This window comes from Myxococcus llanfairpwllgwyngyllgogerychwyrndrobwllllantysiliogogogochensis, assembly GCF_006636215.1.
GTDB lineage: Bacteria > Myxococcota > Myxococcia > Myxococcales > Myxococcaceae > Myxococcus > Myxococcus llanfairpwllgwyngyllgogerychwyrndrobwllllantysiliogogogochensis.
In genome coordinates, this window is record NZ_VIFM01000079.1 from 1 (window position 1) to 41,280 (window position 41,280).

The window sequence follows — 41,280 nt, forward strand, 5'->3', positions numbered from 1 at the left end:
TGTGTATAAGAGACAGCCCATCCTCCGGTGCCCACATCCCATGGGTGTCACCATGGCCCCGCGCGTCACCTCGGAACATCACTCCCCCCTGTCGCGATGCAGTCGAAGCAGCCGTACTCCCCCGTCGCCGCCCTCTTCCTTCTGAAATACGTTCCGAGCCTTTTTCCTTGAGCGTCCTTGTTCAAAAAAAATCGGGGCGCCTCCCCCCGGAAACGCCCCGAAAAACAAGCAACTCTCCGGTAATTCAGGAGAGTCATGAAACGGCTGTTACGTGTTTCAGCGCTCGTCGTTGGCGGCCGGCTCGTCCGCCGGAGGAGGCGGGGGCAACGAGAGTCTGGCGGAGAAAACAGGCGTCGCCTCCTCCCCGGTCGGCGCGCGCAGGCCCCGATCCTTCTCCGGCGGTGGATCCGGAAACTCCTGGGCGACGAGGTCCGAGTTGGTCTTCCTCGAGTCCGAGTTCAGCATGTGAGAATCCCCCCCTTGTTCAGTGTTTCAAGACGCGACGCGCCGCCAGGTCGGCGGGGCGTCACCTCCAGAACGCAGCGGGTCGGAATCCTTGATGACGTGTCGACACGTCACTCGAACAGGAGGACCTGGGCGGGCCACGTCGCGGCCGGCTCGCGGGCCATCCACGCCAGGCGCTCGTCGCGCAGGGCCAGGGAGGCCGGGGCTCCCGCGCGGATGCGCTCGCGAACCGACTCGAAGAAGCGCCCCGCCGTATCGGGAATGTCACCGGTGGAGGCGAGGACCGTGCGCGCCCCCGCGTCGATGAAGGCCACCGGCAGGCTCACCGTCTCGTGAAGGAACGGCGCTGCGCGAGCAGCCCCACACGCCGCGAGCAACACCAAAGGCGCGCCGACGAGCGGCTGCTCCCGCACCTGGTCCGCCGAGAGCACGTACCGCCCATCCTCGTCCGGCGCGAGCACCAGCAGCGAGGAGTCCGACAGCGCCGAGCTGAAGAGGCCGTGCGTGTGGATTTCAATCTCGCGCGCCTCGGCCATCTCGCGAAGCACGCGCGACGGAGTGGCTGCCGCGCCGCGCAACTCCACGCGCAGCGGGTCCGGCACGCGCGGCGCCTCCAGGGGCAAGAGCTTCTCCAGCCCGAGCGCCTGCGGTGCGTCCACGCCCGTGACGACCAGATGGCGCCCGCCCTGGCCCCGTGACTCCGGAACAGGCCCGGTGCGCCCCACGCGGTAGCTCCACGCCAGGTCCGCGGGCAGCAACCCCGGCAGGCCATGCACGGGTGGCAAGGCAAGGACATCCACATGCTCGCAGCCTCGGAGCGCCGCCACCAGACGCGGAGGCACCAGCCCCTCCGCCGTCCCGTGCAGGGGCGACGAGCGCCGGTCGTCATAGACGCCCACCAGCGCGCCCCGTGCATCACGCACGGTGGTCACCGTGCGCTCATGGTCCACGGACACAGCGAGCACGCAGCGCTCCGGGACTGACACCCTCAGCGCCCGACCCATCAGCTCCAGCACCTGCTCCTGGACACCCGAGCGGCCCGCGTCGCTCACCAGCACGCCGTACGCCAGGACGCGGGTCTTGCGAGCATCCACATCCTTCGGGAGCGACTCCGCCGCGTCGATGGCGCCATGCAGCAACTCCCGCCCCGCCGCGCGCTCACGCTCCAGCTTGAACTGGCCTTCGAGGAAGGTCAGCGCCGCCAGCTCCCCCTCCGTGCGCGAGCCGCGCCGCAGCTCGCCGAGCGTGCGCCGCAGCAGGTCCTCGTCGCGGACCTCCGCGCCGTGGCGGGCCAGGTTCGACAGCACCCACGCGCCCGACATGCCCAGGGGACTTCCGCAGCGAGTGGCCTGCTCCAGCTCCTCGCGGGCCTCGTCCGGACGGAAGTCGGACCAGGCCACGCTGGCGAGGTTGCGATGCACGTACGTGCGCTGCTCGCAGTCGTCCGGACTGCGAGATAGGGACTCGCGCAGGAAGGCCCGTGCGCTGGCCGCGCTGTGGCGAAGGCGGGAGATCTGCGCCATCTCCTGGAGGAACTGCTGCTCCAGGTTCCACTCCCCCAGCTCGCGCGTCAGCCTCCAACCGTCACGCGCTTCCTCCAGTGCGTCGGCGGGCCGGTGCAGCCGGACGAAGAGGTCCGCCAGTCGTCGTCGCAGCGTCGCGCAACGGTACGCCAGTCCTCGCCCTGAACACGCCGCCAGCGCCGCGCGAAGCCGCTGCTCCGCCTTCCACGGCTCGCCCGCGTGCTCCTCCCTCACGGACAGTTCGCGCTCGGCCAGCAGCACCAACCAGGGGTCGCCTCCGGCCCGAGCGATGCGCTCGAAGTCCTCCAGGTGGCGCGCCACCACATCCAGCTCCACGAGCGCGCCCAGATACAGGTCATCCTCTCCGGAGCGCCGCAGCGTCTCCAGATACGCGTCCGGCGAGGGGTGCTCGCCACGCAACAGCCGCACATAGTCGCGAGCCAGTGGGCCCCGACGCTGGAAGTCCGCGCGCGCGACGGCGTGCACGGTGTCGCGCAGCGTGGAGCCGCCCTGCACCTCGTCCAGCACCTCCGCGAGCGGCAGCAGCCGCAGAGCCGCCTCGCGCGTCGGCGCGGCTCGCACCGCGTCGTAGAAGGACAGCCGCACCACACCCGGGAAGCGACGGGCCTCGCCCAGCGGAAGACGCGCACCGTCCAGCGTCGCCAGGCTCCGCGCCGCCGCCCTTGCGTCTTGGAAGTCCCGCGAGCGCAGCAACGTCTCGCTGCGCAGCGCCTGGGAGCGCACCCGGGCTTCCTCGCTCCACCCGGCCTCCCCCAGCTTCACCACCGCGTCGAAGGCCTCCGCGGCCTGGAGCGTCAGCCCCAGCTCCCGCAGCACCAACGCCCGGTTCCACAGCGCCTGTGGATGGTCCGGCGACTTTCGCAGCACGGTCTCCAACTGCTCCAGCGCGTCCTCTCGCCGCCCCTGCTCCAGCGCGATGACCGCCAGGTCGCTGTCGCGGTCCAACGACGCGGGCGTCCGTCGCAGGAAGTCCGCCGCCTGCCGCACGTCCCTGCGCACGAGGTAAGCGGCGGCGATGCCATGCAGGTCGCCCCGGTCCTCCAGCTCCGCCAGCTCGCGCAGCGGCAGGGGCGCCGTCACCACGGGAGCCTCGGGCCCGGCGCGCATCGGCACGTAGGGGCGATACCCGTCCGCCCGTGAATAGGAGACCCGCGCCTCCAGCGCGCGCTGCGTCGCATGGGCCACCCACACCTCGGGCGACGTGTCCCTCGCGCGAGGCACGGCCAGCACCAACACCAGGAGCCCCGCGGCCAGCGCCACCGCTCCCGCGGCCCACCAGCCCACCGGGCCCCTCCGCGCGGGCAACACCGAGCGCAGCCGCTGGTGCCACGCGGGCTTCGGCCAGGGCGGCGCGGGCCACGCCGGGGACGTCTCGAAGCGCGGCGCTTCTTCCGCCTCCTCCTCGAGGGGCAGCCCCTCCGGGTGGAGTGCCTGGAAGCCAAGCAGCTCCAGTTGCATCGCCTCGTGCAGCCCGGACGCGCACATTCCGCAGCGAGCCAGGTGGTGGCGGAAGTTCTCCTCGTCCACCGGGGGCAATTCGCCATCCAGGAACAGATACAACCGATGACACGGAGGGCTCATGCCATCCCCCCACCATCCGTCAGCGGCATCAGCAGCTCGCGCAGCTCCTTGCGCGCCTGGAACAGCCAGCTGCCCACGGTGCCCTCGGGCACGCCCATGCGATGGGCGATGGCCCGGTAGCGCAGTCCCGTGGCGTGCAGCTCGAACGCCTCACGCACGCGCGGATTGGGCAGCCGGGAAATGGCCTGGACCAGGTCCGCGTCGGTGATGCGCTCCCACAGCTCGCCCGTTCTCGCGTCGGGAGACTCCACGTCCTCGCGCACCAGGCGGATATCCCGGCGCTCCTGCTCCAGCAGCTCCGTCCGCCTCCTGCGGCACTGGTCCAGGAAGTGATTGGTGAGCGCCCTGCACAGCCACGCCCGGTACACGGGCTCTGGCTGCGAGGACAAGGTGGCATGGTGGACAAGCGCCCGGACAAGCGCTTCCTGCGCCAGATCCTCCGGGTCGATGCCACCCTGGCCGCACAGACGCCTCGCCAGGGCCACGAGCATGGGCCTGACGCGCTGAGCGAACTCCTCGAAACCTTCGTGTGCCACGGCGGCACTGTAGGCCACGGTGAATCGCTTCACCGAGGCATTGCGATGGTCCTTCATCGACCCCTCGCCCTCCTTCCACGCCCACTCGAAACGCAGCCACCCGGAATCCTTGGGTCGCCGTCTGGAAACCGACGCAACCACGCCGGTTTCCGCCAGCTCCCGGACATCGGTGCAGCCCCCAGGGCGGAGTCGACCCGCCACCGGAAGGACACCGCGTCTGCTCCGCCCCACCACTTGCTTGGACGCCCCACGAACGGGAGACATCCGCGAAGCGTTCCGGCCGCCGCGCTCGTCCCACTCAGCCCGGAGGACCGGTGGGCGGAGGGTCCCTCACGTCGGGACGGGCGGTCGCCGGAGGAGTGTCGGACTCGTCTCCGTGGACATCCCCGTCCACCTTCGGCTCCTGCTCCGGAGCGGTCCCACTCACCGCGGGCCCTTGCAGCGCGGGCGCTTCCTCCGTCGGCTTCGCGTCGCTCAAGCAGTTCGTCATGTCGCACGGCTCCTGGGGTCCGCCTTCCGCTCCCCCGCTGGATGCGGGGCGCTGGCGGCCCTCATGCCATAGAACGCACGACGTCCTGCTTGTTGTCGGAAACCCCTCACGTCACATCCCTCGACAAGGAGCGCTCTCGCGAAGCGCTCACTCGAAGAGGAGGACATGGGACAGCCACCGCGCGTCATCGGGGTGTTCGCGCAACCACAGCGCGCGCAAGTCCCGCAGCGCCACGGACGGACGAGCCCCCGCGCGGATGCGCTCGCGCACCTTCTCGAAGAAGCCGCCCGCGGTGTCGGGAATCTCCACGGAGGCCGCCAGCACGGCGCTCGCGCCCGCAGAGATGAAGGCCACGGGCAGGCTGAAGGACTCATGCGGAAACGGCGCCGTCTTCGCCGCGCCACACGTGGCCAGCAGCACCAGCGGAGCATGCTTCAGCTTTGTCTGACGGACCTTGTCGGCGGTCAGCGCATAGCGTCCATCCGGGTCCGGCGCGAGCACCACCATCGACGCGTCGGACAGGGAGGCGCTGAACAACCCATGGGTGTGGATTTCGACCTCGGACGCGTCTTCCATCTCCCGCAGCACCCGTGACGGCGTGGCCTCCGCGCCCCGAAGCTCCACGCGCCACGGGTCCGGTACGCGCGGCGGCGTCAGCGCCCCCAGCTTCGGCAGCCGCAGGGTGGGAGGGCTCGCCACCTCGGTGACGACCAGGTGACTGGACTGTCCTCCTTGCGCGGGCGGGCTCCGCGCGCCTCGCCCCACGCGATAGCTCCACGCCAGCGAGTCCGGCAACAGACCGGTGAGACCATGCACGGGCGGCCGGGTGAGCACCTCCACGTGCTCGCAGCCCGTCAGCTCCTTCACGAGTTCGGCGGGAACCAGTCCGGAGGCATCGTCGCGCAGCGGCTCCCGACGGTCGGAGGAATACGCGCCCTTCAGCTCGCCCTGAGGCCCGCGCGCGAGGACCAGGGTGCGCTCGTGCTGAAGCGACACCACCAGCAGGCAACTCGCGGGGACGGACTCGACGCGCAGCTCGCGGCCCATCAACGCGAGGGCCTCGTTCCAGGCACCGGCGCGCCCCGCCTCGGAGAGCAGGGCCGAGTAGCCGAAGGCGAGCGCCTTGCGCGCATCGACGCTGTCCGGCGTGTGCTCCGCCATCGACACGCCCCTCCAGAGCAACGCCTGGCCCGCGTCTCGCGACTGCTCCAGCGCGAACTGACCCTCGAAGACGAGCAGCAACGCCTCGCGCCCGGGCGAGCCTCCCTCCCGCCGCAGGTCCGCCAGGGCCCGGCGCAACCAATGTTCGTCATGGGGCCTGGGATTCGAGCGGGCCATCTCCGACAACACCCGCGCGCCTGTCATCCCCAGAGGTCGCTCACATTCCAGCGCCCGCTCCAGCGACTCACGCGCCGCGTCCGGACGGAAGCGCTGCCACTCGAGCAAGGCCACGTTGCTGTGCACGTGCGTGCGCTGGGCGCAGTCCTCCGGCATGCGGACCAGCGATTCCTCCAGATAGGCGCGGGCGCTGGTGAAGGAATGTTGATAGCGCGCCACGTCCGCCAGCTCCTGGAGGAACAACTGCTCGTACCTCCACTCGCGAGACTCCTGGGCGCGGCCCCAGCCGTTCCACGCATGCAGGAAGGCGTCCGCGGGGCGGTGCAGGTCCAGGTACAGCTCCGTGAGCGCATGCTCCAGACCCAGGCAGCGATACACCAGGCCCTGCTTCTGGCAGGTGTCCAGCGCCTCCAGCAGCCGTTGCTCGGCGTTCCACCAGCGACCGTCCCGCTGGTCCGCGCGAGCCAGCTCCAGTTCGCCGAGCACCCGCATCCACGGGTCCTCGGACGCCTGCGCCAGTCGCACCAGCGCTTCCGAGTCCACCGGCTGTCGCGCGGAGCCCGCGAGCACGAGCGCGCCCAGATAGAGGTCATCCTCTCCCGAGCGGCGCAGCTCCTCCATCACCGCCCCGGAAGGCGACAGCGCGCCCAGCACGAGTTGGGCGTACCTCCGCGCCAGAGGCCCCCTTCGTGTGAAGTCCCGCTCCGCCACGCGAGACAGCCACGTCTTTAGGACGGCTCCGCCATAGCGCTCGTCCAGTGCCCGGGCCAGTGGAAGCAACCGCAGCACATCCTGTCGCCGGGGTGCCGCTCGCACCGCGTCGTAGAAGGCCAGTCGGAGGATGCCCGGATGGTCCCTCACCGCCACCAGGGGCAGCGGCGCGGACGCATCCGTCAGCAAGTCCCGCGTCGCGGCGAAGGCGTCCTTCCAGGCTCGACCGCGCCAGAGCGTGGACTCGCGCAGGGCCCGTTCCCGGGCCGAGGCCTCCTCGCTCCAGCCCACCTCTCCCAACTTCGCGACCTCTCCGAACGAGTCCGCTGCCTGGAGCGTCAGCCCCAGCTCCGCCAGCGTCAGCGCCCTGTTCCACAGGGCCTGGGGATGTCTCGGTGAGACGCGCAGCACACCCGCCAGCAGCTCCAGCGCCTCTTCCAGATGCGCGTGACGCGTGTCCAGCGGCCCGCCCTGTCGCGCCTGCTCCAGCGCCAGGAGCGCCAGGTCACAGTCCCTGTCCACCGAGGGAGGCAGCCGCTTCAGGAAGGCCAGGGCCTGTCGGGGCGCGCCATGAAGCAGGTACGCGGTGGCGATGCCGTGCAGGTCTCCCCGCGCCTCCATCCTCGACAGCTCCTGCAGCGGCAGCGAGGGCACGGCGGGACGTGACCAGGCCCCGCTCCGGTCCGGGACATAGGGCTGGTAGCGCGCATCCACCGCGCGATACGTCACCCGCGCCTCCAGCGTGCGCGGGCCGTCCTTGACGAGCCAGGACAGGTCTTCGCCGCCCCAGTGGCCGGCGCTCGGGAAGAACAACAACACCGCGAGACACGCGACGAGGACCTTGAAGCCAGACCCGCTCTCACCGAACCAACGCCCGGTGGAAGGAGGCCGCTTCGCGGATGAAGGCGCATGCGAGGGAAAGGCCCGATGCGCCAGCAACTCCAGTTGCAGGCTCTCCCGGAAGCGAGCCTCGCAAAGCGCGCACATGCCCAGGTGCTGACGAAACCCGCCCTGCTCCGCCGCGTTCATCTGGCCGTCGAGGAACCGAGGCAGGTCCTTGCAGTCGACCGTCATCGTCCCCGCTCCCGGCGTCGACGCTCGGCCGTCTCACGCAGCAGTTCTCGAAGCTCCAGTCGAGCGTGATGCAGGCGCGCGCCCACCGTCCCCTGCGGTACGCCTGTCTCTCGAGCGATGCGCGCATAGGACATCCCTTGGAGGTACTGCTCGAAGGTCAATCGCAGCTTGGGGCTGAGGAAGGTCAGCGCCCACTTCACGTCCTCTTCACCGACGTGACACCACAGTTCGTCCTGCGCGGCCTCGTCGATGTGCTCCGCTTCCTCGTGGAGCTCGAGCAGGTTGCGCAGCCGGTCCGCCTCGCTCTTGCGGCGCCGACACCGGTCCAGGAAGCAGTTCTCCGCCACCCGCCCCAGCCAGAAGCGCTGCTTGTACGACTCCCAATGCTGTAGGTGCTCCCACTGGAGCAGCGCACGCAACAACACATCGTGCACCAGGTCTTCGACCTCGTGTTCGATGCCCACGCAATACTTTCTAAGAATGGCAAACAGCGCGGGTTGGAATTGGCGAGCGAAGACCTCGAAGTCCGCCCTGGGTTCTCCAGACGGAGGCTCCACCACCCTCAATCTCGGCCGTGCTCTCATGGCCCCCTCCTTCCCTTTCAACAGAGAACGCGTCAGGTCTGCTTTATTGCCGACACGCTCTTTTCCTCACAGACACGGCATTCGAGCGACATCCGAAAGCCCTGTGGAGAAAGTGTCTACGTGAAGACAGTATGACGTCAGGAGGCGGCAGCGGCCAGGGGCACGGGCTGCGTCAAAGGGAGCGTCACGACGAAGCTCGCGCCGCCCAGGGACTCGGAGCGTCCAGCCCGCACCGCGCCTCCGTGACGCTCCAGGATTCCCCGGGCGATGGCCAGCCCCAGGCCCGTCCCCGGGCGAGGTCCCTCACGGCGACGTCCCGTGACGAAGGGCTGGAACAGCCGGGGGAGCAGCTCCGGAGGGATGCCTTGGCCACTGTCCTCGACGATGACCTGGAGGGTCGCCTCGGAACGCTCGCAGCGCACACGAAGGCGTGGCGCGGGAGTCTCGCGCAGCGCGAGCAAGGCATTCTCCAGGACAATCACAAACACTTGCGAGAGCTGGGATTGGTCGGCTTCCAGCTCAAGTGGGCCGCTGTCCGCGAGTTCGAAGGCCACGTCCGGCGTCAGCGTTCCCAATCCCTGTCTCGCGGTGGAATACGCCAGCTCCACGGTGGCCTGGATGTCCACCCGGCGCAGCTCCAGCGGCCGGGGCCGGCCATATCGCAGCAGCTCGTCCACGAAGTGCCCGGCGCGGGAGATCTGCTCACGCATGGCGGCGACCGAGTCCGCATCCACGCCCTGGCGCTCCAGGAGCTTCAGGTGCGCGGCGAGCACGCCCAGCGGGTTTCGCACCTCGTGGGCCACGGCGGAGGTGAACTGGCCCAGCTCCGCCAGCCGCGCCGCCTGGTCCGCGCGGGTCTCCTGCTCGGCCAGGGCCGCCACCAGTTCGGTGCCGGTGGCCCGACCCTTCAGGAACCGGCGCCCCAGCCATTCCTGGAGCCCCTGCCGCAGGGGCTCGAAGGCGAGCGCCGCCAGCGCCAGCAGGAAGAAGGCGCCCACCCGGTACTCGCGCAGGAAGGGTTGCCCGCTGCCCGCCATCAGCGTCAACACGCCGAAGAGGAAGCCCGCCGACAGCACCGCCGCCATCGCCGAGTAGACGAGGCTGCGCTCCAGGAGCCTTCGCTCCCCGGGAGGCTGATGCGCGTTGACCACGTGCACCAGCACCAGCAGCGAGGCCAGCACCCCGTACAACCCGAAGGGCAACGCGTAGCCACCCGACAGGAGCAGCGCCGTGCCCAGCCCGCCCGAGTACGCCAGCGCGCCGACGATGCCCAGGCTGCGCAACAGCGGCCGTCGCTCCGGCGTCTCGCGCGGATACGAGCGGGCCAGATGCAGCAGCGGCACCACGGCCGCGGAGACCGACAGCCCGATGACGGGCCAGAACAACGGCCCCCGCTTCATCGCGAGCGGCCCGTACAGCGCATCCGGAAAGAGCGCGCCCACGATGGTGACGACCGCCGCCACGAAGTAGGCCAGCACCACCTGCCGGTAGGAGCGCTGCCGGGTGACGTCGTACGCGACGTGGAGGTACGCTGCGGCGGTGAAGGCACCGCTGGCGGCGAAGCGCGACCCCAGCCACGCGCCCTGGGGCACGCACATCAAGAGCAACGAGCCGCTCCAGAAGGCCGTGGCCAGGCAGTACAGCGTCAAGCCCCGGGCGTCACGTCCGCGCAGCGCGGCGGTGAAACACAAGAGGAGCGACACCGAGAGGACGGGCACGAGGCTGTAGGCGAACAAGGGCCCCATGGACGGAGTGTGGCAGATGTTCCTAGGCTGCGCGCCCCGTCGGCGCCTCCGGGCGATTCGGCGTCACCAGGAGTCATGAGCAGTGCGGCACTTCGCCATGGTCGCGGCCGGGGCCACCCTCTGGGGGTGTTGGTCCCTCTTCCTCCGGCCCGCGGGCCTGTCCTGGGCCCAGAACGCGCTCCTGGCCCTCATCGCCATGTCGCTGCCGGTGCCCTTCCTGCTGCGCGGCGCCCCCTGGCGCGACAAGCGAGCCACCGCGGCCCTGCTCGTCGTCGGCCTGGCGGACGCGGCCAACATCAGCCTCTTCTTCGCCGCCATGAAGCGCGGCCCCGTCTCGGTGGCCGTGCTCACGCACTATCTGGCCCCCCTGCTGCTGGCGCTCGCGGCCCCCTGGGTGCTGGGCGAGCGGCGCTCCTTCCGGGCCCTGGTCGCCGCGCCCGTGACGCTGCTGGGGCTGGTGCTGCTCATCGGCCGGCCGGATGGGACGGGCGGCGCGGGCATGACGGCGGCGCTGGGCGCCGGGAGCGCCCTGTTCTACGCGGCCATCGTCCTGGGGACGAAAGCGGCGACACGGGCATATTCTCCCGTGGCGGTCGCGTCGCTCCATGCGCCGGTGTCCGCGGGGGTGTTGTTGCTCATCGCCGGGGTGGACGCCTTGCCCCCGGCGCTGGATGGGGCCACGCTCCAGGTGCTCGCCGGGGGCGCGGTGTGTGGCCTGCTGGGGACGTGCCTCTTCAATGCCGGACTGCGCCATGTACCCACGGCGGCGGCCGGGGCCCTGACCTATCTGGAGCCGCTCACGGCCTCCCTGGTGGGCTGGGCCGTCTTCGCGGAGGCCCTCAGCCCGGTGGGGGTGGCGGGCGGACTGCTGGTGTTGGCGGCGGGGGTCTGGGTCGCCTCCGAGCGAAGGGGCGCCGCGTCAGGCGTGCCCCTCCCGTCCGCCGCGCCTTGAACCCTCCGCCGAACTCCCCACTTGCAAGGTCGGGGAATCCTTTGGTCCTCTTGGGTGAACGAAGCTCTTGCTTGCAGTGCAGCGCCTGGCGACGCCGTATGCCCATGGAAACCGCAGCAGACAGCCGTGAGTATCGCGTCCTCTTCTTCTGTCCCGCGTCCAACGCGCGACTGGAGCGGCTGGAGGCACCCGTGCGGCGATTGCTGTCACGCATCCAGGCGCCCCCCGCGGAGCTGACGCCCATCCAGGAGTCGGGCGCGCTCTCCGAGGCCGGTTGGCAGGTGTACCTGGTGCGCTCGCTCACCGAGCGCTCCGCGGCCCAGGCCATGGCCGCGTACGTGAGCGAGGCGACGTGCGCGCTCGCCGCCGAGGTCGACGCGGAGGTGCTGGGGCTCTACGTGGACGTATCCGGTGACTCGGCGCGAATCTGCCGCTGCGGGCCGGAGGACGGGCCGGAGACCTTCGCGGGCCGGAGGCAGGCGGCGCTCAACCGCACGGCCGAGTGGCTGGAGGTGGCGCCCATCCTCCTGTCCGCCATCTTCCAGCTCGACGTGCCGGACGCCGACTACGAGCCGGACGCGGATGACCGCTACGTCGAGGAGAAGCTTCGTGAGGCGCGCGTGCTGATGGAGCGATACCGTCAGGGGAAATGAGGTCTCGAACTCCGGAGGACCTCGCGGGTCGCTGTCCGCGCTGTTTTCTGCCCACCGTGTTGTGCCTGTGCGCCGAGCTGCCCGTCATCTCCACGCGCACCGAGCTGCTCATCATCCGTCACCACAAGGAGACGCTGAAGTCGACGAACACGGCCCGCATGGCCGCGCTCGCGATGCCTCGCTGTCGCATCGTCTCGTATGGCTCGCCGAGCGAGCGCTTCGATGTGTCGACGCTCGAGGACGACGGCGCCACGTGGCTCTTGTTCCCCACGACGCAGCAGGCGCCCGCGCCGGATGCCGCGCTTCCGAAGCGACTCATCGTCCTGGATGGGAGCTGGGGTCAGGCGAAGCGCATGGTGCAGCGGGTGCCGGAGCTGCGCCGGCTGCCGAGCCTGATGCTGCCTCCGCCGCCACCCGACTCACGCAGGCTGCGCAGACCGCCCCATCCGGATGGCATGTCCACGCTGGAGGCCATCGCCGGTGCCTTCGCGCACCTGGAAGGCGAGGACGTGGCGAGGCCCCTCTACGCGCTGCATGAGCTGATGATCGACCGCGTGCTCGCGAGCCGGGGACGCAGGCCCGGCGCCTCGTGTGACGAGGACGACGGGGACTGAACGCGGCTCAGCAGGACGCGCCGTCGGTGCAGCGCGCCTTGCGCATCTCCGCGGCGAAGGGCGTGGGCTCCAGGAAGCCGGTGATGCGCGGACGCGTAAGCACCTTGCCGTCCTGGGCCACGAAGGCCACCGTCGGCAGACCCTCCACCCCGAAGCGCTCCATCAACGCGTCGAGCGCGTCCTCGCTGTTCGTCGCGTCAATCTTGATGGTGAGGAACTGCCCCTCGGACGACTGCGAGATGACCTCGGCCGCCGGGTACGTCTCGCGGTCCAGTTCCTTGCAGGCCGCGCACCAGTCCGCGAAGAAGTCGATGAGCACCGGGCGCCCGTCCGTCTTCGCCTGGGCCAGCACCTTCTCGAACGCATCCGCGGAGAACGTCGCGTGCTTGGCGGGCATCACGTGGTGCCACTGCCAGGACGGCGCGCGCGGCGGCTCGGCCACACCCAGGCGCACCCACAGCTCGCCCACCGGGCCCGCATCCAGCGCGCCACCGCGAATCACCAGCGCCACCACCACCAGCGCCACGCCGAACGCCTTGAACGAGAACTCCCGCGCGCCCTCCTTGAAGGAGCGGTGCACCGCGCCCACCAGCACGCCCACCACCGCCAGCCCGGCCGCCACGGCCGCGCCCGGCACCCGGCCCAGCTCCGCGCCCAGCATCTTCACCACGCCGCGCGCCCAGGGCGACGCGTCCTTCAGGTAGCTGAAGGCCAGCGCGACGAGGACGATGCCCAGCACGCTCTTCACCCACTCCATCCACACGCCGCTCTTGGGCAGCCGCACCGTGGACACGCCGAGGACGAAGAACGGCACGCCGATGCCCAGCGCGTAGATGAACAGCAACGAAGCGCCCAGCGTCGTGTTCGCCGTCTTCGCCACGAAGGCCAGCAGGCCCGTCAGCACCGGCCCCGTGCACGGCGCCGCCAGGAACCCGGACACGCTGCCCATCAGGAACGCGCCCGCCACGCCCGCGCCGCCCACCGAGTTCAGCCGCGTCTGGAGGCTCGACGGCAGCGCCAGCTCGAACGCGCCGAACATGGACGAGGCGAGCAGCAGCAGGAACACCGCCAGCCCCGTCACCACCGCCGGGTGCCCCAGCATCGAACCGAACGCCTGCCCCGTCTTCGCCGCGAGGATGCCCAGCGCGCTGAACACCACCCCCATGCCGACGATGTAGGACGTGGTGAGCAGCAGCGCCTTGCCCCGGCTGTCCGCCTTGCGGGCGCCGAAGACGGACACCGTAATCGGGATGAGCGGGTAGACGCAGGGCGTCAGCGCGGTGAGCAGACCGCCGCCGAAGACGACGGCCGCGCCCACGAAGAGGCTGCCGGATTCGAGGAAACGCGCCGCGTCGAGCTCCGTGCTCGGCCCGGTGGGCAGCAGCCACGGCACCACGGCCACCGCCACGCCGGCCAGCACGGCCATCAATCCCAGCTTCTTGGCATTCATGCGCGCTTCACTCCGTCTTCCCGAAAGGGCCTGCCTTGTATACGCAGGCCCCGGTCAGCGGGCTACTGCGCCGTGGGGGCAAGCGAGGAAGCGGGCACCTTCAAGCCCGCGGAGCGCGCCAGCCCCATGACGCCCTCCACCGCGGCGGCGATGTAACCAAAGGGATTCGCTCCATCCACCGCCGTGACGTGAACCTCGCCCATTTTCTGCTGGAAGGCCGCCGCCACCAGCGGGAGCTGCTGCGCGAGCGTCATCTGGATGACCTCCGGACTGATGGTGTTCTCGATGTCGCGCAGCGCACGGGCTCGCGACAGCTCCAGCCCCTGGCGCGCGTTCTCCCGGCGCACCTCCAGTTCGGCGATGGCGACCTCCGCCTCGGCGATGGAGCGCCGGGACTGCACCACCTGGAGCTGGGCCTTGAGCTTCTCCACTTCCTGGAGCTGCTCGGCCAGCTGTCCCTCGTGCCTCGCCGCCGTCTGCTCCTGTTCGCGGCGCAGCCGCTCCAGCTCCATCTGCGCGCGGGCGTTCTCCTGCTCCTCCTCACGGCGCAGGCGCTCCAGCTCCATCTGCGCGCGGGCGTGCTCCGCTTCCTGCTCCCGTTGCAGGCGCACCAGCTCGAACTTCGCCTGCGCGGCCTCGGCCTCCTGCGCCAGCTTCTGCTTCTCCAGCTCCAGCTTCGCGCGGCCCACGTCCGCGTCCTGCTCGCGCTTGAGCGTTTCCAGGGCGATGCGCGCGCGCGCCACCTCGGTTTCCTGCTCGCGCGCCAGCTTCTCCATGTCCACCTGCGCGCGGCTCGTCGCGAGCGCCCGCTCGGAGACAATCTTCGCCTCCGCCAGTCGCGCCTCGGCGTTGAGCGTCTCCAGTTTGGCCTGCTCGTCGGAGACCTGCTTCTTCTGTCGGACCTCCTGCTCGGCGGCCAGCTTGGTGAGCGCCACCTCGCGCTCCACGGTGACCTGCTCCTGCTTCAGCGTGCGCTCCTGGGCCAGCTTCGCCTCGGCCACGCGCGCGGCCACCGACAGCGTCTCCAGCTGGGATTGTTCGTCCGCCGTCTGCTTGCGCTGGCGGACCTCGTCCTCGGCCTCCAGGCGCTGGAGGTTCAATTGCCGCTCGGCCTCCGTCTCCTCGCGGTGGACGAAGCGCTCCTTGGCCAGCTCCGCTTCGCGCGCCTGCCGCTCCTGCTCGCGACGGAAGCGCGCCTGCATGTTCTCGAAGACGGTGGACGACAGGACGCGCACGTCCTGGATTTCAATCGTGTCCAGCAGCACGCCCCAGCCCGCGTCCACCGAGTCTTCCAGCCGACCCCGGCCCGCGAGCACGGGCCCGATTTCGCGCATCAACTCCGCGGCGATGCCCTCCTTGCGCCGCGACAGGCACTCCTCGATGGAGAGGTTGGCGACGAGGCGCCGCGCCGCGCCGACGAACATCTCCCGCAAGAGCTCCGCCAGCTTCTCCTGCGCCCGCTCCGGGAAGGAGAAGTTGAGCATGCGGAAGGCCACCAACGGGTCGGCGATTCGGTACACCGCGAGGCCCGTCACCTGCACGCCCACCTTCTCGCTCGTCACCTGGTCCGCGGTGAACTGGAGCCGCTGGATGCTGGTGGGCACAATCGCCACCGAGTCACCCGGCAGCTTGAAGCAGCTCGCCCCCTGACCGCTAACCTCGCGCACGAGGCCTCGACGCATGTGGACGAGGAACTCGCTGGGCCGCGCGGTGATGAGGCCCCAGCGCTTCACCTTCTCCGGGTCCTCCGCCGGCTTCCCCGCGCGCCAGCCGTCCGAGTACCGGTTGCGCTCCATCCCCCCGGAGCCTCCCTCCACCCGGACCAGCTGCGTCCGACCGGCTTCCGTGGACTCCGCCTGCTCCCTCGACCGGGCCGTCTGCTTCGCGTTCGCGCTCATGCCTGCCTCCTGATGGACCACCCAGGTTGCAGCCCCCCAGCCAGCGCGGACCCCACGGGAAATCAGACGCTTACAGGCGACAGTAGCCAGGGTACCGCGCCATTTCGGAGCACCCCGCTCCAGGACGGCGCACCTGGGACTGATCCACCCTGGCCCAGCCGTTCCACCGCCGACATCCCCTCCATCCGGCCAGTCCCAACAGGTCTCTCGTCCGCCTTATGTTCGCTTGACCCGAGGGCACCCGATTTTATAATTGACCAGTCCGGTCCACATTCATGTGTGACGGTGTATGCCCGCCGCAGCGCGCCCCTTGGGTGGCGCCGGGGTGCGGGGGCAGTCGTAAGCCCCTTCAGGAAGGTGTGGGAAGCGATGCTGAAGCTGCCGATCTACATGGACAACCACGCCACCACGCCGCTGGACCCGCGTGTGCTGGAAGTGATGCTCCCGTACCTGCGCGAGGACTTCGGCAACGCGTCCAGCCGCAACCACGTGTTCGGCTGGAAGGCGGAAGCCGCCGTGAAGAAGGCCCGCCAGCAGGTGGCCGAGCTCATCGGCGCGACGGACCAGGAGATTGTCTTCACCTCCGGCGCCACCGAGTCCGACAACCTCGCGATCAAGGGCGTCATCGAGTACTACAAGTCGAAGGGTGACCACATCATCACCCTGAAGACCGAGCACAAGGCCATCCTGGACACCTGCAAGCGCCTGGAGCGCGTGCGCCAGGAGCGGCTGGACGAGCTGAAGCTCCTGCGCCTGGGGCAGCTGGCCGAGCGCGACGTGTCGCCCGAGGAAGTGGCGGAGCTGGCCGCGAAGCACGACCTGGAGAACGACGCGACCTACAAGAAGTGGGCGGAGATGCCCACCGGTGGCGCGCGCGTGACGTACCTGGACGTGGAGCAGGACGGCCGGGTGAGCATGGAGAAGCTCGAGGAGGCGATGACGCCGAAGACGGTGCTCGTCTCCATCATGTTCGCCAACAACGAGATTGGCGTGGTGCAGCCCGTCGCGGAGATTGGCGCGCTGTGCCGCAGGAAGGGCATCCTCTTCCACTGCGACGCGGTGCAGGGCATCGGCAAGGTGCCGTTCGACGTGGAGTCGATGAAGGTGGACCTGGCCTCCATCACCTCGCACAAGATGTACGGCCCCAAGGGCATCGGCGCGCTGTACGTGCGCCGCAAGCCGCGCGTGCGCATCGCCCCCATCATCGACGGTGGCGGCCATGAGCGCGGCATGCGCTCCGGCACGCTGAACGTCGCGGCCATCGTCGGCTTCGGCCACGCGGCGCAGCTTGCCCGCGAGGAGCTGGCCGACGAGGCCGCCCGCATCCTCCGCCTGCGCGAGAAGCTCCGGAAGGGGCTCACCGACGCACTGGACATGACGGTGCTCAACGGCTCGCTGGAGCACCGGCTGCCGGGCAACCTCAACATCTCCTTCGCCCACGCCGAGGGCGAGTCCCTGATGATGGGCATCAAGGACGTCGCGGTGTCGTCAGGCTCCGCGTGCACGTCCGCCTCGCTGGAGCCCTCCTACGTGCTGCGCGCGCTGGGCGTGGACGAGGAGCTGGCGCACAGCTCCATCCGCTTCGGCCTGGGCCGCTTCACCACCGAGGAGGAGGTCGACTTCGTCGTCAACCTGGTCGTGGACAAGGTCCGCAAGCTGCGCGACATGAGCCCCCTCTACGAGATGGCCAAGGAAGGCATCGACCTCAAGAGCATCGAGTGGACGGCGCATTAGCGCGTCTTTCCAGGCAATCAGCGGGGCGCATGGCCCCTCGACCGGTGGGCATTGCTCCCCGGAACCTTTGGTGAGAAGCATCCGTTGAAGGAGTTGGCATGGCTTACAGCGACAAGGTCATCGACCACTACGAGAACCCCCGCAACGTCGGGACGATGGACAAGGAAGACCCGAACGTGGGCACGGGCCTCGTGGGGGCTCCGGCGTGCGGCGATGTGATGCGCCTGCAGCTGAAGATTTCCGACGACGGGCTCATCGAGGACGCGCGCTTCAAGACGTTCGGTTGCGGGTCCGCCATCGCCTCCTCGTCGCTCGTCACCGAGTGGGTGAAGGGCAAGACGGTGGATCAGGCGATGACCATCTCCAACAAGGACGTGGCCCGGGAGCTGTCGCTGCCGCCGGTGAAGATCCACTGCTCGGTCCTCGCCGAGGACGCCATCAAGGCGGCCATCGAGGACTTCAAGAAGAAGCGCGCCGCGCGCAAGGCCCAGGCATCCTAAGGGCTGTTGGTACGGCGAACTTCACGACTCCAGGAGGCGAAACCATGAGCGAACAGGCGACCCAGCAGACGACGCAGAGCCCGGTGCCTGGCCCCGCGCCCGTGGCCAAGCCCGCTCCCAAGGGCATCGTCGTGGCGGACAGCGCCGTGGCCCGGCTGAAGGAGCTGCTGGAGCAGCGGCAGACGCCCGAGGCGGGCCTGCGGTTGGCCGTGAAGGGCGGCGGGTGCTCGGGCCTCCAGTACTCCATGGAGTGGTCCGAGAAGTCCCGCGAGCGCGACAAGATTTTCGAGCGGGACGGCGTGCGCGTCTTCGTGGACCCGAAGAGCTACCTGTACCTCATTGGCACGGAGCTGGTGTTCGAGCAGACGCTCATGGCCTCCGGCTTCAAGCTGAACAACCCCAACATCAAGGCCGCTTGCGGCTGCGGAGAGAGCTTCTCCGTCTGAGTGGGGACAGTCCCCGTCCCTTCCCTTCCGGAAGGGACACCGTCACGCGGGGTCCGGCCAGCCGCCGGGCCCCTTTCGTTTGTCCGCCCCACACCCCCATGGAGCACACCGAGTGAGGACCCACTTCGACGTCTTCGGGCTGCCGCGCGCCTATGACGTGGACGTGCCCGCGCTGGAGAAGCAGTACCGCGAGCTTTCGCTCCAGCTGCACCCGGACCGCGTGGCCCAGGCCGACGCGCGCGAGCGCCTCAAGGCCCTGGAGGGGACGACTGCCCTCAACGAGGCCTTCAAGACGCTGAAGGACCCGGTGCGCCGCGCCTTCTACCTCCTGAAGTTGCACGGGGTGGACCTGGACCGCGAGGACGCGGGCGCGCAGAAGGACATGCCCCTGGAGTTCCTCGAGGAGGTCATGGAGCTGCGCGAGGCGCTCGACGGGGCCATGGAGAAGAAGGACCTCGCCCGCGTGCAGGCCATGGGCAGCCAGGTGCGGGGCCGGAGCAAGGCGGCGCTCGACGAGGCGGCCGGTGTCCTCAGGGCCCTGGAAGGTGGGGGGCCAGCGGAGGAAGCGCCGGCCCAGGTGAGAAAGGCATCGCACGCGCTGGGGCGGGTGCGCTACTTCACGCGCTTCCTCGAGCAGGTGGACGCGTTCGAGGAGGAAAGTCTGTCGTGAGCAAGAACGGCTACCTGCAGATCCACGACCCGCTGAAGCCCAAGGGCCAGGCCGTGGGCATCGACCTGGGCACCACGCACTCACTCGTCGCCGCGGTGGCGCAGGGCAAGCCCCGCTGCGTCCCGGTGGACGAGGGCGACTCGCTGCTGCTGCCCTCCGTCGTGCACTACGGCAAGGACGGCGGCGTGGTCACCGGCGCGCGCGCGCGCGCCCTGGCTGGCGAGCACCCCACCGACACCATCTCCTCCGTGAAGCGCTTCATGGGGCGCGGCCCCGACGACGCGGAGACGCGCAAGCTGGGGCACTACAAGTTCGCGCCCGGCGCCAACGTGGTGCGCTTCGACGTGGCCGGCGGCAACCCGGTGACGCCCATTGAAGTCTCGGGCGAAATCCTGCGTGCGCTGAAGCGCCGCGCGGAGGCCCACTTCTCCATGAAGGTGGAGCAGGCCGTCATCACCGTGCCGGCGTACTTCGACGACGCCCAGCGCCAGGCCACCAAGGACGCGGGACGGCTCGCCGGGCTGGAGGTGCTGCGGCTGCTCAACGAGCCGACGGCGGCGGCGCTGGCGTACGGACTCGACAAGGGCAGCCAGGGCACCTTCGCCGTCTACGATTTGGGCGGCGGCACCTTCGACATCTCCATCCTCAAGCTGGTGGACGGTGTGTTCGAGGTGAAGTCCACCGGCGGCGACTCCGCGCTGGGTGGCGACGACTTCGACCGGGCCATTGCGTCACAGGTCTTCCAGGCGCTCGGCATCACCGAGCCCTCCCCTTCCCTCGTGGCCCAGACGCTGGCTGCCTCGCGCAAGGCGAAGGAGGCCCTCACCGACGCGCCCGAGGCGACCGTCACCGTGGGTGGCCAGTCGCACACGGTGAAGCGCGCGGACTTCGACGCGTGGATTCAGCCGCTGGTGAACAAGACGGGGCTCGTGTGCCGTCGGGCGCTGAAGGACGCGGGCGTGGTGGCCGGGGAGCTGGACGGCGTCATCCTCGTCGGCGGCTCCACGCGCGTGCCCGCGGTGCGGCGCTTCGTGGCGGAGATGTTCGGCCGCGAGCCCCTGGGCGACATCGACCCGGACCAGGTGGTGGCGCTGGGCGCGGCGGTGCAGGCGGACCTGCTCACCAACGAGGACCGTCAGGACGAGGTGCTGCTGCTGGACGTGATTCCGCTGTCGCTCGGGTTGGAGACGATGGGCGGCATCACCGAGAAGTTGATTCAGCGCAACTCCACCATCCCCACGGCGGCGGCGCAGGTGTTCACCACGTTCAAGGACGGGCAGACCGGCCTGGACGTGCACGTGGTGCAGGGCGAGCGCGAGCTGGTGGAGGACAACCGCAGCCTCGCGCGCTTCACCCTCTCCGGCATCCCTCCGTTGGCGGCGGGCATGGCGCGCGTGGAAGTGCGCTTCCAGGTGGACGCCGATGGCATCCTCTCCGTCTCCGCGAAGGAGCAGAGCACCGGAGCCGCGCAGTCCATCACCGTCACGCCGAGCCACGGCCTCACGGAGGATGAAATCGAGCGGATGCTGCTCGACTCCATCGAGTACGCCGAGGACGACATCCAGGCCCGGCAGCTGCGCGAGCAGCGCGTGGACGCCGAGCGCGTTCTGGCCGAGGCGGACCGGCAGCTGCGCGAGCACGGCGCGCTGGTCCAGGGCGACGAGCGGGCCGCCATCGACGCGGCCCTCGCGAAGGTGCGCGAGACGGCCCAGGGCAACGACTACCTGAAGCTGAAGGAGGCCGTGCACGCGCTGGACGAGACGTGCCGCCCCTTCATCGAGCGGGTGATGAACCAGGCCATCACCCAGGTGGTGGCCGGCCAGTCGGTGGAGGACTACTGACGTGCCCAAGGTGATTTTCAAGAGCCCCCTGGCCGAGGTCAGCGTGGACGTGCCCCCGGGGACCATCCTCCTGGACGCGGCCGAGCAGGGCGGTGCCCAGGTGGGCCATAGCTGTGGCGGTGTCTGCGGCTGCTCCACCTGTCACATCTGGGTGCGCAAGGGCCTCGACTCGCTGAGCGAGCAATCGGACGCGGAGGCGGACCGGCTGGACATGGGGTTCGACGTGCGCCCGTACTCGCGGTTGAGCTGCCAGACGGAGGTCAGCCAGGAGGACGTCACGGTGGAGATCACCGAGGAGTCCCTCACCGCGTTCATGGATGAGAACCCCGTCATCCGCCGCGCCCTCGAAGCCGAGGGGAAATGGCCGCTGAAGAAGTGAGCTTGTTACGTAGTTCTTGACGGCGCGGGGCAGGACTTCTATATGTCCGCCCCATCGCAGCAACGCCGCAGCGCCGCGAGGAACCACCTGCCCAGGTGGTGGAATTGGTAGACACACTAGATTCAGGGTCTAGCGCCTGCAAGGGCATGGAGGTTCGAGTCCTCTCCTGGGCACAAAGTTGAGAAGGGGTCCTGGTTTCAAACCAGGGCCCCTTTTCGCTTTTCAGGGCTCGGATTGCCCCCGCGCGCTCACGGTGGCGCCGGCTCGACGGACTCGTGGGCCACGTGGTGCGCCGCCTCGCGCGCCAGGCTGCCGCCCTTGCGCAAGTCCCTGATTCGAATCTTCCGGACGTAGACGGAGATGGCCCCCACTCCCGCCTGACTGAGCACCGTCCCCAGGTGGGTGAGCGTGGCGAAGGCCGCCGCGTCCTCCGGCGAGGCCCCCAGGCTGCGGGCCGCCCAGCTCGTCACGAAGTAGTAGATGCCCATGCCGGCCGGGACACCTGGGAGCGCCTGTCCCAGGGAGATGGCCCCCAGCATCACCGCCCCCGCGAAGAGGCCCCCCTGGATTCCAATGCCGTGCAGCGCCAGTCCGTAGGCGAGCGCGGACGCCAGGACGGGGCCCACCGAGAAGAAGAGCACCTTGCCCATGCCCCGGAAGGAGCGCGCGGAGCCCAGGCCGTCGCTGACGTGATGGAGGAGGCCCTCCAGGCGCGGGAAGCGGTGACGGCGGTGCAGCGAGTTCGCCAGCGGCGCGGACCAGTGGGCCAGCAGCACGACGAGGGCGACCAATCCCACGCACAGGGACACCGCCACCTTGAGCTGCCCCTGGAAGCGGGAGAGCGTGGCGCCGAAGGGCCCCAAGAGGGAGAGCGTCACCAGCAACATCAGCGCGGCGAACTCCATCAGCTTGCAGACGCCGACGGTGCCCAGGCAGCGCAGGAAGGGAATGCGCTCGGTGCGCGACAGGAGGAACGAGCGGAGGATGTCGCCCAGCTTCCCCGGCAGCGCGTTGTGGACGAAGGCGCCAATGGCGACCAGGTGGTAGCGCTCGCGGAAGGGCACTCGCTTGCGCAAGGTGCTCTGCCATTGCACCGCGCGCAGCGGGATGATGGAGGCCTGGAGCAGCACGAAGGGCAACAGCCACACCAGGTGGCCGGGCAGGTCCCTCAGGAACTCGTCCAGGGGGAAGCGCGGCTCGAGCAGGGGCCCCGGGCCTTGAAGGTGCCACCGGAAGAACGCCGTGGAGAGCAGGACGACGGACAGCGCCAGCCCCAGCACGGCGAGCAGCACCTTGGGCACGCTGACGCCGCGAGCCGAGGGACTGGGCCACCTGCCCGTCGTGGACCGAACGGAGTCCTGCTTCACTGGACCCACCGCAGTCGGAGCGCGGGCTCCAGATAGGCCTCCGCGAGCCGCTCGTGCAGGTCCGCGCAGTGGCCCAGGCCGGACAGGTCCACGGGCGCGTCCGCGGGCCAGCACACCAGGCTGTTGGCCTCCGTGCGCGTCAGCCCACCGTGCGAGCCGAACTCCCACGCGAAGCCCACGGTGCCTCCGCGCCGCACCGCCTCACCGAAGAGGACCAGGTCTCCCGCCGTCTTCATCGCCGGCAGGCCCCTGAGGAAGTCCGCCACCGCGCGGCGGCTGTACTCGGGTGCCAGGGGCGCGCGCTCCATTTCATCCGGGCCGTAGACGCCACCGCGAACCACGGCCACCGCGGAGTTCCCCCGGCGCATCGCGACGATGCCGATGTCCGGGCTCCGCGTGGCGCGCGCCAACACCTCCGGATGCCGCGCCAGCAGCGTCCTCGCCTCCAGCGGCTCGCTCGAGCCGGAGAGATAGACATGGGCGAAGTTGCCGCACTCGACGACGACGGGCTTGAAAGGCGCGCGCGCGACGGTGTCCGGCTCGGGCAGAGAACGTCCCTCACACAGGCCCCGCGCCACGTCGTCGGACAGCGGGACGTGAGCGCCCTCGAACAACATGGACTCCAGTCGAACGCCCTGGCGCTGCTCCAGCGGCAGGCTGTCCACGTGTCCGTGGTCCGAGAGGATGACGACGTCGTAGGGGCGCTCCACCGAGCGCGCCATGGCGTAGAGCTCCGAGAGGTACGCATCCACCCGGTGCAGCTCCGCCAGCGCGATCTCCGAGCGGGGCCCTCGGCGGTGGGCCACCTCGTCGTAGTTGCCGAAGACGAGGTAGATGGCGGGCACGCCGCGCACCATGTCCACCAGGGCCTTGGTGTGCGCGAAGCTCCAGCCCAGGCGCTGGAAGAGCACGCGACTGAGCAGGAAGGACTGCTCGTGGCGCCAGTCGTGGAGGGCGCGAGACCAGCGGACCACCTCGCGCGCCGACTGCCACGTGTCCATTCCGAACGAGCGCAGGAAGTCCCACGCGCCCCGCGTGCGACCGGCCGACAAGCCCATCAGCTCGTAGGAGAGCGAGCGCGACATCAGCTTGAAGCTGCCCAGCGTGCTCATGCTCAGCGCGTTGTCCGCGCCCGCGCGAAACAGCGAGAAGTACCCGTGGCCACCGCCATCCAGCAGGCTGTCGCGCCCCGCGCCTCGCAACCGTTGATCGATTTCCAGCGCGTCCGCGGGCACGTTCATCTGCACCTTGCGTCCCAGCTCCCGGTCGTACCAGGAGTAGGCAGGCAGGTTCGACTCGCGCATGCCGTACAGCAAGCCCGCCTGGAAGTAGGGCGTGGAGGTGGGCGCGCCCCAGAAGGCGTCCTCCAGATGAAACGCCCCCGAGCGGATGAGTCGTGAGAAGAACGGCATCTTCCCGGCGACAATCGCCTCATCCAGCAGGGCCTTCGGCACCCCGTCTAAATGGACAATCAAGAGGTTCCGGCGCCGATGCGCCGCTGCGGGCGGAACTTTCGAGCGCACCCTCCGCGCAAGTCCGTGGGCCCACATCCATGAAGCTGGGGTAATGACTCCACTCACGTTGACGCCTCCCCTCCTTCGGCAGGCAAAATGAGCACTTGGGGGGACGGCCGCCTTCAGTCGAAGGCAGCCCTCCTGGAAAGCAGGCGGGCAGGTAGCGCCGTCCTTCAGTCGGGATGGATCCGACTCAGAGAGGCGTCACCACGGTCCCCATGATCATTCCCGCTGTCCTCCTCGCCCTCCTGAGTGCCGCTCCGGTGACGCCGCCTTCCCGGCCGGCGCCTGGGCTGGCTCCCGCGAAGACGGACTCCGGCTCGGACATCATCGCGCTGCCGATGATGACGTTCAGTTCGGACCACGGCATCAGCTACGGCGCCGTGGGCGGCATCTACCTGTACGGCCCCGGCAAGACGCCGTACGCGCACGGCATCGGTGCGCAGGTGCTCTTCAGCAGCCGAGGCGTGCAGAGCCACTACCTGCGCTACGACGGGCCGCGCCTCATCGGACCGCTTCGCCTGGAGGCCGGGCTCGAGTACCGCAGGGAGCTGCGCAGCCCCTTCTTCGGCGCGGGCAACCAGTCGGCGCCGGACTTCAAGGGTGACCTGGACAACGAGCGCTTCACGTTCGACAAGGGTTCGCCCGGCGCGTGGCTGCGCCTTCGTGGCCGGCCCTTCGGTCCCACGCATCCACTCCAGTCCTACGTGGGCTACGCGTGGCGCAACACGAGCGTGAGCGCGGAAGACCAGTCCATGCTGACGCAGCAGCAGCCCATCGGCATCGAGGGTGGCTCCACCGGCCAGCTCCTCGTGGGCGCGCTGTGGGACACGCGCGACGACGAGACGGACCCGCTGGAGGGCGGCGTGGAGGAGCTGGCGCTGCGCGTGTCAGGCCAGGCGACGGGCAGCCGCTATCAGTACGTGGGCATCACCTTGAGCGAGCGGCGATACCTGCGGCTGTCGTCACGGCTGACGCTGGCGCAGCGGCTCACGCTGGACATGCTCTTCGGCGACGTGCCGTTCTTCGAATGGAGCAACACGGGCGGCGTGAATGTGTCGGAGGGCATTGGCGGGATGAGCAGCGTGCGCGGCATCGAGCGCAACCGCTTCTCCGGCAACATCAAGGCGTTCAGCAACACGGAGCTGCGCTTCCAGGCCGCGCAGATGCAGGTGTTCGGCAAGAGCATGAAGGTGGGCGCGGTGATGTTCCTGGACCTGGGGCGCGTGTGGCACCCGGGCGTGACGGACGGGAAGTGGCACGAGTGGCACCCGGGCATCGGCGGAGGCCTGCGCCTCACCCGTCGCGCCGCCGTGGTGCGCATGGACTACGCCCGCTCCACCGAGACGGGCCGCCAGCGCATCTACATCACCTTCGGCCACATGTTCTGAACGGAGACGAGGCCCCGGGCTCGCTCGTGAGTGAGTGAGAGCCCGGGACGTCGCGTGACTCAGACGAGCGCGTCCACCCAGGCGCGCAGCCGCGCATCCACCTGCGTCTCGCCCCGGACGCCCTGCTCGGCCTCCAGCAGCAGGGTGTGGAAGCCGCGCGACTCCAGGCCCTTGCACAGCTCGGCGCGAGCCTCCGCGTCCGGTGCGAACAGGATGCAGCCGTCGCCGCCCCCCGCGCCGGACAGCTTGCCCACGCAGCCGTAGGCCGCCGCCATGGACAACACGCGGCGCATGCCCTCCGTCTCCAGCGGGCCCAGTTCCAACAGCAGCGCGTGCTGCGCCTTCACGGCCTCGGAGAAGCCCCGGAAGTCCCAGCCCGCGAGGCCGTCTTCCATCACCTGCCCCACCACGTTGGAGCGCTCGACGAAGGCCTGGCGCCCCGCCGCCTCCAGCCGCGCTTCCACCTGGCCAATCAGCACGCGCGTGGACGCGCTCTCACCCGTGAAGGCATACGCCATGGACACCCGGGGCACGGGCAGTCGCCACACGTCCACGGAGGCCGACTCCGTCAGCGCCGCGCTCAGCCGTCCGCCGTTGCTCGCGTCGACCAGGGGCGTCACGTCATAGCGCCGGTAGCGCAGCACGCCGCCCGCGAAGCTCGCCGCCACATCCCCACCGCTGCCCTTGCCGCCCTGCCCCTGCGTGTGCGCCAGCAACGCCAGCTTCAGCGCGTCGTAGCGCTCCTCCAGCACATAACGCGCGCTCTCGGCCGCCAGCACCGTCGCGCACGCGCTGCCACCCATGCCCAGCTTCTGCCCGTTGGGCCCCACGGCCGAGGGCGCCACCGCGAAGTCGAAGCCCTGGCTCGCGCGGCCGTGCGCGCGGAGCGCCTCGTCCAGCGTGCGCGCCACGAAGGAGAAGCCCGCGGGCACCTCGCGCTCCCAGCGCACGCCCCGAGGCGTCACGCTGCCGCCCAGCGACCCTTCCTCCAGGCAGACATGCACGCGCGCATCCTCGCGCCGCCGCACATAGGCCGCGGTGCGAGGCGCCACCGCCGCCACTCGCGCCACCCCGCCCCACAGCACCGCGTACTCGCCGGAGACGAACAGCTTGCCCGGTGCGGAGAGGGCGCGCTCCATCAGAACAGGTGCTCCTGCTTGAGCGCCGCGTCCCCGCCCGGCACGCAGCGAATCACGTCCAGCGCGCCACACGCGCGAGCCAGCGCCTCCGCCGCGACTTCGTTCGCCGCGTCCGTCAGCAGCACCGGGTTGGGGCCCGCGTCCAACGTGAACCAGACGGGGATGCCCTTCTTGCGGTGCTCGCGCAGGTGCTGGATGAGTCCCAGCGTCCCCGCGTTCAGGTAGCAGAGCGGCGGGTCGGCCGCGAGCGACGTGGAATGCATCCGCCACGCGTTGCGCTCACACAGCTCCCCCAGCGCCTGCAAGTCCCTCCGAGCGATGTGCGCGCGGGCTCGCGGCACTTCCTCTTCCGCGTCACGCACCCAGGCCGGGTAGTACGGGCTGGTCTCCACCGTCTGCTTCATCCCGTCGCGCGACTTCACGTCCTTCTCGCCCCGGTCCAGCACCGCCACCACCATGCGCAGGTCCGGCCAGTGCGCCGCGTCGAAGCGCTGCACCGCGAAACTGTCGTCTCCGTCCGGGCGCTCGCCGCGCTGCCACTCGCAGAAGCCACCCTCCACGCTGCGACACGCGGAGCCGCTGCCCAGTCGCGCCAGGATGCTCGCCGCCCTCGCGTCGGACGGCAGCCCCGCAGCCGCGCGTCCCGCGACAGCGAGCGCCGCGAAGCCCGCCGCGCTGCTCGCGAGCCCCGCCGCCATGGGGAAGTCTCCGCGCGAGACGACCTTCGCCGGCCCCAGCGCGTCCTTCGTCTGGGCGCGCACCGACTCCAGCAGGCGCAACACGCGCTCGCGCTCGCTGCCCTTGGACGTGTGGCCGTTGATCTCCACCGCGTCAGTCGGGACGCCGAACTCCACAGTCGTCGTCACCGACAGGGGCGACAGCGTCAGCGACAGGCTGGACTGGTGTGGAAGGATGAGCGCGTCGTCCCGCTTCCCCCAGTACTTCACGAGGGCGATGTTGGGATGCGCCAGGGCTGTGGCTTTCATGGGAACACTCACGGCGCTCGCGGACCCGCGAGCTGGCTGCTGAAGCAGCGCACACCGAGTCGGGTGAGCTGGACCACCGCGGCCTCCGGTTCGAGGAACAGACCGACCACGGCCCCACCATCCCCACCCGCTCCGGTGAGCTTGGCGCCCAGCGCCCCCAGGCCACGCAGTCGATACACCATCTCTTCCAGCGGCGGCGAGGACAGGCCCAGCGCCGCCAGCAGGCCCTGGTTGACGTTCATCGCATCACCCAGCGCCTCCAAGTCTCCGGCTTCCACCGCCTTCGCGCCTTCCGACGCCAGCCGCCCCATCTCCGTGAAGAGCCGCCGGTAGCGCTCGGGCCACCGCGCCTGCCGCTCCCGCAGCGCCGCCACCGTCTTCTTCGTGGGGCTGCGCTCACCCGCCAGCGCCACCACCACCTTGAGCGGACGGGGACTCTCCACCGTCCTGCCGCGCCCCACCGCCGCCGCGTTGGGCGTCCGGCGATAGAGCAACAGCCGCTCCTCCGCGCTGGTGGTGTGGTCCACCCCGGAAGGCGTGCCGTGGAACTCCTGCTCCATCTCCCACGCCACCCGCGCGGCCTCTCGCGGCGTGGCCTCCTTGCCCGCCGCCAGCAGCAACAGCCGCGCGCATGCCACGGACAGCGCGGCGGAGCTGCCCAGTCCCACGGACAGCGGCAGCTCCGGGTCCAACGACACCTTCACCGGAGGCTCGCCCACCAGCTTCGCCGCGCGCGCGAAGGCCAGGGTGAGCAGCGCCCGCTGTCCCCGGCTCAGCGTGGACGGCAAGGAGAGCTGACACTTCTTGGACGGCACGCCGCGAGCCTTCACGCCTTGCGACAGCGGACCCGCCAGCGCGGGGTGGCCGTACACGACGCTGTGCTCGCCCAGCAGGATGACCTTGCCGGCGCCGAACGTGGACAGGGAGGACTGGGTGGCCACGGCGCTCAGAGTGTCGTGCCAGTGGCGGCAGCGGCGTCCTCGGCGGACAGGCTGGCGAGAATCTCCCGGGCCTTCTCCACCTTGACGTGCCCCGCCTTCACCAGCAGGTCCGCGAGCTTCTCCACCCAGTCACCGCGCGCGCCCGCCGTCACCGCCACGCAGCGCGCGTGCAGCGCCATGTGGCCCTTCTGGATGCCAATGCTGCCCAGCGCCCGGAGCGCCGCGAAGTTCTGCGCCAACCCCACCGCCGCGAACACCATGGACAGCTCACGCACGCTCGAGGCGCGCAGGAGCTTGAGCGCCATCTGCACGCCGGGGTGCACCTTGATGGGGCCACCCACCAGGCCCAGCGCCATGGGCAGCTCGATGCGGCCCACCAGATGGCCTTCCTCCAGGTACCACGTCGACAGCGGGCGGTACTGACCGCCACGGCAGGCGAACGCGTGCGCGCCGGCTTCAATCGCGCGCCAGTCCTGCCCCGTGGCGATGGCCACCGAGTCGATGCCGTTCATCACGCCCTTGTTGTGCGTGGCCGCGCGGTACGGGTCCGCCTCCGCGAAGCGGCTGGCCTGGGCGATGCCCTCGGCGATGGTCTCACCGGGCATCTCGAAGTCGGCGAGCATCGCCAGGGGGATGCGGCACGTGGCGCGCGCCAGCCGGCGGTCCGCCAGGTTGGAGAGGATGCGCAGGTACACCTTGCCGCCGGTGATCTGCTCCACGAGCGGCGCCACGCCCTCCGCCACGGTGTTGATGAGGTTGGCCCCCATCGCCTCCTGCGTGTCGATGAGGATGTGCACCACGAGCAGCGGCTCGCCGCGCGGGCCCTCGGGGGCCGGCAACACGCGAACCTCCACGTCCTTCGCGCCGCCACCGCGCGCCACCATCGCGGGATGGAAGCTGTTGGCCAGGGCCAGCAGTTGCTCCTTGTGCGCCAGAATCTTCTGCGTGGCCTCGGTCGGGTCGCCGTAGCGCGTCACCTGGACCTGGCCAATCATCATCGACTCGTCGGCCTCGGCGATGAAGCCGCCCGCCTCGCGGACGATCTTCGCGGCGAACGACACCGCCGCCACCACCGACGGCTCCTCCACCGCCATGGGCACCAGGTAGTCGCGCCCGTTGACCTGGAGGTTGAGTCCCAACCCCAGCGGCAGGGAGAAGGTTCCCACCGCGTTTTCGATCATCTGGTTGGCCAGGACCGGCTGCAAAGCCTCCGTGCCGCGAAGCTGCTCCAGGTCCGCGGGCGAAAGCCGCAACATGCGAGCGAGCTGCGCGAGGCGCTCATCCATCGGCAGCTTGTGGAACCCGGAGAGCCGGGACGTCACCGTCTCAGACATGTTGAGTCTTCCCTCTTCCTGCGTCGACGCGCACGGCCGCTATAGCGCCGCAATCCAATCCTTCAACACTCCGGTCACCACCCGCGGCCGCTGCCTCAGCTCAGCGCAGCTTCTGCTTCCCGTGAGCACGAGCGCCTGTCGCAATCCCGACAGGATGACCGCCAGCGCCTGCTCCGCCGCCTCCACCCCACCCGCCTGTTGCGCCCGGAACAGCGGCAGCGCCATTCCGCCCAGGTCCGCGCCCAGCGCGAGCACCTTCGCCACTTCCAGCCCCGTCCTCACCCCGCCGCTGCCGACCAGCCGAACCTCCGGCCCCACGGCCGCGCGCACCGTCGCCACCGCGGCCGCCGTGGGAATTCCCCACGCGCTGAATTCCGCGCCCACCTGAGCTTGTACGCCCGTGGCCCGAAGTTGTTCCACGCGAACCCACGACGTGCCGCCCAGGCCGGAGACATCCAGGTTCCGGACCCCCAGCGCCACCAGCCGCCGGGCCACATCCGGGCCGATGCCACACCCGGTCTCCTTCACGAGCAGCCGGTCGCCGAAGGCCTTCACCAGCGCCCCCACCACGTCGTAGCCACCCCGGAAGTCCCGGTCGCCCTCGGGCTGGGTCAATTCCTGGCCCGCGTTGAGGTGCAACGCGATTCCGTCCGCGCCGATGTCCTCCATCAACCGCCGAACCCCGTCCACGCCCAGCCGCACCGCCTGATAGAGCCCGATGTTGCCCAGCAACGCCACCGTGGGCGCGACCTGCCGCACCTGGAAGGATGCGGCCCGCGAAACGTCCTCCGACATGGCACGCTGGCTTCCAACGCCAAACGCCAGACCATGTCGCTCAGCGAGCAATGCGAGGTCACGATTGACCGCGCCCGCGCGCTCGGTGCCGCCTGTCATTCCGGTGACGAGCAGCGGGTGGCGCAACTGCTTTCCAAGAAACGGAGTGGACAGGTCCACGTCCTCCACGGCCATCTCTGGCATGGCGCAGTGGACCAGGTGGACGTGCTCCAGGAGGGTGCTGTTTCCGCCCGGCTCGACGTCACCGGTGGCGCACAGGTCGAGGTGAGCGTCCTTGCGCCGCGCTGTGATGTCCTCGACCATGAGAGAAGCAGCCCGTCCCAAGTGCCCGTCAGGGCGTGTAAGTGCCCGATGGCTCGCGGGTTTCCTAGCAAGCGCAAGGGGACGGGCGCAAGCCAAAGGGCCCGAGCGGTTCGCCCTGGCGACTCAATGGACGGCTGAGGCTGCTGGACGGTATGAGGCCCGCATGAGCGCGCCCGCGTCATCCAAGGTGGTCATCTTCCTGCACAGCGGAGATTACGACCGGGTGCACCAGGGCCTGTCCATCGCCGCCGCGGCGACCGCGTCGGGACGCCGCGCGGAGGTGTATCTCTTCTGGTGGGCGCTCGAGCGCTTCTTGCGGGGCGCGCTGGATGAGCCCGACTTCGAGGGCCGCACGGACATCTCTGACCGCTTCGAATCACGAGGCATGCCCACGCTTCGCGCGCTGCTGGAGCACCTGACGGAGTCCGGGCTGTGCACGCTCGCTGGCTGCACGGGCTCGCTCGGAGCGCTGGGGGGCGAGTCGGAGACCGCGAAGAGCGGCATCGAGCTGTGGCTCGGCTGGAGCGCCATCCTCCAGCGCACCGCCGGCGTGACGGACCGCTTCTACCTCTGACCCTCCCGCGCCCCGGCCGGGTTCCTCCGGGGCATCGCGGGTCCCCGCGTCAGTGCGACAGCTTGAAGCCGAGAATCACCGTGCGGGGGGCGTTGGGGCGCGCGCCATAGGGACGACGGGAGACGATGTCCGCCGAGTCGAACACGTTGCGCGCGCTGAAGTAGAGCTGTCCCCAGCGGGAGAAGTTCCAGTTCGCGTTGACGTCGAACGTGAGCTGGGAGTCCGTCAGCTCGCCGGGCGCCGCCTCACCCTGCCCCGCCTTCTCGCGCATGCTGTCGATGTAGAGCGCGCTCAGGATGACGCCGCCCAGCGCGCCCTCCACGCCCACCGACGCGAAGACCTGGTGCCTGGGCACATAGGGCAGCTCGTCGCCGGCCTTCACGTCGCCGAACTGCGGATCCGCCGAGCGGAAGTCGGTGAGCAGCTCCGTGCGCGTGAAGGTGTAGGAAGCCGAGAGCGGAAACGTCACGCCGCCTCCGGGACGGAACGTCTTCTCCGCGAAGACCTCCAGTCCGTAGATGTGGGCCTGTCCCGCGTCCGTCTGTCGGTCCAGGTCGTCATCCACACAGCCGCTGGAGAAGGTGCAGATGGCGGTGAGGTTCGAGTAGTCGTTGAAGAAGCCGACGACCTCGAAGCGCTCGCCCCGACGCGTCCAGCGGGCGCCCGACTCGTAGTTGATGCTCTTCTCCGGCTTCACCGCGTCGGGCTGGCCCGGTGAGGGCGGCGAGAAGCCCCGATACGCGCCCGCGAAGAGGCCCAGGTTCGGCGTCAGCGCGCCATACGCGCCCAGGCCCGGCATCAGCACCTCGAGCGAGCCGTCCGTGTCCTCCCCCGTCATGCGGTCATACGAGCGGGAGCGGATGATCTCCAGGCGAACGCCCGGCGTGAGGACCAGCGGTCCCCAGGCGATGGCATCCGTCACGTGCAGCGCGAGGGCGTGGGTGGCGTCCTTGTTGTCGGCGGTGGTGGCCGTGGGCGCTCCAGCGGAGACGAGCTCGCCGCCCGCCATGAGGTACGCGTCCTCGGTGTGCTTGCGGTCGATGCTGTCGTAGTGGAAGCGCGCGCCGACCTCCAGGCTGTGGCTCAGCGGGCCCGTCGTCGTGGTCCACCGCGCGACGCTCTGGAGGCCCTGCGACACGAAGGTGCGGTCATTGGGGCCGATGAGCAACGTGTCCTGCGTCGACGACGTGTCGAGCTGGCCGGTGAGGACGCCGTAGTAGATGGAGTTGCGCGCGCTCGTCGGGTCCGCGAGCACGGTGGCGATGGCGGCGCCGCCAAAGCGGTTCACCTTGCGCCACACGCGCGCGAAGTCGTTGCGGTAGGCCGTGGTGGTGATGGCCAGCGAGCCGGCTTCCAGCACGTGACTGAGGGCCACCTGGGTGCGGTGCCACTTCATCCGGTCCAGCGCGCTGGCGACGTAGCGGCGCAGCGGGTTGGCGCGGAAGTCCGCGTCGGACAGGCCCAGGTACGTCTCGTTGGACAGCTCGTCGGAGTAGCCCAGCTTGAGGTTGAGGCTCTGGCGAATCTCCCCCTCGGTCACCAGGCGGTAGCGGGCCTTCGCCATCCACTCGTTGCGCCGGAAGCCCGTGGTGCCTCCACCGTCGAGCTCCTTGAAGCCATTGCTGCGCAGGTGGATGCCTTCCACCAGGAAGCCCGCGCGCTCGGTGCTCGCGCTGAAGACGCCGTGCGCCTTGCCGTACAGGTAGCCACCTCCGGCGATGTCCAGCCACGCGGACTCCGACGCGGAGATGTCGCGCGTGAGGAACTCCACGGAGCCCGCGACAGTCTGTGGACCATGCTGGATGGCCGAGGGGCCCTTGAGCACGCGCACCGACTGCATGCGGGTGACGAGCGGGAAGAAGTAGGCCGCGGGCGCGGAGTATGGCGCCGGGCCAAAGAGGACACCGTCCTCCAACAGGGTGACCTTCTTGCTGCGGTCCGGATTCACGCCGCGAAGGCCCACGTTCGGCCGAAGCCCGAAGCCGTCCTCGCCACGCGCGTAGACACCGGGCACGCTCATCAACACCGCGCTCGGGTCGTCCTTCTCGTAGCGCTCCAACTGCGCGGGCTTGAGGATGTGGACCGAGCCGCTCGTGCGCGTCTCCGAGGTCCCCACCACCACGCTCTCGAACTTCCGCTGCCCCGCCTCGGGCACCGCGTCCGGCGCGGTGGGCGCCTGTGCGGGCACGTCACCGGCCTGCACTGGAGCCAGCGGCGCGTCCTCCGGCGCCGAGGGTGTGGCCACCGACTCCGAAGGCACGGGCACGTCGACGAGGGGCTCTGGCTGAGAGGACGTCGATGGAAGCGCGGGCTCCTCGGCAGGTCCAACGGGCGATGGGGCCACCGGAGGAGCCGCCTCTGACGGAGTCGCAGCCTCGCTGGGAGCACCCGGCACGGACTGGGCGGCCGACGACGACACGAACCCCACCATGAGCACCGGAGCCGTCCAGCTCCGCGCCCGCCTCAGCCTGTCCTTGAACCATGCCATCTGCGAAGTACGCCCTTGTCTCGATGATGTGCGGTGGCACTGCGCCAGACGCCAGGAAGCCGGGGTGGCCGGGCCCATGAAGGGACCCGACTCCCCGGCTCCAGGACTGGGTGCTTCGAAACCGTGCTGCTACTACTTGTCGGCCGTGCCCGCGACGACGATCTTCCCGTCGGACTGCACGACGATGCCGCGCACGGCCTCCTCCGTCTTGCCGACGATGAAGTTGTGCTTCACGACGCCGCCCGTGCCGAACGTGGTGTCCAGCGCGCCAGCCGTCGTGTAACGCGCCACCACCATCTTGTTGTCGCCGCCCTCGGTGACGAAGCCCGCCACGTAGACGCGGTTGGACGCGTCGAAGGCCACGGACCAGAAGCGGTCATGGTCCGTCTCGGAGATGGGCGCCGCCTTGAAGACCTCGGTGCCCGAGCCGCCCACCGGGATGATGGCCAGCACGCCGTCGTCATCCTCGCTGCCACCGGCGCGGTAACCGGCCGCCGCCACCCAGTTGCCGTCCGCGGACTTCGCCACGCCGAAGAACGCCTGCTCCGGACGCTCGAAGTCGTACAGCTTGTAGCCCTCCGTGTTGAAGGTCGTGTCGCGGGCGCCGTTCTTGTCCAGCATGAACACCAGGGCGGAGATCTTCTGCGCCACCGGCGTCGCGCTGCCCACCGTGCACACGCGGTCGTCGTTCAGCACCAGCAGGTTGCGGCCGCGGTCGTTGTCGCTGACCAGGTCCAGCAGGGCGATGCCGTTCGACCCCCAATTCAGGTCGCGCTCGCCCGTCGCCGAGTACTTGAAGTTCACCACGTCCACCGTGCCGGAGGACGCGCTGCGGCCGTAGCCGGTGGTGACGTAGCTGCCGTCCCTGAACTGGCCCACCGCGTACGCCTCCGCCATGCCCCACTCGGGGTTGGTGGGGGGGTTGACAGCTCCGAACGGCGCGGAGTTGACCACGCCCTTCCAGCCGAAGGTGTTGTCCGCCTTGCCCGCGTCATCCAGGCGCAGCAGCACGATGCGGTTGGCCGCCTGCGTGCCCGCGCCCGTCGGCTGGCTGGTGTAGCCCGACGCGACAATCTTGCCGTCCGTCTGAACGATGCCGTGGCGCGCGCCGTCGCTCAGGTTGGAGACGTTGAGCGTGTACACGCCCTCGGTGCCGAACGTCGTGTCGCGGGCACCGTTGGCCGAGAAGCGCACCACCACGCGGTCCGCGTCGACGCGGTCACCCTCGCCACGGCGCGAGCCGAAGACGACGAGCCGGTTGGTCCCATCCGCCGCCAGACCCCACACGGCGTCCTTCGTTCCACCCGCCACGGTGCTCAGGTCCACGCGCGTCGTGCCACTGGCGCCGAACGTCGTGTCCAGGGTGCCGTCCGTGTTGAAGCGAGCCAGCGCGATGTCGGCGTCCGACACCGTCGTCACCGGGCCCGCGTCGGGCGTTCCGGAGTCGGGCGTGCCAGAGTCGGGCGTTCCGGAGTCAGGCGTGCCAGAGTCCGGCGTGTTCTGCGGGTCCTTCTCGTCGTCGTCGCCACAGGCGCTGCTGAACACCGCCAGTGCGAGCGAAAGGACCGCTACGCCCGCGAACGATTTACGCTGCTGCATCCCGCTCTTCATCGTATGCCCCTCTCCCTGCAATATTTCGTAACCTGCTAATGAAAATCGTTCTCAAAATCAGGGTGCGGCTCGTAAAACGGATCCACACGTGCTGTCAAGCGCGCGAGCATTGAGCACCCTGACTTCCCCGAGATGATCGAGACCCTCATGAAGACCCAGTCGCCGGGCCCCCTCCGCGCGCGCCGCACCAGCGCGCTCCTGATCCTCACCGCCCTGACCTGCCTTCCGGGCTGCAAGGAGTCCGACAAAGGCAAGGAGGACGCGGGACCGGGCGGCACGGACACGACGCGCGCGGACCTCCTGAGGGCGACGGGCGCCTGCGTGGAGAAGACGGCGCGGCAGTTCCTGGAGGCGAGCACCGCGCTGACGGGGGCGGTGTCGCGGTACTCGGGTCAGCCGGATGCCACGACACAGGCGGAGGCGCGCGCGGCGTTCCACGCGGCCATGGACGTGTGGCAGGTCGCGGAGGTCATGCAGGTGGGACCGGCGGCGCCTCGCAGCGCGGCGGGCGGCGCGGAGCTGCGCGACAACGTCTATTCGTGGCCCCTCGTGAGTCGGTGCGCCGTGGAGGAGCAGGTCGTCAGCAAGAGCTACGAGACGGCGGGTTTCCCGACGTCACTGGTAAGCCGGCGCGGGCTGTACGCACTGGAGTACCTGCTGTTCCACGAGGGAGAAGAGACGGCGTGTCAGAGCACCTCGCCCATCGTCGCGCAGGGTACCTGGGCGGCGCTGTCACCGACGGAGCGGGCAACGCGCAAGCGCGCCTATGCGCTCGCGGTGGCGCAGGACGTGAATCAGCGAGCGACGCAGTTGGTGAAGGCGTGGGCGGCGGACCAGGACAACTTCGCCAACACGTTGGCGTCCGCGGGCTCGGGCAACACGGTGTTCCCGACGAGCCAGGCCGCGCTCAACGCGGTGAGCGACGCGATGTTCTACTTCGAGCGCGAGGGCAAGGACCTGAAGCTGGCGCGCCCCCTGGGCATGCGGGAGTGCTCGACGGAATCGTGCCCTGAGCACTTCGAGTCGCAGTTCGCGAACCGCTCGAAGGCGAACCTGCGCGCCAATGTCCGGGGCTTCCGGCTGCTCGCGGAGGGCTGCGGTGAGGGTTACACGGGCACGGGCTTCGATGACGTGCTGGTGGCCGCGGGCGCGGAGGCGCTGGCCCAGAAGCTCCGTGAGCGAATCGTCGCCGCCGAGGCCACCTTCGCGACCATCGAGGAAGAGGACCTGAAGCAGGCGCTGGCCCAGGACAAGCCGTCCGTGCGCGCGCTCCATGACGCGTTCAAGGGCGTCACGGACGTGCTCAAGACTGAGCTCGTCACGGTGCTGGACCTGGAGCTGCCCCAGTCCGTCGAAGGGGACAATGACTGAGCAGGCCCTCGGCTCCCGAAACGAGCGCCTCTGGAAGCTGTTGCTGGCGCCGCGAGATATCGCGGCGCTGGCGGCGTTCCGGGTGGCGCTCGGGGTGCTCATCACCGTCTCGTCGATTCGCTTCCTCGCCTACGGCTGGGTGGACGTGCTGTTCGTGCGTCCCCGCTTCCACTTCACCTACTGGGGCTTCGACTGGGTGCCGGCGCTGCCCGCGCCGTGGATGCACCTGGTGTTCGCCGCGCTGGCGGTGCTGGGCGCGTTCCTCGCGGCGGGCCTGTTCTATCGGGCGACGGCCGTCCTGCTCTTCGTGGCCTTCACGTATGTGCAGCTCGTCGATGTCAGCAACTACCTGAACCACTACTACCTGGTGAGCCTGTTGCTCGGGCTGCTCGTCTTCGTGCCAGCGCACCGCGCGTTCTCCGTCGACGCATGGCGCAGGCCCGCGCTCCGGAGCGACACGCTGCCCGCGTGGTGCACGCTCTTGCTGCGCTTCCAGGTCACCGTCGTCTACGTGTTCGCCGGACTGGCGAAGCTCACCTCCGACTGGCTGGTGCACGCGCAGCCGCTCAACATCTGGCTGTCGGCCCGAACGAGCCTGCCGTGGGTGGGGCCCCTGCTGGAGCAGCGCTGGGTGGCCTATGCCGCGGCGTGGTCCGGCTTCCTCTTCGACACCACCATTGTCGCGTTCCTGTTGTCGCGCCGGCTGCGCCCATTCGCTTACGTCGTGGTCATCGTGTTCCACGCGGCCACCTCCGTGCTGTTCCCCATCGGGATGTTCCCCTTCATCATGGTGACGGCGGCGCTCGTATTCTTCGAGCCCTCCTGGCCCCGACGCATGGTGGCGCGACTGCGCGGACTGCCATGGCGCGATGCGGTCTCCTGGACTCCCCGCACCACGGGGCTCGCGTCGCCGGGATGGAAGGCCTGGGTGGCGCTCGGCGCGGCGGTGGCGTACGGCGTGGTGCAGCTTGCCGTCCCGCTGCGCACGCACCTGTACGGCGGCAACGTGCTCTGGCACGAGCAGGGCATGCGCTTCTCCTGGCGGGTGATGGCGCGGGAGAAGAATGGCAGCGTGACGTTCATCGTCCGCGCACCGGGCACGGGACGCGAGTGGCACGTCTCGCCAAGTGAGCACCTCACCCGCCTTCAGGAGCGGGAGATGTCCGTGCAGCCCGACCTCATCCTCCAGCTCGCCCGACACATCGCCCGCGACTTCGAGTCTCGAGGCCATGGCGCGGTGGAGGTGCGTGCGGATGTCCGCGTTTCGTTGAACGGGCGCTCCGCGGAGGTGCTCGTGGATCCAAACGTGGACCTGGCGCGAGAGCGGGATGGGCTCGCGCCCAAGGCGTGGATTCTCCCAGCGCCCGACTCACCGCCCATCCGGCTTCGCCCGACCATGCGCACCGCGCGCGTTGATTCGCCCTGACAACCTCGGGACGTGCTCGGCTCGCGGCGCGCCCACCGTCCCCGCGCAGGCTCGCCCGGCCCCCTGCCATTGGGCCGCGAGTTACGACACTTCCGGCCTCAAGAGGGCTCGCGAGCCCGCGCGGCGCGCTATCGGGCGACGGCTTGCCTGCTCCCCCGCCTTGCTTCCGAGCGGTGACGTAACCCCCTGGATTCATGGGCACCTCCAGGGGCTTTCGTTGACGAGCCGGCCCGCCTGTTTACGTTTCTGAAGCCCCTGAACGGGGGAAAGGAACGAGACGACATGGCACTCACTGGCACCCACGAAACTTCCCGGAACGGCGGCGGACGTCCGGCGCTGCACGGCGGCGGTGGGTGGCACCGCCTGGGCAACGCGCTCAAGACGACGGTGCTGCTCGCGGGCCTCACCGCGCTGGTGCTCGTCATCGGCCAGCGACTGGGCGGAGCCCAGGGTCTGATGTTCGCCGGCTTCTTCGCCGTGGTGATGAACTTCGGCTCCTACTGGTTCAGCGACAAGATCGCCCTGGCCATCCACGGCGCGAAGCCACTGCCCTATGAGCAGGCGCCGTGGCTGCATCAGATGGTGGAGCGACTGGCGACCCGCGCGGGAATGCCCAAGCCGAAGGTCTACATCCTGCCCACGCGCTCGCCGAACGCGTTCGCCACGGGCCGCAGCCCCAAACATGCGGCCGTCGCGGTGACGGCGGGCATCATGGACATCCTCGACCAGCGCGAGTTGGAGGGCGTGCTCGCGCATGAAATCGGGCACGTGCGCAACCGCGACACGCTCATCGGCACGGTGGCGGCCACGCTGGCCGGTATCATCAGCTACGCGGCGCAGATGCTCTTCTGGTTCGGCGGCTCCATGCTCAGCCGGAGCGATGACGACGAGGGCGGCCTCGGCGGCGCGTTCGCCAACCTGGGCCTGCTCCTCGTCGCCCCCATCGCCGCGACGCTGTTGCAGCTCGCCGTGAGCCGCTCGCGCGAATACGGCGCGGACGCGACGGGCGCCGAGCTGAGCGGGGATCCGGATGCGCTGGCGGATGCCCTGCTGAAGATGGAGCGCGGCGCGGAGGTGATGCCATACGACAGGGCGCCAGCAACGTCGCACCTGTTCATCGTCAACCCGCTGCACCGGGGCGGCGTCATGGCGCTGTTCTCCACCCACCCGCCCATTCCGGAGCGGGTGCGCCGGCTGCGCGCGATGAGCGCTCGAACCGGTGGCTCGCCTGCCCGTGGGGGCCGTGGCGGCTGGGAGTACGCGTACTGACGTGACGAACGGGCGCGGGGAGCACCCCATCGCTTCCCGCGCTCAGCCCCCCGAGGCCGCCGCGTCCGGCGGACCGAACGCCGCCTCGGGGTCCTCCAGCAGCTCCTTCAAGGTGTTGGCCAGCACGCCCGCGTGGAAGCCGTCGATGAAGCGATGGTCGATGGACGCGTTGAGGCTCATCACCTTTCCCACCACCACCTTCCCCTCCTCCACCACCGGCGTGTCGCGCACCGCGCCGGGCGCCAGGAACACTGGCACCCGCGTAAAGGGCACCAGGGGCAGATAGGCCGAGTCCAGGCCCAGCTCCCCCACGTCCGTGACGACCGCGGCGCCGAACGCATCCCTCGGCAGGCCGAAGCGGCCCAGGTCCAGGTTGAGCGTCACCGCCAGGAACGACACCCCACCGGTGAACAGCCGCATCAACGGCGCGGGCACCTTCTCCACCCACCGGAAGCCCCGTCGCACCCGCGCATCCTCGTGCGCCGCGTCCAGCGCGAGGACCAGGTCACGCAACCCGAGGCGATCCGCGTCCACCACCCGCACCGGCGCCCACCCCGACGCCGAGCGCAGGAGCGCGGACACGGTGATGCGCTGGCGCAGATAGATTCGGTGGAAGCGCAGCACCGCGTTGGCATCCGGGCAGCGCCGCAGCGCCTCCGCCAGCGCCTTGAGCACCAGGTGCGTCACGGTCAGCCGCAGGCCCGTGCTCCGCTGGAAGGCTTCCATGTAGGCCAGCGCCCGGTCCATGCGCACCGTCAGGGTGCCGTAGACGGTGGGGTCATACGCCGCCCCCCAGCTGCCGATGGCCAGCTTGCGGAAGCTCGACACGCGCTGCTTGGGTCTCAGCTCCAGGTGAGCCATGTCACACGTGCTCCTCGGGGCTCTTCGGGGCGGCGCAGCATCGCGGCTCCCGGCGGGGCGGGGAAGACCCCGTCTGGGCGAATGCCCTCCAAGGGAGTCTTCGATTTCGCACGTGCACCCTTCCTCCGAACAGGGCATGGAGGCGGGGTACAAGGGGGACGCACCCCCAGCGCACTCTTGACGGGCCCGCGCTGGAGGTTAGGCTGCCCCGCTTTTTGCATATCCCTCCCGTGGAGGTCGTCCCGTGGTTCCTTTGGTCATCGCCCTGGCAGTCGGGCTCGCCATCTCGCTGTATTTCAACCTCTTCGGCGGCGCGAAGCAGGCGGCGCTCCCGTCCTCTTCCTCCTCCTCCAACACGCCCCGCGTCGAGCTGGAAGCGGACCACAAGGCCGCGCGCGCCAGGGCGGAAGCGGAGCTGCAACGCAAGCAGAAGGAACTGGATGAGCAGCGAAACCAGCTCCAGGAAGTGAAGGATCAGCTCAAGCAGGCCAAGCGAAAGGTCTTCGAGCAGAAGGAGGGCGACAAGGGCTCTCAGGACCTGGCCAAGGCCCGCGCCGAGGTGGAGCGCAACGCGTCGCTGCAGTTGGAGCAGACCCGGCTGGAGCTCGCGCAGGTGCTGACCGAGAACCAGCGACTGAAGGCGGAGTCCGAGGGTGGTCGCGGCCGTCGCCGTGAGCCGCAGGCCCCCGCCCCGGTGTCCGCCGC

Annotated in this window: 33 protein-coding genes, 1 tRNA gene and 1 pseudogene; 16 read left to right on the top strand and 19 right to left on the bottom strand. The window is 69.8% G+C overall.

All coding sequences use genetic code 11. The features are described 5' to 3' along the window. Window positions 1–276: 276 nt before the first annotated feature. The 7 genes from FJV41_RS20510 to FJV41_RS20540 all read right to left on the bottom strand — a co-directional run bounded on the left by FJV41_RS20510 (window position 277) and on the right by FJV41_RS20540 (window position 10,068). Window positions 277–465 (bottom strand): hypothetical protein, encoded by a 189-nt coding sequence (locus tag FJV41_RS20510; protein WP_141644208.1) that lies wholly within the window; start codon window positions 463–465, stop codon window positions 277–279. A 110-nt stretch (window positions 466–575) separates the two neighbouring features. Then, complete coding sequence (locus FJV41_RS20515) at window positions 576–3,590, bottom strand: CHAT domain-containing protein (RefSeq protein ID WP_141644209.1); 3,015 nt, start codon at window positions 3,588–3,590, stop codon at window positions 576–578. After that, window positions 3,587–4,183: an RNA polymerase sigma factor gene (locus tag FJV41_RS20520; protein ID WP_141644210.1), complete on the bottom strand. Its 597-nt coding sequence runs from the start codon at window positions 4,181–4,183 to the stop codon at window positions 3,587–3,589. Before FJV41_RS20520 ends, FJV41_RS20515 begins: the two co-directional genes overlap by 4 nt. Before the next feature lie 241 nt (window positions 4,184–4,424). After that, window positions 4,425–4,616: a hypothetical protein gene (locus FJV41_RS20525; protein WP_141644211.1), complete on the bottom strand. Its 192-nt coding sequence runs from the start codon at window positions 4,614–4,616 to the stop codon at window positions 4,425–4,427. A 147-nt stretch (window positions 4,617–4,763) separates the two neighbouring features. Next, entirely contained in the window at window positions 4,764–7,739 is a 2,976-nt protein-coding gene (locus FJV41_RS20530; protein ID WP_141644212.1) for a CHAT domain-containing protein, read from the bottom strand. Beyond that, the gene (locus FJV41_RS20535; RefSeq protein ID WP_141644213.1) at window positions 7,736–8,323 is read right to left on the bottom strand and encodes an RNA polymerase sigma factor; all 588 of its coding nucleotides are present in this window, start codon (window positions 8,321–8,323) and stop codon (window positions 7,736–7,738) included. The genes FJV41_RS20530 and FJV41_RS20535 overlap by 4 nt, the downstream gene beginning before the upstream one ends. Before the next feature lie 137 nt (window positions 8,324–8,460). Beyond that, window positions 8,461–10,068 (bottom strand): sensor histidine kinase, encoded by a 1,608-nt coding sequence (locus FJV41_RS20540; protein WP_141644214.1) that lies wholly within the window; start codon window positions 10,066–10,068, stop codon window positions 8,461–8,463. An 82-nt stretch (window positions 10,069–10,150) separates the two neighbouring features. On the opposite strand from FJV41_RS20540, the gene FJV41_RS20545 reads away from it, so the two are divergent. The 3 genes from FJV41_RS20545 (at window position 10,151) to FJV41_RS20555 (ending at window position 12,287) form a co-directional block, all read left to right on the top strand. After that, window positions 10,151–11,020, top strand: a complete 870-nt coding sequence (locus tag FJV41_RS20545) for a DMT family transporter (RefSeq protein ID WP_141644215.1) — start codon at window positions 10,151–10,153, stop codon at window positions 11,018–11,020. A gap of 104 nt (window positions 11,021–11,124) precedes the next feature. After that, complete coding sequence (locus FJV41_RS20550) at window positions 11,125–11,673, top strand: hypothetical protein (protein ID WP_141644216.1); 549 nt, start codon at window positions 11,125–11,127, stop codon at window positions 11,671–11,673. Further along, window positions 11,670–12,287: a tRNA-uridine aminocarboxypropyltransferase gene (locus FJV41_RS20555; protein ID WP_141644217.1), complete on the top strand. Its 618-nt coding sequence runs from the start codon at window positions 11,670–11,672 to the stop codon at window positions 12,285–12,287. The genes FJV41_RS20550 and FJV41_RS20555 overlap by 4 nt, the downstream gene beginning before the upstream one ends. Window positions 12,288–12,294: 7 nt before the next feature. On the opposite strand, the gene FJV41_RS20560 is transcribed toward FJV41_RS20555, so the two are convergent. After that, window positions 12,295–13,737 (bottom strand): protein-disulfide reductase DsbD family protein, encoded by a 1,443-nt coding sequence (locus FJV41_RS20560; protein ID WP_141644218.1) that lies wholly within the window; start codon window positions 13,735–13,737, stop codon window positions 12,295–12,297. 62 nt (window positions 13,738–13,799) lie between these two features. After that, the gene (locus tag FJV41_RS20565; RefSeq protein WP_141644219.1) at window positions 13,800–15,635 is read right to left on the bottom strand and encodes an SPFH domain-containing protein; all 1,836 of its coding nucleotides are present in this window, start codon (window positions 15,633–15,635) and stop codon (window positions 13,800–13,802) included. Between the two features lie 372 nt (window positions 15,636–16,007). Here FJV41_RS20565 and FJV41_RS20570 point away from each other — a divergent pair, with 372 nt between their 5' ends. The 7 genes from FJV41_RS20570 (at window position 16,008) to FJV41_RS20600 (ending at window position 21,378) form a co-directional block, all read left to right on the top strand. Further along, window positions 16,008–17,369, top strand: coding sequence for an IscS subfamily cysteine desulfurase (locus tag FJV41_RS20570; protein ID WP_246137316.1), 1,362 nt, complete (start codon window positions 16,008–16,010; stop codon window positions 17,367–17,369). Between the two features lie 98 nt (window positions 17,370–17,467). Continuing rightward, complete coding sequence (gene iscU / locus FJV41_RS20575) at window positions 17,468–17,869, top strand: Fe-S cluster assembly scaffold IscU (protein ID WP_141644221.1); 402 nt, start codon at window positions 17,468–17,470, stop codon at window positions 17,867–17,869. A 44-nt stretch (window positions 17,870–17,913) separates the two neighbouring features. Next, window positions 17,914–18,315: a HesB/IscA family protein gene (locus tag FJV41_RS20580; protein ID WP_141644222.1), complete on the top strand. Its 402-nt coding sequence runs from the start codon at window positions 17,914–17,916 to the stop codon at window positions 18,313–18,315. A gap of 112 nt (window positions 18,316–18,427) precedes the next feature. Further along, on the top strand, window positions 18,428–18,985 hold the full coding sequence (gene hscB / locus FJV41_RS20585; protein WP_141644223.1) for a Fe-S protein assembly co-chaperone HscB: 558 nt from the start codon (window positions 18,428–18,430) through the stop codon (window positions 18,983–18,985). Then, window positions 18,982–20,826, top strand: coding sequence for a Fe-S protein assembly chaperone HscA (gene hscA / locus FJV41_RS20590; protein WP_141644224.1), 1,845 nt, complete (start codon window positions 18,982–18,984; stop codon window positions 20,824–20,826). The genes hscB and hscA overlap by 4 nt, the downstream gene beginning before the upstream one ends. A 1-nt stretch (window position 20,827) precedes the next feature. Then, window positions 20,828–21,205 carry a 2Fe-2S iron-sulfur cluster-binding protein gene (locus tag FJV41_RS20595; RefSeq protein WP_141644225.1) on the top strand — a complete coding sequence of 126 codons (378 nt, stop codon included), beginning with the start codon at window positions 20,828–20,830 and terminating at the stop codon, window positions 21,203–21,205. Between the two features lie 89 nt (window positions 21,206–21,294). Continuing rightward, window positions 21,295–21,378: transfer RNA gene (locus FJV41_RS20600), tRNA-Leu, on the top strand. Window positions 21,379–21,453: 75 nt separating this feature from the next. On the opposite strand, the gene FJV41_RS20605 is transcribed toward FJV41_RS20600, so the two are convergent. Next, window positions 21,454–22,497, bottom strand: a complete 1,044-nt coding sequence (locus FJV41_RS20605) for a lysylphosphatidylglycerol synthase transmembrane domain-containing protein (protein ID WP_141644238.1) — start codon at window positions 22,495–22,497, stop codon at window positions 21,454–21,456. Window positions 22,498–22,568: 71 nt separating this feature from the next. Continuing rightward, complete coding sequence (locus FJV41_RS20610) at window positions 22,569–24,122, bottom strand: alkaline phosphatase family protein (protein ID WP_141644239.1); 1,554 nt, start codon at window positions 24,120–24,122, stop codon at window positions 22,569–22,571. Window positions 24,123–24,304: 182 nt separating this feature from the next. Here FJV41_RS20610 and omp85 point away from each other — a divergent pair, with 182 nt between their 5' ends. Further along, window positions 24,305–25,477, top strand: coding sequence for an Omp85 family outer membrane protein (omp85, locus tag FJV41_RS20615; RefSeq protein ID WP_141644226.1), 1,173 nt, complete (start codon window positions 24,305–24,307; stop codon window positions 25,475–25,477). 59 nt (window positions 25,478–25,536) lie between these two features. Here omp85 and FJV41_RS20620 read toward each other — a convergent pair whose 3' ends face one another. Genes FJV41_RS20620 through fni form a run of 5 tightly spaced genes read right to left on the bottom strand, consistent with a single transcriptional unit; the run spans window position 25,537 to window position 30,975 of the window. Beyond that, on the bottom strand, window positions 25,537–26,616 hold the full coding sequence (locus FJV41_RS20620) for a mevalonate kinase family protein (protein ID WP_141644227.1): 1,080 nt from the start codon (window positions 26,614–26,616) through the stop codon (window positions 25,537–25,539). Beyond that, the gene (mvaD, locus tag FJV41_RS20625) at window positions 26,616–27,602 is read right to left on the bottom strand and encodes a diphosphomevalonate decarboxylase (protein WP_141644228.1); all 987 of its coding nucleotides are present in this window, start codon (window positions 27,600–27,602) and stop codon (window positions 26,616–26,618) included. The genes FJV41_RS20620 and mvaD overlap by 1 nt, the downstream gene beginning before the upstream one ends. A gap of 8 nt (window positions 27,603–27,610) precedes the next feature. Next, window positions 27,611–28,543: a mevalonate kinase gene (gene mvk / locus FJV41_RS20630; RefSeq protein WP_141644229.1), complete on the bottom strand. Its 933-nt coding sequence runs from the start codon at window positions 28,541–28,543 to the stop codon at window positions 27,611–27,613. A 5-nt stretch (window positions 28,544–28,548) separates the two neighbouring features. Next, window positions 28,549–29,877: a hydroxymethylglutaryl-CoA reductase, degradative gene (locus tag FJV41_RS20635; RefSeq protein WP_141644230.1), complete on the bottom strand. Its 1,329-nt coding sequence runs from the start codon at window positions 29,875–29,877 to the stop codon at window positions 28,549–28,551. A gap of 39 nt (window positions 29,878–29,916) precedes the next feature. Further along, entirely contained in the window at window positions 29,917–30,975 is a 1,059-nt protein-coding gene (fni, locus tag FJV41_RS20640) for a type 2 isopentenyl-diphosphate Delta-isomerase (RefSeq protein ID WP_141644231.1), read from the bottom strand. A gap of 163 nt (window positions 30,976–31,138) precedes the next feature. On the opposite strand from fni, the gene FJV41_RS20645 reads away from it, so the two are divergent. Then, complete coding sequence (locus tag FJV41_RS20645; protein ID WP_174485761.1) at window positions 31,139–31,549, top strand: hypothetical protein; 411 nt, start codon at window positions 31,139–31,141, stop codon at window positions 31,547–31,549. Between the two features lie 49 nt (window positions 31,550–31,598). Here FJV41_RS20645 and FJV41_RS20650 read toward each other — a convergent pair whose 3' ends face one another. Both FJV41_RS20650 and FJV41_RS20655 read right to left on the bottom strand, forming a co-directional pair. After that, window positions 31,599–34,037: a TonB-dependent receptor family protein gene (locus tag FJV41_RS20650; protein WP_141644232.1), complete on the bottom strand. Its 2,439-nt coding sequence runs from the start codon at window positions 34,035–34,037 to the stop codon at window positions 31,599–31,601. A 132-nt stretch (window positions 34,038–34,169) separates the two neighbouring features. Next, on the bottom strand, window positions 34,170–35,636 hold the full coding sequence (locus tag FJV41_RS20655) for an NHL repeat-containing protein (protein ID WP_246137314.1): 1,467 nt from the start codon (window positions 35,634–35,636) through the stop codon (window positions 34,170–34,172). 159 nt (window positions 35,637–35,795) lie between these two features. On the opposite strand from FJV41_RS20655, the gene FJV41_RS20660 reads away from it, so the two are divergent. The 3 genes from FJV41_RS20660 to FJV41_RS20670 all read left to right on the top strand — a co-directional run bounded on the left by FJV41_RS20660 (window position 35,796) and on the right by FJV41_RS20670 (window position 39,714). After that, window positions 35,796–37,019 (top strand): imelysin family protein, encoded by a 1,224-nt coding sequence (locus FJV41_RS20660; protein ID WP_141644234.1) that lies wholly within the window; start codon window positions 35,796–35,798, stop codon window positions 37,017–37,019. Next, complete coding sequence (locus FJV41_RS20665) at window positions 37,012–38,445, top strand: HTTM domain-containing protein (RefSeq protein ID WP_141644235.1); 1,434 nt, start codon at window positions 37,012–37,014, stop codon at window positions 38,443–38,445. The genes FJV41_RS20660 and FJV41_RS20665 overlap by 8 nt, the downstream gene beginning before the upstream one ends. A 282-nt stretch (window positions 38,446–38,727) precedes the next feature. Beyond that, on the top strand, window positions 38,728–39,714 hold the full coding sequence (locus tag FJV41_RS20670; protein WP_141644236.1) for a zinc metalloprotease HtpX: 987 nt from the start codon (window positions 38,728–38,730) through the stop codon (window positions 39,712–39,714). Between the two features lie 42 nt (window positions 39,715–39,756). On the opposite strand, the gene FJV41_RS20675 is transcribed toward FJV41_RS20670, so the two are convergent. After that, window positions 39,757–40,575, bottom strand: coding sequence for a 2-oxo acid dehydrogenase subunit E2 (locus FJV41_RS20675; RefSeq protein WP_141644237.1), 819 nt, complete (start codon window positions 40,573–40,575; stop codon window positions 39,757–39,759). A gap of 244 nt (window positions 40,576–40,819) precedes the next feature. Here FJV41_RS20675 and FJV41_RS20680 point away from each other — a divergent pair. Further along, window positions 40,820–41,280 (top strand): annotated as a pseudogene (locus tag FJV41_RS20680) (cell envelope biogenesis protein TolA); the annotation flags it as partial.

What these genes read in the sequence shown, in the direction of transcription:
- FJV41_RS20510 (WP_141644208.1), bottom strand. Translation starts at nt 465, where the DNA reads ATGCTGAACTCGGACTCGAGGAAGACCAACTCGGACCTCGTCGCCCAG.
- FJV41_RS20515 (WP_141644209.1), bottom strand. Translation starts at nt 3,590, where the DNA reads ATGAGCCCTCCGTGTCATCGGTTGTATCTGTTCCTGGATGGCGAATTG.
- FJV41_RS20520 (WP_141644210.1), bottom strand. Translation starts at nt 4,183, where the DNA reads ATGAAGGACCATCGCAATGCCTCGGTGAAGCGATTCACCGTGGCCTAC.
- FJV41_RS20525 (WP_141644211.1), bottom strand. Translation starts at nt 4,616, where the DNA reads ATGACGAACTGCTTGAGCGACGCGAAGCCGACGGAGGAAGCGCCCGCG.
- FJV41_RS20530 (WP_141644212.1), bottom strand. Translation starts at nt 7,739, where the DNA reads ATGACGGTCGACTGCAAGGACCTGCCTCGGTTCCTCGACGGCCAGATG.
- FJV41_RS20535 (WP_141644213.1), bottom strand. Translation starts at nt 8,323, where the DNA reads ATGAGAGCACGGCCGAGATTGAGGGTGGTGGAGCCTCCGTCTGGAGAA.
- FJV41_RS20540 (WP_141644214.1), bottom strand. Translation starts at nt 10,068, where the DNA reads ATGGGGCCCTTGTTCGCCTACAGCCTCGTGCCCGTCCTCTCGGTGTCG.
- FJV41_RS20550 (WP_141644216.1), top strand. Translation starts at nt 11,125, where the DNA reads ATGGAAACCGCAGCAGACAGCCGTGAGTATCGCGTCCTCTTCTTCTGT.
- FJV41_RS20555 (WP_141644217.1), top strand. Translation starts at nt 11,670, where the DNA reads ATGAGGTCTCGAACTCCGGAGGACCTCGCGGGTCGCTGTCCGCGCTGT.
- FJV41_RS20560 (WP_141644218.1), bottom strand. Translation starts at nt 13,737, where the DNA reads ATGAATGCCAAGAAGCTGGGATTGATGGCCGTGCTGGCCGGCGTGGCG.
- FJV41_RS20565 (WP_141644219.1), bottom strand. Translation starts at nt 15,635, where the DNA reads ATGAGCGCGAACGCGAAGCAGACGGCCCGGTCGAGGGAGCAGGCGGAG.
- iscU (WP_141644221.1), top strand. Translation starts at nt 17,468, where the DNA reads ATGGCTTACAGCGACAAGGTCATCGACCACTACGAGAACCCCCGCAAC.
- FJV41_RS20580 (WP_141644222.1), top strand. Translation starts at nt 17,914, where the DNA reads ATGAGCGAACAGGCGACCCAGCAGACGACGCAGAGCCCGGTGCCTGGC.
- FJV41_RS20610 (WP_141644239.1), bottom strand. Translation starts at nt 24,122, where the DNA reads ATGTGGGCCCACGGACTTGCGCGGAGGGTGCGCTCGAAAGTTCCGCCC.
- omp85 (WP_141644226.1), top strand. Translation starts at nt 24,305, where the DNA reads ATGATCATTCCCGCTGTCCTCCTCGCCCTCCTGAGTGCCGCTCCGGTG.
- FJV41_RS20620 (WP_141644227.1), bottom strand. Translation starts at nt 26,616, where the DNA reads ATGGAGCGCGCCCTCTCCGCACCGGGCAAGCTGTTCGTCTCCGGCGAG.
- mvaD (WP_141644228.1), bottom strand. Translation starts at nt 27,602, where the DNA reads ATGAAAGCCACAGCCCTGGCGCATCCCAACATCGCCCTCGTGAAGTAC.
- FJV41_RS20635 (WP_141644230.1), bottom strand. Translation starts at nt 29,877, where the DNA reads ATGTCTGAGACGGTGACGTCCCGGCTCTCCGGGTTCCACAAGCTGCCG.
- fni (WP_141644231.1), bottom strand. Translation starts at nt 30,975, where the DNA reads ATGGTCGAGGACATCACAGCGCGGCGCAAGGACGCTCACCTCGACCTG.
- FJV41_RS20645 (WP_174485761.1), top strand. Translation starts at nt 31,139, where the DNA reads ATGAGCGCGCCCGCGTCATCCAAGGTGGTCATCTTCCTGCACAGCGGA.
- FJV41_RS20650 (WP_141644232.1), bottom strand. Translation starts at nt 34,037, where the DNA reads ATGGCATGGTTCAAGGACAGGCTGAGGCGGGCGCGGAGCTGGACGGCT.
- FJV41_RS20655 (WP_246137314.1), bottom strand. Translation starts at nt 35,636, where the DNA reads ATGCAGCAGCGTAAATCGTTCGCGGGCGTAGCGGTCCTTTCGCTCGCA.
- FJV41_RS20660 (WP_141644234.1), top strand. Translation starts at nt 35,796, where the DNA reads ATGAAGACCCAGTCGCCGGGCCCCCTCCGCGCGCGCCGCACCAGCGCG.
- FJV41_RS20665 (WP_141644235.1), top strand. Translation starts at nt 37,012, where the DNA reads ATGACTGAGCAGGCCCTCGGCTCCCGAAACGAGCGCCTCTGGAAGCTG.
- FJV41_RS20670 (WP_141644236.1), top strand. Translation starts at nt 38,728, where the DNA reads ATGGCACTCACTGGCACCCACGAAACTTCCCGGAACGGCGGCGGACGT.
- FJV41_RS20675 (WP_141644237.1), bottom strand. Translation starts at nt 40,575, where the DNA reads ATGGCTCACCTGGAGCTGAGACCCAAGCAGCGCGTGTCGAGCTTCCGC.